This window comes from Bifidobacterium moraviense (assembly GCF_012932365.1).
Taxonomy (GTDB): Bacteria; Actinomycetota; Actinomycetes; order Actinomycetales; family Bifidobacteriaceae; genus Bifidobacterium; species Bifidobacterium moraviense.
In genome coordinates this window covers 1-47,997 of the sequence record NZ_JAAIIH010000017.1, presented here as the reverse complement: position 1 = coordinate 47,997, position 47,997 = coordinate 1, and the positions used below count along the sequence as shown (strand labels likewise).

At 68.5% G+C, this 47,997-nt stretch carries 32 protein-coding genes and 3 pseudogenes; 8 read left to right on the top strand and 27 right to left on the bottom strand.

Going from position 1 to position 47,997, the window contains the following annotated elements:
* Positions 1-733: 733 nt before the first annotated feature.
* The 3 genes and pseudogenes from G1C96_RS10470 to G1C96_RS10395 all read right to left on the bottom strand — a co-directional run.
* Positions 734-1,324 (bottom strand): annotated as a pseudogene (locus G1C96_RS10470) (cell division ATP-binding protein FtsE); the annotation flags it as partial.
* A gap of 132 nt (positions 1,325-1,456) precedes the next feature.
* A complete protein-coding gene (gene prfB, locus G1C96_RS08915) occupies positions 1,457-2,581 on the bottom strand; it encodes a peptide chain release factor 2 (protein ID WP_169276245.1) in 1,125 nt (374 codons plus the stop codon).
* 285 nt (positions 2,582-2,866) lie between these two features.
* A complete protein-coding gene (locus G1C96_RS10395; RefSeq protein ID WP_277347697.1) occupies positions 2,867-3,001 on the bottom strand; it encodes a hypothetical protein in 135 nt (44 codons plus the stop codon).
* A gap of 470 nt (positions 3,002-3,471) precedes the next feature.
* Here G1C96_RS10395 and dapD point away from each other — a divergent pair, with 470 nt between their 5' ends.
* Both dapD and rlmH read left to right on the top strand, forming a co-directional pair.
* Entirely contained in the window at positions 3,472-4,455 is a 984-nt protein-coding gene (gene dapD, locus G1C96_RS08910; protein ID WP_169276244.1) for a 2,3,4,5-tetrahydropyridine-2,6-dicarboxylate N-succinyltransferase, read from the top strand.
* Positions 4,456-4,711: 256 nt separating this feature from the next.
* On the top strand, positions 4,712-5,191 hold the full coding sequence (rlmH, locus tag G1C96_RS08905) for a 23S rRNA (pseudouridine(1915)-N(3))-methyltransferase RlmH (RefSeq protein WP_169276243.1): 480 nt from the start codon (positions 4,712-4,714) through the stop codon (positions 5,189-5,191).
* A gap of 115 nt (positions 5,192-5,306) precedes the next feature.
* Here rlmH and G1C96_RS08900 read toward each other — a convergent pair whose 3' ends face one another.
* The 13 genes and pseudogenes from G1C96_RS08900 to G1C96_RS08835 all read right to left on the bottom strand — a co-directional run bounded on the left by G1C96_RS08900 (position 5,307) and on the right by G1C96_RS08835 (position 26,429).
* The gene (locus G1C96_RS08900) at positions 5,307-6,362 is read right to left on the bottom strand and encodes a hypothetical protein (protein ID WP_169276242.1); all 1,056 of its coding nucleotides are present in this window, start codon (positions 6,360-6,362) and stop codon (positions 5,307-5,309) included.
* A gap of 339 nt (positions 6,363-6,701) precedes the next feature.
* A pseudogene (locus tag G1C96_RS08895) lies at positions 6,702-7,512 on the bottom strand (class C sortase); the annotation flags it as partial.
* Between the two features lie 504 nt (positions 7,513-8,016).
* Positions 8,017-9,672: a SpaH/EbpB family LPXTG-anchored major pilin gene (locus G1C96_RS08890; RefSeq protein ID WP_169276240.1), complete on the bottom strand. Its 1,656-nt coding sequence runs from the start codon at positions 9,670-9,672 to the stop codon at positions 8,017-8,019.
* 182 nt (positions 9,673-9,854) lie between these two features.
* Positions 9,855-14,435, bottom strand: a pseudogene (locus G1C96_RS10495) (cell surface protein); the annotation flags it as partial.
* A 1,292-nt stretch (positions 14,436-15,727) separates the two neighbouring features.
* Positions 15,728-17,956, bottom strand: coding sequence for a hypothetical protein (locus G1C96_RS10490; RefSeq protein ID WP_169276237.1), 2,229 nt, complete (start codon positions 17,954-17,956; stop codon positions 15,728-15,730).
* A 340-nt stretch (positions 17,957-18,296) separates the two neighbouring features.
* Positions 18,297-19,421 (bottom strand): hypothetical protein, encoded by a 1,125-nt coding sequence (locus tag G1C96_RS08870; protein ID WP_169276236.1) that lies wholly within the window; start codon positions 19,419-19,421, stop codon positions 18,297-18,299.
* Positions 19,418-20,140, bottom strand: coding sequence for an ATP-binding cassette domain-containing protein (locus G1C96_RS08865; RefSeq protein WP_169276235.1), 723 nt, complete (start codon positions 20,138-20,140; stop codon positions 19,418-19,420). Before G1C96_RS08865 ends, G1C96_RS08870 begins: the two co-directional genes overlap by 4 nt.
* Complete coding sequence (locus G1C96_RS08860) at positions 20,137-21,186, bottom strand: hypothetical protein (RefSeq protein ID WP_169276234.1); 1,050 nt, start codon at positions 21,184-21,186, stop codon at positions 20,137-20,139. The genes G1C96_RS08865 and G1C96_RS08860 overlap by 4 nt, the downstream gene beginning before the upstream one ends.
* 200 nt (positions 21,187-21,386) lie before the next feature.
* The gene (locus tag G1C96_RS08855) at positions 21,387-22,094 is read right to left on the bottom strand and encodes a hypothetical protein (protein ID WP_169276233.1); all 708 of its coding nucleotides are present in this window, start codon (positions 22,092-22,094) and stop codon (positions 21,387-21,389) included.
* Positions 22,095-22,125: 31 nt separating this feature from the next.
* Complete coding sequence (locus G1C96_RS08850) at positions 22,126-22,863, bottom strand: hypothetical protein (RefSeq protein ID WP_169276232.1); 738 nt, start codon at positions 22,861-22,863, stop codon at positions 22,126-22,128.
* A gap of 160 nt (positions 22,864-23,023) precedes the next feature.
* Positions 23,024-24,316, bottom strand: coding sequence for a citrate synthase (locus G1C96_RS08845; RefSeq protein WP_169276231.1), 1,293 nt, complete (start codon positions 24,314-24,316; stop codon positions 23,024-23,026).
* A gap of 198 nt (positions 24,317-24,514) precedes the next feature.
* Positions 24,515-25,291: a type I methionyl aminopeptidase gene (gene map / locus G1C96_RS08840; protein ID WP_169276230.1), complete on the bottom strand. Its 777-nt coding sequence runs from the start codon at positions 25,289-25,291 to the stop codon at positions 24,515-24,517.
* Between the two features lie 67 nt (positions 25,292-25,358).
* A complete protein-coding gene (locus tag G1C96_RS08835; protein ID WP_169276229.1) occupies positions 25,359-26,429 on the bottom strand; it encodes an HdeD family acid-resistance protein in 1,071 nt (356 codons plus the stop codon).
* A 1,274-nt stretch (positions 26,430-27,703) separates the two neighbouring features.
* On the opposite strand from G1C96_RS08835, the gene G1C96_RS08830 reads away from it, so the two are divergent.
* Positions 27,704-29,779, top strand: coding sequence for a M13 family metallopeptidase (locus G1C96_RS08830; RefSeq protein ID WP_169276228.1), 2,076 nt, complete (start codon positions 27,704-27,706; stop codon positions 29,777-29,779).
* An 89-nt stretch (positions 29,780-29,868) separates the two neighbouring features.
* Here G1C96_RS08830 and G1C96_RS08825 read toward each other — a convergent pair whose 3' ends face one another.
* Together G1C96_RS08825 and G1C96_RS08820 are read right to left on the bottom strand one after the other, a co-directional pair.
* On the bottom strand, positions 29,869-30,489 hold the full coding sequence (locus G1C96_RS08825) for a single-stranded DNA-binding protein (protein ID WP_169276227.1): 621 nt from the start codon (positions 30,487-30,489) through the stop codon (positions 29,869-29,871).
* Positions 30,490-30,934: 445 nt separating this feature from the next.
* Positions 30,935-32,755, bottom strand: coding sequence for a proline--tRNA ligase (locus tag G1C96_RS08820; RefSeq protein WP_169276226.1), 1,821 nt, complete (start codon positions 32,753-32,755; stop codon positions 30,935-30,937).
* Between the two features lie 185 nt (positions 32,756-32,940).
* Here G1C96_RS08820 and G1C96_RS08815 point away from each other — a divergent pair, with 185 nt between their 5' ends.
* Positions 32,941-34,719 (top strand): SCO7613 C-terminal domain-containing membrane protein, encoded by a 1,779-nt coding sequence (locus G1C96_RS08815; RefSeq protein ID WP_169276215.1) that lies wholly within the window; start codon positions 32,941-32,943, stop codon positions 34,717-34,719.
* A gap of 159 nt (positions 34,720-34,878) precedes the next feature.
* Positions 34,879-35,109, top strand: a complete 231-nt coding sequence (locus G1C96_RS08810) for a DUF6199 family natural product biosynthesis protein (RefSeq protein ID WP_205832114.1) — start codon at positions 34,879-34,881, stop codon at positions 35,107-35,109.
* Positions 35,110-35,429: 320 nt separating this feature from the next.
* Here G1C96_RS08810 and G1C96_RS08805 read toward each other — a convergent pair whose 3' ends face one another.
* The 3 genes from G1C96_RS08805 to G1C96_RS08795 are packed head-to-tail and all read right to left on the bottom strand — an operon-like array spanning position 35,430 to position 38,611.
* Positions 35,430-36,839 carry a DEAD/DEAH box helicase gene (locus G1C96_RS08805; protein ID WP_169276225.1) on the bottom strand — a complete coding sequence of 470 codons (1,410 nt, stop codon included), beginning with the start codon at positions 36,837-36,839 and terminating at the stop codon, positions 35,430-35,432.
* A gap of 8 nt (positions 36,840-36,847) precedes the next feature.
* Entirely contained in the window at positions 36,848-37,960 is a 1,113-nt protein-coding gene (locus G1C96_RS08800; RefSeq protein ID WP_169276224.1) for a sensor histidine kinase, read from the bottom strand.
* Between the two features lie 21 nt (positions 37,961-37,981).
* Positions 37,982-38,611 (bottom strand): response regulator transcription factor, encoded by a 630-nt coding sequence (locus G1C96_RS08795; protein WP_169276223.1) that lies wholly within the window; start codon positions 38,609-38,611, stop codon positions 37,982-37,984.
* Between the two features lie 256 nt (positions 38,612-38,867).
* On the opposite strand from G1C96_RS08795, the gene G1C96_RS08790 reads away from it, so the two are divergent.
* A complete protein-coding gene (locus G1C96_RS08790; protein WP_169276222.1) occupies positions 38,868-39,545 on the top strand; it encodes a hypothetical protein in 678 nt (225 codons plus the stop codon).
* Between the two features lie 7 nt (positions 39,546-39,552).
* Positions 39,553-40,077: a hypothetical protein gene (locus tag G1C96_RS08785; protein WP_169276221.1), complete on the top strand. Its 525-nt coding sequence runs from the start codon at positions 39,553-39,555 to the stop codon at positions 40,075-40,077.
* A 144-nt stretch (positions 40,078-40,221) separates the two neighbouring features.
* Here G1C96_RS08785 and orn read toward each other — a convergent pair whose 3' ends face one another.
* The 6 genes from orn to G1C96_RS08755 form a co-directional block, all read right to left on the bottom strand.
* Positions 40,222-40,872, bottom strand: a complete 651-nt coding sequence (gene orn / locus G1C96_RS08780) for an oligoribonuclease (protein WP_169276220.1) — start codon at positions 40,870-40,872, stop codon at positions 40,222-40,224.
* A 112-nt stretch (positions 40,873-40,984) separates the two neighbouring features.
* Positions 40,985-41,707: a DedA family protein gene (locus G1C96_RS08775; RefSeq protein WP_240945187.1), complete on the bottom strand. Its 723-nt coding sequence runs from the start codon at positions 41,705-41,707 to the stop codon at positions 40,985-40,987.
* Positions 41,708-41,754: 47 nt separating this feature from the next.
* On the bottom strand, positions 41,755-42,852 hold the full coding sequence (locus G1C96_RS08770) for a sensor histidine kinase (protein ID WP_169276219.1): 1,098 nt from the start codon (positions 42,850-42,852) through the stop codon (positions 41,755-41,757).
* 22 nt (positions 42,853-42,874) lie between these two features.
* The gene (locus G1C96_RS08765) at positions 42,875-43,654 is read right to left on the bottom strand and encodes a response regulator transcription factor (protein ID WP_205832113.1); all 780 of its coding nucleotides are present in this window, start codon (positions 43,652-43,654) and stop codon (positions 42,875-42,877) included.
* Between the two features lie 27 nt (positions 43,655-43,681).
* Positions 43,682-44,476, bottom strand: a complete 795-nt coding sequence (locus tag G1C96_RS08760; RefSeq protein WP_169276218.1) for an ABC transporter permease — start codon at positions 44,474-44,476, stop codon at positions 43,682-43,684.
* Complete coding sequence (locus G1C96_RS08755; protein ID WP_169276217.1) at positions 44,473-45,390, bottom strand: ABC transporter ATP-binding protein; 918 nt, start codon at positions 45,388-45,390, stop codon at positions 44,473-44,475. The genes G1C96_RS08760 and G1C96_RS08755 overlap by 4 nt, the downstream gene beginning before the upstream one ends.
* Before the next feature lie 567 nt (positions 45,391-45,957).
* Between G1C96_RS08755 and G1C96_RS08750 the strand changes: the two genes are divergently transcribed.
* Entirely contained in the window at positions 45,958-47,739 is a 1,782-nt protein-coding gene (locus G1C96_RS08750; protein WP_169276216.1) for a glycoside hydrolase family 13 protein, read from the top strand.
* The last annotated feature ends 258 nt before the right edge of the window (positions 47,740-47,997 follow it).

The following is a 47,997-nucleotide window of genomic DNA, read 5'->3' as shown; positions in this document are numbered from 1 at the left end:
GCGTGGCGGGGGCCGGCTGCGACGGCCGCTCCGCGGCTGCACGCGGCTCCTCGGCGGGCGCATGGTCATGCGCGGTCTCGCCGTGCGCGGCGTCGGACCGCGCGGCATCGGATGCAGGGGCGGACTTCGGCGACTGCTCCGGAGCCGCGTCCTTCGCGGCGTCGGATTCGGCGGCCGCGCGCCGGGGACGGAACTTCGCGTCGGGATCGGCGTCCTGCGCGTCGGGTCGCGCATCGTTCCTCACGACATCGTTCTTGGCGCCGTCGTTCCTCGCGGCGTCCTGCTTGCGCAGTTCGTCCAGCGGCAGTCCCCTGCCCCACGTCAGCGTCGTCTCCACGCTCTGGAACACCTCGCCGTAGCGCCCGGTGCGCCCGGAGTGCACGGAGTTCGCCAGACGCGCGATGCCGTCGTCGCCGTTCAGCGTGTTGTGCAGCGCCTCGCTCACCTCGCGCAGCCCCTCGGCCGCGGCCTTGTCCACGGCGGACGCGGCGGCGTCGCGGGAGCCCTGCGCGTTCGTGCGCGCGGTCGGATCCGCGTCGTCGCCCTCCGGCAACGAGAGCTCCGCGGCCGGGGTGCCGTCGCCGTTGATCGCCTCGTGCGCGCGACTCGCCACGTCGGCGTCCGGGAAGAACAGCGCGGAATCGTAGGAGCCCTGCTCCTCGTCGCGCATAATGCGCCCGGCCTTGAGCTCCACCACGCGCTTGCGCATGGAGTTGACGATCTCCTCGTTGTGCGTGGCCATGACGATCGTGGTGCCGGTGCGGTTGATCGCGTCGAGCACCTCCATGATGCCCAGCGACGTGGTGGGGTCGAGGTTGCCGGTGGGCTCGTCCGCCAGCAGGATCTGCGGATGGTTCACGTACGCGCGGGCGATGGCCACGCGCTGCTGCTCGCCGCCGGACAGCTCGTGCGGGTAGTTGCTCTCCTTGCCCGTGAGGCCCACGGTCTTGAGCACCTGCGGCACCAGCGAGCGGATGGTGGACCGGCGCGTGCCGATCACCTCCAGCGCGAACGCCACGTTCTGCCACACCGTCTTGTTGGCCAGCAGCTTGTAGTCCTGGAAGATGAAGCCGATCGAACGGCGGTACTGCGGGATCTGGCGCGCGGGCATGCGGCGCAGGTCGCTGCCGGCCACGCGGATCTCGCCCTCCGTGGCCTCCTCCTCGCGCAGCAGCAGGCTCAGCAGCGTCGTCTTGCCGGAGCCGGACGCGCCCACCAGGAACACGAAGTCGCCGCGCTGGATGTCGAGCGAGATGTCGTCCAGCGCGGGACGAGACCCCTTCGGATAGATCTTGCTGACGTGGTCGAGCGTAATCAGTGCCATGTTCCCCTTGCCTTGCCGTTTCCTCGCCGTTGCCGTCCTATGTTCTCCGCGCCGCCCGCGGATCGACGCGCAACCCCGCGGATCGACGCGCGGCCGGGCGCCCGCTGGGAACCCGGCCGTGTCGTCGCCTGCCTACTCCTGCTCGGCGGCCTCGCGGCGCTGCTGATGGCGCCAGCGGATGCCCGCCGTGATGAAGCCCTCGATGTCGCCGTCGAAGACCGCCTGCGTCTGGCTCGTCTCGTAGCCGGTGCGCAGATCCTTGACCATCTGGTACGGATGCAGCACGTAGGAGCGCATCTGGTCGCCCCAGCTGGCCTTGATGTCGCCGGCGAGCTCCTTCTTCTTCTTGGCCTCCTCCTCGTGGCGCAGCACGAGCAGTCGGGACTGCAGCACGGCCATGGCGGCGGCGCGGTTCTGGATCTGCGAGCGCTCGTCCTGCATCGTCACCACAAGGCCCGTGGGAAGGTGGGTGATGCGCACCGCGGAGTACGTGGTGTTCACGCCCTGGCCGCCGGGGCCGGACGAGCAGTAGGTGTCCACGCGGATGTCGGTATCCGGGATGTCGATGTGGTCGGTCGCCTCGACCAGCGGCACCACCTCCACCGCGGCGAAGCTGGTCTGGCGGCGACCCTGATTGTCGAACGGGCTGATGCGCACCAGACGGTGCGTGCCGCCCTCCACGCTCAGACGGCCGTACGCGTACGGCGCGTCCACCTGGAACGTGGCGGACTTGATGCCCGCTTCCTCGGCGTACGACGTATCCAGCACCTTGGCCTTGAAGCCGCTGCGCTCGCAGTAGCGCAGGTACATGCGCAGCAGCATCTGCGCGAAGTCGGCCGCATCCACGCCGCCGGCGCCGGAGCGGATCGTCACCACCGCGGAACGCTCGTCGTACTCGCCGTCGAGCAGCGTCTGGATCTCCATGTCGTCCAGATCCTTCGCGATGGACTCCACCTCGGACTGCGCCTCGGCGAGGGAGTCCGCGTCCTCCTCCTCGCGCGCCAGCTCCACGAGCGTCTCCACGTCGTCGATGCGCTGGCCCATCTCGGTGAGCTTCTTCACCTGCGCCTGCGCGGCGGACAGGCGGCTCGTCACCTTCTGCGCGTTCTCCGGATCGTCCCACAGACCGGGCTCGCTGGCCTGCGCCTCGAGCTCCTTGATCTGTGCCCTGAGACGGTCCACGTCCAGCGCCGTGGCGATGAGATCGTATTTGGATCGGGCGTCGCCGATCGCCTGGGAAAAGTCAAATTCTGCCATCTAGACCACCATACATTTCTACTTGTGCAAACCCTGAATGCGGGTTCGGGTTCGTTCCTGCGGTTCCTCGCGTTTTCCCCGTGCTCCCCGCGCGACCCGCGCCTCCGCGGCGTGCCGTGCGACCGACGTCCGATGCGTCCGGGTGCATCCGGGGCCGTGCGCGGGGCGCGGCAGGCGATGCGCGACGAGCATCCGGTTGCGGCGGGCGCGTCCGGCGCGGTCCGGCGGCATATCCTCCGTGGGCATGCCGGCCGATGGCCGTGCGGGGAGCCGATGCGGACGACGTCAAAGACCCGCGTAGAACACGGCGGGAACGACCAGCGAAACGAGCAGCGCGACGGCCGCGACAAGGCACACCGCACGCACGGCGTTGCGGCGGCGCGCGGTACGCCTCGCCCGTTCCATCTGGTAATCACTCACGATGAGCCATTGTAACGGGCACGGTCGATTTACGCCCCGGGCCGACGCGCGGCGCCCGATGCGGCACGGCATGCGCGGTCGCGGAGCCGGACTGGCCGGGCGTTGCGCGGACCGGGCGTCACGTGGGCCGGGCGTCACGCGGACCGCGCGTCACGTGGGCCGGGCGTCACGCGGACCGCGCGTCACACGAACCAACGTCACCCAAACGTCACACGGACCGCGCGTCACACGGGCCGCACCACTGAAAAACGTTGGAATCAGGCCGATCCTGATGCCCACGGTCCGCGTGACGCACGGTCCGCGTGACGCCCCGCACGGTCCGCGTGACGGCCGAGTACGGTCCACGTGACGGTTCCACGCGGTCCACGTGACGCCCAGCACGGCGATTCTCGGTCATCGGCGGCACGATCGCGTGCCGCGGCCATACACTGGAGCCATCAACCCATATCCGCCGATCAAGGAGCAGGACTATGACGAACGAACGAACGGCGTACGGCTGGGGACTCGCCAGCATCGACGCCGCCGGCAACACCCTCGACGTGTGGTATCCGCAGCTCACGCTGGGCACGGCACCCGCCGAGGCCGACCGCGGCACCCACGGCTTCGGGCCGCTGGAGCACACCGAACCCGACGCGCGCGGCGTGCGCCGCGTGGCCGTGTTCACCGTGAGCCAGCTCGACGAGCCGATCGCCGACGCCGCCGACGCCTACCTGCGCCTGCACCTCATGAGCCAGCGCCTCGCCAAGCCGAACACGCTGAATCTGGAAGGCATCTTCGCCAAGCTCAACAACGTGGTGTGGACCAACTACGGCCCGTTCGCCGTGGAGGACTTCGCGCTGCGCAAGCTCGACGTGCTCAAGGCCGCCGCCGGCTCCCCGCTGCCCACCGCCGACGTCAACGTGCTCTCCGTGGACAAGTTCCCGCGCATGATCGACTACGTGGTCCCCTCCGGCGTGCGCATCGGCGACGCCGACCGCGTGCGCCTGGGCGCCTACCTGTCCGAAGGCACCACCGTGATGCACGCCGGATTCGTCAACTTCAACGCCGGCACGCTCGGCGTCTCCATGGTCGAAGGCCGCGTCTCGCAGGGCGTCGTCGTCGGCAACGGCTCCGACATCGGCGGCGGCGCCTCCATCATGGGCACCCTCTCCGGCGGCGGCAAGCTGCGCAACTCCATCGGCGAACACTCCCTGCTCGGCGCCAACGCCGGCATCGGCATCTCGCTGGGCGACAACTGCGTCGTCGAGGCGGGACTGTACGTCACCGCCGGCACCAAGGTCACCATCTGGGACAAGGCCAAGGCCGCCGCCGGCGAACCGCTCGACGTGGTCAAGGGCGCGGACCTCAGCGGCAAGGACAACATCCTGTTCATCCGCAACTCCGTGAACGGCCGCATCGAGGCGCGGTACCGCAAGACCGGCATTGAGCTCAACGCCAAGTTGCACAAGAACTAGCGTTCTTATGCGGCCGCCAAGGCCGCGAAAGTCGCGCGACAGCGCGACACCTCGGTCGACGTACCTTCGTACGCCTTCCCTCGGTGTGCCTTGAGGACGCACACGCCGACGCACGGTCAGCAAGCTGATTGTTGAATAGTTGAATAACGGAGCGCCTTCTGCGCTGAGCGATCCGTGTCGGTCCGCAATGGGTCGGCACGGATTGTCGTTCTCAGACGGGCATGCGCTCCGGGCGGCTGCGATTACAGTGGAGCGCATGAAGATCACGCTCATCACCGTCGGCAAGGTCAAGGAATCGTACCTGCGCGACGCGATCGCCGAATACTCGAAGCGTCTGGGTCGCTACTGCAGGCTGAACATCGTCGAGGTGCAGGACGAGAAGACGCCGGAACATGCCAGCGAGGGCACGGAACGGCGCATCAAGGAGATCGAGGGCGAGCGCATCGCCAAGCACATCGCGCCGGACGCCACCGTGATCGCCCTCGCCATCGAGGGCAGGCAACTGAGTTCCGAGGAACTGGCGGCGAAAATCGCGGACCTCGGCGTGCGAGGCGTGAGCCACATCCAGTTCGTCATCGGCGGCTCGCTGGGCCTCGACCCGGCGATCCTCAGGCGCGCCGACTTCCTGCTGAGCTTCTCACGCATGACGTTCCCGCACCAACTCATGCGCGTGATCCTGCTGGAGCAGATCTACCGCGCGTACAAGATCAACGCGCACGAGCCGTACCACAAGTAGATCGCGACGCGGGTAGCCCGTCCCACGCCCGGCAAGGCCGAAACCGTTGCAAGATCGGCGATCCCACGAACCTTGCGACGCGGGACGGACGTGGCACGTCGCAGGGGCCGGTGAACTACGCGCGCGGGGCGTCCGCGGTGCGCGACATGTCCGTCGTGCGCGGCATGTCCGTGGCGCGCGGCGCGATGCGGCGTGACGCGGCGCGCAGGACGATGGCGACGGCGGCGAGGACGATCGCGAGCAGGGCGATGCCGGTCACGGCGGCGCCGGTGCTCGCGGTGAACGAGGGGGCGTTCCGCGATCCCGTGGCGCCGGACCCGCCGTTGCCGTCGGCGCCGGGCGTGGTGCCGCCGTCCGTCCCGCAGCCGGTTCCGCAGTCCGCGTCGCCGCCGGCCCCGGGAGTTTCGGGCGTCTCGGGCGTGCCGGGCGTGGGCTGGTCCGGGTTCGGATTGTCGGGGCTCGGGTTGTCCGGGTCAGGCGTGGGGCCGGGATTGTCCGGATCGGGCGGCGTGACGTTGCCGCCGTCGCCGAACTTGGGTTCCGCGGTGACGTGCATCGTGGGCACGCCGTTCACGCTCTCCGGGACGGCGACCAGGAATGGGTCGCACACGTACCGCGCGTTCGCGTCGGCCACGCCGGTGCGCGCCACCAGGTAGAGCCCCGGTTCCAGTCCGGCGAACGTCGCCTGTCCCTGCGCGTCGGTGACGCCGCTCGCCGCGTACAGCCCCTGCCGCGCGGCGAAGGCGTCGAGACGCTTGGCGGCGGCGTTGAGCTCCGACGACGTGAGGCTTCCCCACACGGCGTCGTATGAGGCGAAGGCGTCGAGCGTATGGTATGCGCCGATCGCGCCGGAACCGTCGAGGTCCGCGGCGGCGACGCGCGTCAGCGAGAAGGTGTCGCCCACGAGCGGCGTGCCCGACGACGAGCCGCCGGCGCCGCTCCCCCATCGTGCGCTGACGGTGAGCGTGCCCAGTGCGTCCGCGGCGGAGGCGACGCGTGGTGCGGCCGCGGACAGCGGCGACGGTGCCGTGAGCGGCGCAAGAGCGAATCCGAGCAGCGCGGCGAGTCCCGCGATCAGTCCGACGACGAGCCGCAGGACCGTGCCCGGCGTGTCCGGCGTGCGCGCCGCGTCGCCGCGTCGCGATGCGGATGCGTTATGCGTGTGAGCCATGTCCCGGTCCTTCCTCGTTCCTGTCTGATGCGATGTCCGCATCCGTGTTGTGCGTGCCTGTGCCGTGCGCGTGCGCGCCGTGAGTCGTATTGTGCGCGTTCGCGGCGTGCGCGTCCGTGCGTGCAGCATCGTCGTCCGCGATGTTCTCCATGTCCGCGACGCGCGCAAGATCCGCGGCGATGTCCCTGCGGCCCGTATGGGCTTCTGCGTGCTCGGCATCACTCGCATGATCGTCGCCGCCAGAGCCCGCGCCCGCGCCGATACCGGTTCCGCCTCCGATCAGCTCGGCCACGATCCGCTCCGCCGCCTCCTCGGTGGCCCGTCGCGCGTCGCGTCTGCGCCACACGCGCCAGCCGATCAGCAGCGCGATCAGTCCCGCCGCGGGCAGCACGTACTGCAGCGGGATGTCCACGTGGAACGTGGGCTTCGCGTCCTCGACCTGCTCCGGCGTGTACGGGATGCGGTGCGCGCGCACCAGCAGCCGATGCGTGTTCACCGCGTACGGCGTGCAGGTGATGAGCGTCACCAGATCCTGCTCGGGCTCGATGGCGAGCTCCTGCGTGTCCGTGGGCAGCACGGTGACGATGTTGTCCACCTCGTAGGCGTACGTGTCCCTGAGGATGGTGATGTAGAAGCGGTCGCCGGCCTGCATGAGGTTGAGGTCGGTGAACAGCTTGGCGGTGGGCAGGCCGCGGTGGCCGGACAGGGCCGCGTGCGTGGAGACGCCGCCCACCGGCAGCGACGTGCGTTCCAGGTGCCCGATGCCCACCTGCAGCACCTCCTCCGCGGTGCCATGGTAGATGGGCATGGTCTCCCTGAGACGCGGCACGGTGATGTAGCCCATCATGCCGTCGCCGTTGAGGTTGAGCAGCGCGTTGTACTCCGCGTCCGTGGAGGCGGTGTCCACCGCGCCGGCGAGCGCGTCCGTGGCGCCGGAGTTCGACTGCGCGAGGCGCTCGTTGTAGGCGTGCGCGGCGTCGAGCATCTGCCGGTACTGCTCGTCGGAGAGCGCGTCCACCTTGGCGGCGTATCCGCCGACCACGCGCGACGCGTTCTTCATGACGAGGAAGTTGCTGATCGTCGGGTAGAACAGCACGAGCAGTCCCAGTGCGATGACCAGCAGCGGTGCGATGCCGCGCAGCTTCTTCATGTGATTCGCTTTCCAGTGGGGATGTTCCGAGTGGTGCGGGCTTTTCCGTCATCCTGAGCGAAGGGCGCAGGACGGTTTATTGCGTCATCCTGAGCGAAGGGCCGAGAGCGTTCTCTCCCGTCATCCTGAGCGAAGGGCCGAAGGCCCGCAGTCGAAGGATCCCTGACCACCCCGATGAGACAAGGATCCTTCGACTCCGCCCTACGGGCTCCGCTCAGGATGACCGGGGAAGTCATCAGGCGCAGCACCGACGGATGACCGGGGAAGCCGGCCCTGAGCGGGGACCGCAGGATGACCGGGGAAGCCGGCCCCGCGCGGAGTCCGACGGATAACTCATGCGTCATCCCGAACGGAGAGCCGAGAGCGTCCCTTTTCTGTCATCCTGAGCGAAGGGCCGCAGGCCCGCAGTCGAAGGATCCCTGACCACCCCGATGAGACAAGGATCCTTCGACTCCGCCCTGCGGGCTCCGCTCAGGATGACCGGGGAAGCCGGTCCCCGAACCGTCAGGCGCGACGGGCGTCCTTGCGGTTGGAGCGCACGTACCACACAGCGCCGAGCGCGACGATCGCCACGCCGAACACCGTGAACAGCATGGTGCCCATGCCACCGGTGCCGGGGAGCAGGCCGCCCTTGTTGTTCTCGACGGTGATGACCGGGGTTCCAGTGTTGTTCTCGGACGTGGTGTTGTTCACGGACCAGGACTTCAACGTACCGTCGTCGTTGTACTCGGCGGAGATGATCACGTCGATAGGCTCGGTCAGGATGTTGTACTGTTCGCCGTTGGCACCGGTCGGGGCCTTGGTCTCGACAAGCTTGTAAGTGCCTTCCGCAAGACCCACGAACTTCAAGACGCCATCGTTGGTCTTCACATCAGCATCGTCAGCCACCTGCTCGTTCTCCTTGGCCGGACGGAACGTGTTGTCCGAAACCTTGACCAGCTTGATCTTGTTCGCATCGTCCTTCGTACCGCGGTACAGCGCGAACTGGGCGCCGGACAGCTTGATGGTGTTGTCGGTACCGTCCACCTTGTTGACGTCGAAGTTGAAGTCGTAGGTGTGGGTCTTGTCTTCCTTGGACGTGCCGGTGCCATTGGTGCTCGGATCATTGCTGTACTCCACCTTCGCGCTGTTGGTGCTGCCGGCGACGGTGGCGTTCTCGTTCAGCGTGGCGGAGTATTCGACGGTGATGGTCTCGCCGGCGTTGTCTTTGTAGTTGTCACGGAAGTTCAGCATGGTGATGGTGACGGAGGTCGTGCCGTCACCGTTCTCGACGTACTCGGCCTTGTACTTGTCGGTTTCCACTGGGGTGCCGTTCACCTTGACAGTGGCCGTAAACGTGCCCTTGCCGGCTGTGCTTTCCGTAGTGTTGTTCAGCGTGAGGCCCTCGGACAAGGTATCGAGGAAGTTGAAGGTGTAGCCCTTCGTGTATTCGGTCATGTCCGGGATGGTGGAGGAGAGCTTGAAGTTCACGCTCTCGCCGATCTCGGCGCTGTTGCCCTTGTCGTTGCCGTTGCTGCCCGTGATGGTCTTCTCAACGGTCGGGTAGGTGCTCTTCAGATCCTGTTCCACGGGAGAAGAGGTCACCACCTTGAGGATGGCGTCCGTATGACGGTCAGTACTGGTGGAACCGCCTTCCGGGCTGACCACATAGTAGCCATAGGACAGACCACTAATAGTGGCAGTGTACTTGGCATCCTTACCGGTACCGATCTTCGTGGCTTTCTCACTGGTCTTGCCCGTGATGCTGTGTGTCGTATCCTTCGCCCAGGCAGAAGCCTTGGAAGCGAAGTCCAGCAGATCATCGGCCTTGTCCGCGGCAGACAGGCTGATCACGTAGTCGTACGCCTTCTGTCCCACGTTGTCGTTGTCCACACCGGTCAAGCCGGTCAGAGTGGCGGTCTTGAAGAATTCATCCCAAGTATCCACCAGCGTATAACCACCATTGGTGGCGGTACCGGCATCCACAGCATCCTTGTCATAGGAAAACATCAGGTATGCGGTGGCGGTCTTGCCCTCAAATTCGGGGTTGGTACTGTTTACCTTGATCACGCCATCGGTGGGGTTTGCAGCATTGGCGGTGGTGGCGCCGAGGCCGGCGAGGCCGAGCAGCGTCGCCGCGGCGATCACGCCCGCCGCGAGCTTCTTGGTCAGTGCGTTCATCACTGAATCCTTTCTTGTGGTTTTCTCTGTATTCGGTTTGCGATTGGTTGTCTCAGTCGTCGTTCCGCGCGTTCGGGGCGCGGGTGGGTTCGCGCGCCCCGCGGGGCAGTCGGCGCCAGCGACGGTCGTGGTCGGGGACGCACGGGCCTTCTCGGCGGCGCGGACCGTGAAGGTCGTGGCGTTCAGCCGCGCACATGGCGTCCCCTCCTTGCTCCCGCGGCGGCGAGGTCGCGTCGGACGCACCATGCGGCGCCGAGCATGAGGATCGTCAGGCCGCATGCCAGGAACCACGCGGTGCCCATGCCGCCGGTGTCCGGCAGCGGCACGATGAGCGTGTTCGTCACCGTGGCCACATACTCCTTGTTGTCCTGCCCGGTCTGCTCGTCCTTGGCGCCGTAGACGACGGACACCGTGTATCCGGCCTCGCCGGGGGTCTTGCGCGTCGCGTTGTCGCCGGTGCCGTAGACCAGCGCGGTTTCGACCACGCTGTACGTGTAGTAGTGCAGCGTGCCGTCGTCGTCCCTGAACGCGACGGGCAGCCCGGTGAGCTTGGTGCGCCACGTGTCGCTCCACAGCGATCCGTCGGCCTTGCCCATGGTCACGGTCATCGGGTTGTCCCGCGGCTGCTCCTTGCATGCCGCGGCGTAGCAGAGGATCGTCGGCGTGACCGTCTCGCCCGCCGCATTGGTGTACGTGGCGGTGACGGTCAGTTCGATGGAATCCGGGCGCGCGTCGGCGCGACCGCCGTCGTTCCACACCTTCTGCAGCGTGAGGTCCACGGTCTGGCAGCCGTCCTCGCCGCACGGGTCCTGGCCGTCGTCCGGCTCGGGCGTCAGTCCCCCGTTGTTCTCCGTGACGGCCCGGTCGAGCATGAGCACGGCCTTGGCCTCGGAGACGTAGACGCCGAGGGGCTTCGACGAATCGCCTGTCGCAATGGCCGCATCCTTGATGCCCACCCAAGTGGTGCGGGCGTCGCCGGCCGCGTTGCTGGCGGCCGTGTCGGCGTCGTAGGCGTTGACGACCTCGAAGTACTTCACGTCCCAACGGTCGAATGTGGTCGCGCCGTCGTCGATCTTGTCCGAGATCTTCGTCACGGCGCCGTTCACGTCGACGCTTGCTTCGCCGGCTGCCGCGTCGGCCGTGCGGTACACGCGATACGTGTTGTACCGGCCGTCGTCGTCCGGTCCCACGATCTTCCTCATGTTGACGAAGTTCCAGTTGGACGAGAGCGTGGTGTTGCCGAACGGGTCGACGCGATTCGCGGTGCCGCGGATCGTGTCGGCGTAGGTCATGTGGTCGTTCTGCAGGACGCCTTCGACGTTGAGTCCGGCGAAGCCGCCCGCGTAGCCGGTCGAGAGATTCTCCACGCCGTCGGACGTCTGCGTGGCGCCGCCGCCGAACACGTCGTAGCCGCCCGTGATTCCGGTGACGGAGGAGTCCACGGCCTTGGTGCGGTTGCCCTTGACGAGCTGCACCTTCAGGTTCTCACGCGTGTTTTCGTCCTGAATGATGCCGTCGTTGTTGCACGGCAGCTTGATGACGGAGTCGCCGATGGTGATGATGGCCACGTCGGTCTGCTGCTGGTTTTCGGTGCTCTTCTTGGAAACGCTTACGCCGATCTTGAATCCGAAGAGGTTCACGTACAGCACGTCGCCCTGGGACAGCACCTTGAGGTTGAAGAGGCTGTCCTTGCCGTTGAGTTGGGGGAACCACTTGCCGAGATCGATGACGTCGATCTGGTTGAGATACAGCATCCTGACCAGCAGGTTGACGATCTGGAGCACCAGGTCGATGAGCCGAGAGCTGGCATCGAGGTCGACGAGGTAGGCATGCGTGGTCTCGCCCACGAAGCCGCCCGCGATCTCCGCGCTGGACACCTTCTTGAGATTCGTCGCCGTCGAGTCGGAGACGCGTGCGAGATCGGCATAGCCGGCGAAACCGCCGGCGACCTCGCGTCCCGTGGCCGAATCGGTGCCCTTGGTGTTGGCGTACTGCTCGTCCGTGTGGGACGTGCCGACGACGAAGCCGTCCGCGATGCCCGTGACCGACGAATGATCGACGTGCGAGCCCCAGATGTCGAGCACTCCGACGGTGGCGCCGAGCAGCTTGGAGACGCTGGCGTTGTCGACGTCCACGGTGCCGGCCTTGCCGAGATGCCCCACGAAGCCGCCCGCGTAGTTCACGCCCTCCACGCTGTTGAGGTTCTTCACGGTGCCGTAGTCCACGGTGCCGTTGATGAGCCCGCCGCCGAAGCCGCCGGCCGCGCCGGTGAAGCGCTTCGAGTCGAGGATGCCCTGCGTGCTGGAGTCGTGCGCCTTGATCTGGATGCCGTCCGCCACGCCGTTCACGTTCGCGTGGTGGATGAACGTGCGGAACGCCTCGAGCGCGCTGACGTTGCCGGCCTTCACCAGTCTGAGCAGCAGGTTGGTGCTCTGGTCGCCCTTGTCGGTGCCGTCGTCGCCGGCCACGGACGCGACGGCGGTGGTGTCCGCCAGACCGACGAAGCCGCCGGCGTACTGGCCGCCCTCCACGCCGCGCAGACCGTCGACCGTGAGCGTATCGGTGCCGTCGTTCTTCTGACCGCCCTTCTCGGTGCCGGCCACCACGGCCTTCATCGATCCGGCGAATCCGCCGGCCGCGCGGGCGTACTTCGTGGCGTCGCCGACCGTGTACGCGCCTTCCACGGTGAAGCCCCACGCCTCGCCGGAGTCGCCGTCCTTCACGGACGCGACCGTGGCGCCGCGCACGGTGGACACCGTGGCCTGCACCACCTGCGCCAGGTCCGCGGGCGTGTTGATGAGCGCGTCAAGCAGCTTTTGCAGGATGCCTTCGGCTTCGGACGCGTTGGTGTTCACGTCGGCTACGCCGGCCGCGGTGACGAGGCCCGCGTAGCCGCCGATCGCGTTCGCGCCCTTGACGCGGCGCAGGTTCGTCGCGTTGGCACCGGAGGCCGTGTACCCCTCATGCGTGGCGCCGATGCTCCAGCGGTCGCCGTTCTGATCGGCGTCGGAGAACGTGGCGTCGCCCCAGATCTGTGCGCCGGACGCGTAGCCCACGTAGCCGCCGGCGAAACCATTGGCGTGCGTCAGATCGGTGCCGGTCGCTTCCACGGTCATGCCGCGGCGGTAGCCGGTCACGGACGAACTCTTGACGACAGGGACGAACACGTTCAGGACGCTGACGAGTTTGCCGAGATTGAGCTTGATGAGCCCCAACACGTCGATGCCGCCGAGCTTCGCAGCGCCGCCGGACTCCATGGCGCCGGCGAAACCGCCCGCCGCGCGCGTGGCGCGGACCGTTCTGGTGTCCTGCGCCTGTCCGTTGGTGACGACGCCGGAGCGCATGAGTCCCACGTAGCCGCCGGCGTTGCCGCCCTCGGACGCGTTGGTGTCCTGCGAGTAGGCGGTGCGCCCGGCCACCACGTTGGTGCCGTAGACGTACTGGTCGATGACCGCGTTGAGTGCGGCCTGATCGCCGATCGTGATCTCTCCGTCGAACACCTTCTTCAGCAGCTCCGCGAACTCGCGCCCGTATGCGCCGTTCACGGCCACGGCCGTGGCCCACGCCTGCCACGTGGCATAGTCGAGGTTGCGCAGCGGTCCGGTGACCTTGGTGTTCTCCTCGGTGGGGTAGCTTACCTGCAGCGCGCCGAGCAGGTTGTCCACGCTGATGAGCCCGTACAGCAGGCCCAGGCCGCCGGTGGACGCGGTGCTTGCGGCCTGCATGAATCCGGTGAAGCCTCCGGCGAACTCGGCGCCGTACACGGATCGGATGCGTGCCGCGTACGCCACGGACTACGGGCCGCTGTAGTGGTTGCTCGCGTCGTTCTCGCTCTTCCACGGCGCGTTGTTGCTGCCCCAGATGTGACCGCCCTGGTTGTGGCCCACGTAGCCGCCGGCCATGCCGCGCATCGCCGTGCCGTCGGACGCCGCCTGCGCGCGCACCGCGGCGCCGCAGGGCACCGCGTCCGTGGACGAGTTGCGGATGGTGGGCACGAAGTCCTGCATGAGCGAGGCGATCGCGCCGTTGGTGGTAAGCAGGCCGTTGAGCAGCGTCTGCACGGTGCCCTGGTCGCCGAGCACGCTGGCCACGTCGCCCGGTTCGATGCCGCCCGCGTAGCCGCCGGCGGTGATCTGGCCGATGATGTACGCGAAGTTGTGCGCGCTGGAGTCCTGGATGTGGCCGCCGGTGATGCGTCCCGCGAATCCGCCCGCGTCGCCGATCGGGTTGGCCGCGCTGCCCGGGGTGGGCGTCGCGTTGCCGAGCGACGTGTTCTCCTCGGCCGTGTCGCTGGCGATGACGGCATATCCCGAGGCGTCGCCGGTCACGTCGGAGTGTTCGATCGTGGAGACCACCACGTTGAGCACGCTGGCGATCTTGGTGAGCTTGATGTCCTTGAGCACCTTGAGGCCGCCGCCCACGGATGCCGCGGAACCGATGTCCATGCGGCCGATGTAGCCGCCGGCGTAGCGCTTCGCCGTCACCGCGTACGTGCTCGTCCCGTCGAAGTAGGACGAGCCGTCCGTGCCTTCGAGGTCGTTCGGCTCCTTGACCGTGGTGTAGCGCAGCTGCGTCACGTCGGAGTCGGAGACCTGCACGCCGGAGCCGTAGCCGATGTAGCCGCCCGCGGAGCCGGACTGCGCGTCGGTGTCGTCGAGGCGTGAGGCCGTCACCTTGAGTCCCGGATTGGCGGAGTGCACGCCCGCGCCGGCGATCACCGGCACGTAGGCGCCGGCCACGCTGACCAGGTCGTCCACCTCCAGATCCAGATCGCCCAGTCCGCCGAGGATGCTGATGCCGCCGTCGGAGGCCGCGAGCGCGCCGGATCGCGCACGCCCGGCGAAGCCGCCCGCGTAGGTGCCGACGTCCACGGCGTCGAGGTTGGTCACGGCCCAGCCGGTGCCGCCGAAGGCCGCGGTGTCGTCCACCTTGCCGCTCTGCAGGTCGCCGGCGAAGCCGCCGGCCATGTTGGCGGTCACGCTGCCGCCGTTGACGAAGGCGACGTCCGCATTGGTGTACTTGGGCACCATGTAGCCGATGGCGGTGATGAGCCCCTGCTTGCCGCCGAGGCTGACGATGGCCTGCAGCGCGCCGTCGTCGTCCTTGGGCAGCACGTCGGCGAGGCCGCCGGTCACGGAGACGCCCACGAAGCCGCCCGCGTTGCCGGTCACGCCGTCCGCGGTCACGGACGCGAGGTTGGTCACGTGCGCGTCGGTGGCCTGCGTGCTGTTGGACTGGGCGACGAAGCCGCCGGCCATGTACTGCGTGGATTCGCCTTCGGCGTGCGCGCCGGTGGCGGCGATCTCCATGCCCGTCGCGACGCCGGAGACGGTGGCGCCGTCGATGGCGATCTTGACGCCGGCCGCCATCGAGAGCAGTCCCTCGAGCTTGATGAGGCCGAGGCCGAGCAGGTCCACGCCGCCGGCGCTGAGCAGGTCGCCGGGGCCGGAGACGCCGATGAAGCCGCCGGCGCGGTTGGCCGCGGTCACGGACTTCACGCCGGTCACGGCGACGACCGCGGAATCCGGCACGGCGGCGTCGCCGTAGGCCGTGGTGGTCCTGCCGATGTTGCCGCCCATGGCGAAGCCGATGCCGCTGCCCGCGTAGTCGCCGCCCGCGCTGACGGTGAGACCGTCGTCCGTACCGGAGACGGTGAGCGAGCTGACCTCGAACGGCAGGTATTCGCCGAGGCCGACGGTCTGGTTGACGAGGCCGCCGATGGACGCGGTGCTGAGCTTGCCGGCGATGCCGCCGGCGTACGAGCCGGTGGTGCTGACCGACTGCAGTCCGGTCACGGCGTTCGTGCGTTCGGCGGGCGCGTCGATCTTCGCCTGCTTCCAGAACGAGAGCTCGTTCACGTGCGCGGAATCGGAGGCGGCGATGACGGTGCCGTCGCCGCGGCCGATGAGTCCGCCGGCGTAGTCGTTGCCGGATTCCACGGTGATGGATCCGCTGGTGCGGATGCCGAGCAGCGCCGACTCCTCCACGCCCACGAGCGTGAGCAGGCTCTGCGCGGTGGCCGGATCCTTGGCGAGCAGTTCGCCGAGCAGGTTGTTCACGCCGGTGAGCAGGTCGGCGTTCTTCGAGTCCCCCGCGCCGAGGTCGGACACCCAGCCCACGGCGGCCACGCCGGTGAATCCGCCGGCGAGCGCCTTGGTGCCCTTGTCCCGCTGGCCTTGACGACGATGGTGCCGTCGAGCGTGTCGTTGACGGCGTAGCTGTCGGCCATGGCGCCGGCGAATCCGCCCGCGTAGGTGCCGGCGTCCACGGTCACGTTGGCATGCACCGACGAGCCGACGGCGGTGCTCTGCGGCTGGGAGAGGCGGATGAGGTCGACGCCCACCTCCTGCAGCGCGCCCTTCATCACGTCGTTGCGCATGAGTCCGGCGAAGCCGCCCACGTAGGCGCCGCCGGTCACGGCGTAGGCGTTGTCGCTGGTCACGGAGGAGTCGGTGACGATGGTGCCGATCTGCACGCCGATGAAGCCGCCCGCGTAGTCCTTGTCCGCCGCGCCGATGACGGTGCCGGCTGTGAAGTTCTTGACGGCGCTGCTGCTGATGGTCGGGTTGTGGTAGGCGACGGGGATCAGCGCGTCCGCGTCGATGATGTTGCCGTTGAGCAGCAGCGTGATGAGGTCGCCGAGGCCGAGGCCGGGGATGATGTTGAGGATGTTCGTCAGGAGCTGGACGATGTCGCCGAGGGCGTCCGAGATGAGGTCGTACTGCGTCTCGCCCTGCGCGTAGCCGACGAAGCCGCCGGTCATGCCGGTCACGCTGGACACCGTCACGTTGGTGCTCCGGCATTTGTCGATGGTCACGGAGCCGATGACGCGTCCGGCGAACGAGCCGACGGCCAGCGACGACGGGTCGGCCTTGCGGATGGTCAGCAGGTTCTCCACGAGCCCGTCGAGGTCGATCCTGCCGAACGTCAGGACTTTGAGCAGGCCGCTGACGATGTCGCCCACCACGAGGCCGAGTCCGCCCACCAGGGCGCTGACGAGCGTCTGGTCCACGCGCACCTCGGTGGACTCGTTCGTCACGGACACCACGTCGAGTTCGATGTTGCTCACGTAGGCCGGCGTGACGGCGCCCCGCAGCGGGTCGTTGGCGTCGAGCTTGTTGGACACGGTGCCGAAGAAGCCGATGCCGGTGTATTTGCTCACGTCGAGTTGGCCGGTCTGATGCACCCTCACGTTGGAGACGACCGGGCGCACGGCATCGTCCGCGGTGCTCACGCCGTCCGCGCCGACGCCGTCCCACAGGCTGCCGGCGGTGCCCTGCGCGGCGGAGACGACGCCGAGCATGACGCCGGAGAACATGAGCGGCGTCCATACGGCGCCGGAGGTCGTGCCCGCCGCCGCGTCGGAGGAGACGTCGATGTCGCGGAACACGATGTAGCTCGCGTCGGAGGCGTATTTCTGGCCGGTCTTGGCGGCGTAGGTGGCGTCGTCGACGTTGTGGCGGTTGCCGTCGGCGTCCTTGACGAAGTACTTGGTTCGGGTGGCTCCAATGGTGGTCAGCAGGCCGTCGTGGTCGGGGAATTCCTTGTTGCGCAGCTTGTCGCCTGCCGCGAGGTCGGCGTCGCCGGCGTAGGCCAGCGATTCCGAGCCCTGATCGGTCCATGCGCTGTCCGCGAGACAGCCGAGAACACGCTCGCACTTCTGCTTGATCTGCCAGACCTTGCCGACGACGGTCTTCCCCGTGCCGATGGCCCGGAGCTGCTGCTCGTTGCCGATGAGGATGTACGTGCGGCCGCCGATGGTCCTGGTGGCCTGGCCTTCGAAGTCGCGGCCGCCGAGCGCGGCGGTGACGATGCGCGGGCGGGGCTGTTCAGCGTTCTGCGCGGCGTCGTTCTGCGCGCTGTCGTTCTGCGCGCTGTCGTTCTGCGCGGCGGAATCCGCCGTTGCGCCGTCGTTCTGCGCGGCGTAACGCTGCGTCGCGGAGAGGTCGGCGTCGGCGGAGTCATCGGACGCACCGTCGAACGCGGCGCTCTGCGTGCTCTGCGCATGCTGCGCGCCCAGCGTCTCGGCGGCGGAGACGATGACGTCGTCGGTCGCGTCGGCGGCGGCGGCGGAAGTCGTGGTGCCGGAGGCGGTGACGGTGACGCCGCCGAGGGAGTCGACGTCGTTCTGCGCCCACACTGCGGGCACGGAACCGGTGAACGATACGGCGAGGGCGAGGACGGTCGCGATGATGCGGCGACGCACGGCATGCACGGCGGGCGTCTGCCGCGTGCGATGGCGTGCATGGTTCGAGGGGTCTGCTCCCCGGCGCATGAGGTTCATCGACGTGTTCTCCTCGTCGTCGTTATTCTTCCCAGAGCGAACTTGCTGGAGATTATTACCCCCCCCCGAGACTCCTCGAACCGGTTCGTTATGCGTTCAACATCGCTCAAAATCGATCATCTCACCGCTTAGTCAAACGTTTGCCCTGACCGATGTGGCGACATCCGCCGCCGAATCGTTGATATTGCTGATATTTCAGACGTCGTCCCGAACGCCGGAAATCCGTCTCCCGTCGCGGGCATTCGTTCAAGATGTAAACAATTTCGATCAGCCGCCGCTCGACACGCCGGCGCGCCGAGCCCTTCCTCGACGCTCCCGGAGAGCGTCGGACGCGAAACGATCAGCGCATGCGTACGAGCCTCGGCAGGGCGCGCGGGCTCATCGCGCAGGAGGCGGCGACCACGCCGAGATACGCCCCCGCGAGCCCGGCCGCGACGACGCGCAGCGGCCCGTCGGCGCACAGGGCGAGCGCGTCCGGCACGCTCCGCGCGGCCGGGGCGAGCACCGCCGCCAGCACCCCCAGCACGCCCAGCGCGGCGGGCAGCGACCATCCGAGCGCCACCGCGAGCATCTTCTCCGCCACCTGCGGACGGCTCGCCCCGAACTGCCGCAGCATGGCGAGCTCCACGCGCCGCTGCAGCACCGACCCCGCGCCCGCCATCGCGGCGAGCAGCAGCGCGGGGACCACGGCGAAGCGCGTGATCCGTCCACGGTAGGACGCGGCGTCCGGCGGATTGCCCGGCAGCAGCGGATTGAGCCGGCTCGGCGTGGGCACGGGCGCCCCCAGCCCCGCGATGCCGCCGCCTCCGGACGCGGATTCGGACACCGTGGCGTACAGCGCGTCGCGCACCGCGGAGGTCATGGGCCACGCGCACACCCAGCAGGAGTCGAACATGGCGTCCATCTCGCTGACGGGCACGGACAGGAACACCGCGGTGGCGTACTGGGGCAGACGTCCGTCGCCCGGCCAGTCGAACGTGCCGGTGACCGTGTGCCTCGCGCCGTCCGCGGTGACCAGATCGTCGCCTACGCCTACGCCGAGCTGCTCGCCCACCTTCGCGGCGATCACGAACCCGTCGCGGCCGTCCACGTCCACCACGTCGCGCACGCCGTCGGTCACCTCGTACGCCATGTAGGGCGCGTCCGGCAGGGCGACCGGCGTCACCACGTCGGCGCCGCGCATCGCCACCGCGCCGTCCACGCCGGGGATCGACGTCAGCGCCGCGCAGTCGCGTCCGCGGATGCCGCGCGGCGCGCTGACGGTGAGCACGTCGCCGCCGGACTCGCGGTACGTCCACGCGGTGTCCGCAAGCTGGCGCACGGCGATCGCGTCCGCTCCCCCGCACAGGACGAGTATGGCCGCGAGCACCACCGCCCACAGCGCCGGATTGCCCACGCCGCCCCTGAGGTCGCGCCATGCCTCCACGGCCGGCCAGCGCCAGGACGCGTCCCTGTGCCTGCTCATGATGCCGTCCCCTCCCGTGGCGTCTCGTCCCGTGTCTCATCCTGCGCCTCGGCGAGGTCCACCACGTCGTCGCACGCGTCCCGAAGCTCCAGATCGTGCGTCGCCACCACCACGACGCAGCCGCCGCTGGCGAGGCCGCGGATGTGCGCGATCACCGTGCGCGCGCTGGACCGGTCCAGCGAGGCGGTGGGCTCGTCCACCAGCAGCAGGTCGCAGCGCGTGGCCGCGGCGCGGGCGAGCATGAGCCGCTGCGCCTCGCCGCCGGAGAGCGACCCGTAGTCGTGGTCCTCCACGTCGCTCAACCCGAACGTGCCGAGGATGCGCCGCGCCTCGGCGTCCGCCACCGCACGGGGCACGCCGCGCACCAGCATGGGCAGGGCGACATGGTCGAGCACGCTGCGACGGGCCACGCCGAGCGGCAGCTGCGGCACCCAGTTCATCACGGCGACGCCGCGACGCTCCACCGCGCCCTCGGAGGGAGTGAGCCATCCGGCCAGGATCGCCAGCAGCGTGCTCTTGCCGGAGCCGGACGGGCCGATGAGCGCGTGGATGCGCCCGGCCGTGAGCGTGGCGTCGAGATGTCGGAACAGGAAGTCGCCGGGCACGTAGGCGTGGCCGAGGTCGCGCAGCGTCACGCACGGAGCCGCGGCGGGGCCGACGCCGCCGGCCGCAACGCCGCCCGTATCGCCGCCGGCCGCAGCGCCGCCGGCCGCGCTCATGCGCAGCCTCCCGCGCTCGGGGCGAGCCGCACGCTGCCGGAGGGGATGGACCCGTCCGCGCCCTGGACGTAGGTGCGACCCAGCATCGAGCCGACGATGCTCACCGGCACGGCCGTGTCCGACGCCGTGTCCGCGGGATTCGCGGTGGTGACGATGCACGTCCGCACGCCGCCGTCCATGACGCCGATGGCGGAGGCGGGCACCACGCCCACGGTGACGGGGTCCCTGAGCACCCACTGCACGGAGACCTGACGCACGCCGTTGCTCATGGCGGAGGACGATTCGAAGGCGCGCGTGCGCGAGAACGCGGCGAGGTCGCCCACCGCGCCCTGGTCGGTGATGTCGAGCGTGACGTCGCCGGACTGGATGACGCGCTCCCCCGCCACCGCGCCGGACGGCAGCGACTGCGCCTGCGCGGAGGCGGCCATGGCGGGCAGCTCGGCCACGGGCTGCCCCTGCCCGATGGTCTGCCCCACCGGCGCCGGGCATCCGGACACCATGACGCCGTCCGCCGGCAGCCATGCCATGTCCGTGACGTCGATGGCGGCGGTCGAGTCCGGCAGGGGAACGCCCGCGTCCGCGGACGCCTTGCGGAACGCGGCGAGCGTGGCGGCGGTGACCGTGTCCCCGGAGACGTCGCCCGCGCCGAGCGCGCCCAGCGCCGCGTTGAGCGCCGCGGCGTCGGAACCCTGGTCGCCGGGCCTCAGCGCGCGCCACAGCGGCTCGGCGGTGGCGAGCATGAGCACGCCGCGCCCGTCCACGGCCATGAGCGACTGCCCGGACCTGAGCGTGGCGCCCGGCTTGCAGTTCGACGAGGTGACCATGCCGGAGCGCGGGGAGACGACCGGCGCCATGGCGATCTCCTCCGCATTGATGGTGATGCTGCGCCCGTCGTTCACCTGCTGCGTCTCGATGGCGGCGTAGGCGTGCGGGTCCGCCTCGGCCAGCACCTGCGGCGGGTGCGGCGCCAGCACCACGGCGGTCGCGCCCACGCCCACGAGCAGGCACGTCACGGCCACGAGCGCGGTCATCTGCCTGCCGAGCACGAATCCGCGGCGCCGTGGTCTGGCCGCGGCGGATGCGGCGGATGGGTCTGCTGTCTTCCGAGTCTCGGTTCGTCTGCGTCCGAACATATGATTTCCCCTTCCCGCATCGTTGCGTAGGTTCAAGTCTAGCCGCGGCGAACGTCCCGCGTCCAATGGATCCGCCGCCCGCTCCGCGAATCCGCCCGAACGGACGACGGACCCTACCTGTTCAGCGGCGAGTTCGCGATGTTGTGCAGCGGGTCGGAGCTGCAGGTCTCCCAGATCGGATGCGTGGAACTCGTGGAACGTCTCGGATCGCCGATCAGCGGGTTCTTTCCCGCGGCGAGAACACGACCGTATTCGTCATAGGTCATCGACTTGTCCACGAGGCCATGCTCCTGAAAGCACTGGAACACGTACGGCCGCAGATCGATGTTGTCCGGATTGTACAGCGCCTGATAATAATACATCACCAACAATGCATATCCGGTACTCGTACCACACAGATCCGATATTCTCAATGCTTCCTCGTTCGACTTGTCCCCGATATAGAAAGCCGTCACACCACCATCCTGAGAAAACCAATAGTCAACATTGGGTTTCCACCCATATTGCGCAAAACAGGCGATCTCATTGTTTTCAAGCTCGTTCATTTCTTCGGCGGTTATCGTCCTGTCGGCCAGAACCGCATGCACCACATCAGCATTGTCGTCTCTCATCGCCAATACACCATTGATCTCCTGCATATAGGCATCATTGACGAAGACCGAATCTGTATACTGCGCATAGGTGGTGCGCGTATTGTTCGGCGCCGCACGCGTGACCTCGCCTCCATTGGACGGCGACGCGCTACATCCGGCGCACATCAGCGCCGCGACCAGCGCGGCGATTCCCGGACCCCATCTGCCGATTCCGAAACGCGACATCATCGTCTCCTTTCTTTCGTCTTTCGGATCAAATTCACCTACCCAACGGCGAGTTCGCGATGTTGTGCAGCGGGTCGGAGTCGCACCGCAGCACCTGCGCGTTGATGAGCGGCGTGGTGCTCAGCATGCCCTTGACCAGAGGACCGGAGCGCTGCCCGTTGTACGCGCGCAGATAGTCCTCATACATGAGCAGATCCATGGCGAGCAGGTCGTGCTCCTTGAGGCATTGGTACTGATACGGCTTGATGTCGATGTTGTCGGGATTCGTATAGGCCTGCCAGTAGTACTGAGACACCACCGAATATCCGGAATCGAATTCGCATTCCAGTTCCAGTTGGTTGATGCGCCCCGGATCCCTGAGGAAGTCATGATGCGACAGATCCCAATGATGCATGCCGAAGCCGTACTCGTTGAAGTAGTAGTCGACGTTCGTCTGCAGATCGTACTTGGCGTAACAGGCCACCACGCCGCGTTCCAGCTCGTCCATCTCGTCGGCCGTGATCACGCCGTCCGCGATCACGGCCTCCACGGGTTCACTGCCGCCCCGATAGACGTTGCGCTGCAGAAGATCCTCGATCTGCTGCCGATACGCCGGTATCAGCGTCACCGTATGCTCGTACTGCCCGTACGTGGAGCGCACGCCCTGCATCAGCGCGTCGCTGGGGATGTCCGACGGCGTCGCCGCGCCGTTCGTCGCGCCGCCGCATCCGGCGCACAGCGCCAGCGCGCACAACACCGCCCCCAGCGCCACGCGCCATCGCGCGTACCGCATCCCGCGGCGGACCTTCGCATTCCCCCGACCGTCCATGACCGGCCTTTCGCCTCGACGTTCACCGTGGCTGCGCGGCCGAGGACACGGCACTGACATCCCTTGCGGCCGTACGTCCAGTATACGGCCCTTCCGGGTCCGACGCCCACCGCCCACTCAGCGCCTAGCGCTGGTCGATGGGCACGTAGTCGCGCAGCGTGGCGCCGGTGTAGACCTGGCGCGGACGGCCGATCCTGGTGTTCGGGTCGGCGAGCATCTCGCGGTACTGCGCGATCCATCCGGGGATGCGCCCCAGCGCGAACAGCGTGGTGAACATGGCCGGATCGAAGCCGATGGCGCGGTAGATCAGGCCGGTATAGAAGTCGACGTTCGGATACAGGTTGCGCGAGACGAAGTAGTCGTCGCTCAGGGCGATCGCCTCCAGCTCCTTCGCCACGTCGAACAGCGCGCGCTCGTCGCTCGGCAGCTTGGACGTGTCCTCGCGCTCCATGATCTGGTCCATGTAGTGGCGGGCGATGGCCGCGCGCGGATCGTACGACTTGTACACGCGGTGGCCGAGCCCGGAGATGCGCGTGCCGCTGGCCTTGGCGTCCTCCACGAACTCCTTCACGCTCTTGCCCGAGTCGCGGATCGCCTTGAGCTGGCGCAGCACCGCCTCGTTGGCGCCGCCGTGCAGCGGGCCGGACAACGCGTTGATGCCGGCAGCCACCGCCGAATACAGATTGGCGTGTGCGGAGCCGGCGATGCGCACCACGGACGTGGAGCAGTTCTGCTCGTGGTCGGCATGGATGATGAGCAGGCGGCCGAGCGCGTGCACGTACAGCGGATCGGATTCGAACGGCTCGTACGGCACCGCGAAGCACATCCTGAGGAAGTCGTCCACGTAGCCGCGCGCGTAGTCCGGGTAGAGCATCGGCTCGTCGCGGCGGCGGCGGAAGATGTAGCTCACGATCGTGCGCACCTTCGCCATGATGATGGTGGCCGCCTCGTCCAGCTGGTCCGAGTCCTCGATGTCCGTGGTGTCCGGATAGAACGTGGCCAGCGCGTTCACGGCCGAGGCGAGCACGCTCATCGGGTGCGCGGTGCGCGGGAACGAGCCCATGAACGTGCGGAAGTCCTCGCCCACCATCGTGCGGTGGTTGATGTCCTTGACGAACTGGTCGAATTCGGACTTGGTGGGCAGTTCGCCGTAGCGCAGCAGCCACGCGACCTCAAGGAAGTCGGACTGCTCGCACAGCTGCTCGATCGGGTAGCCGCGGTAGCGCAGGATGGAATGCTGGCCGTCGATGTACGTGATCTTCGACTCGCACTGGGCGGTCGTGAGGAATCCCGGGTCCAGCGTCACCCAGCCGTCGTTGCGCAGTTTGGACACCACGATGCCGTCCGGGCCGGCCGAGGCCTCGACCACCGGCAGCTCGAACTTGCTCGAATCGACGTCCAGCTTTGCAGTGGCCATGCGCGCCCCTTTCGTTGCGAAGTTCTGCCCACCATAGCAACCGCGTGTGTAATCGCCGTGTTTCGTGACTGCAATATGGGCACGGCGACGGCCGCCGCAGCGCGCGGGTATCGCGGCGGGAGCAAATCGGCAAACGAAAGGCCGGGCCCGCACGAAGCGAAGCCCGGCCGCAGCCAGCGAATGCGCGATCGGTCGCGATCAGTCGCGCGTGGTGAGGATCACCGGACCGTTCTCGGTGATGGCGATGGTGTGCTCGGTGTGCGCGCCGCGCGAGCCGTCGGAGGAACGCAGCGTCCAGCCGTCCTTCGGATCCTGGAAGATCTCGTCCGTGGTCTTGAGGAACCATGGCTCGATGGCGATCACCAGACCCGGGCGCAGCTTGTAGCCGTGATGCGCGCGGCCGTCGTTCGGCACATGCGGGTCGCCGTGCATGATGTGGCCCACGCCGTGGCCGCCGAACTCGAGGTTGATCGGGTAGCCGTACTCGCGCGCGATATCGCCCACGGTGCTCGACACGTCGCCCAGACGGTTGCCGGGCTGCGCCACCTCGATGGCGGCGGCGAGCGCCTCCTCGGTGCACTTGATGAGGCGCAGGTCCTCGGGATCCTGATCCTTGCCGACCACGAAGCTGATGGCGGAGTCGCCCACCCAGCCGTCCACGCTGATCGCGAGGTCGAGGGAGACGAGGTCGCCGTCCCTGAGGTTGTAGTCGTAGGGCACGCCGTGCAGCACCGCGTCGTTGACGGACGTGCAGATGTAGTGCGCGAACGGACCGGTGCCGAAGTCGGGCGCGTAGTCCACGTAGCAGGATTCGGCGCCCTTGCGGTCGACGATCCTCTTGTGCACGAATTCGTCGATCTCCAGCAGGTTGGTGCCGACCTTGGTCATCTCGCGCAGTTCGCGCAGGATGTGGCCCACGAAGCGGCCGGCGGGCTTCATTTCCTCGATTTCCTGAGGCGTCTTGAGTTCAATCATGGATGTCTTTCTACCGAAACGACCGGATTGCCTTCACCCTAGCGCGAGCGCCCAACATCGCGGGGCGTCAGCGTCCGCGCCGCACGCGGCCGAACGTGAACGCGCGCACCAGCGCCGTGACGCCCATCACCACGAGGGCGCATCCGGCGAAGACCACCAGGAAGACCGTGGACTCCATCGGCGTCACCAGCACGATGAAGCCGGCCACGATGGACACCAGGCCGTACGCCACCGCCCAGCCGGACGAGGGCACGCGCCACGACTCCATGAGGCCCATGAAGCCCTCCATGATCCAGCCGATGCCCACCATGCAGGTGGTGAGCACGAGCAGCGCGGATGCGGACATAGCGGTGTTCTTGAGCACCACGATGCCGCCCACGGTCAGCAGCACGCCCACGAGCACGTCCAGCACGCGCCAGCCGGACGGCAGCCCCTGCGCCGCCACCGCGGTGACCGCGCGCACGATGCCGGAGACGAGGAAGTAGATGCCCAACGCCACCGTGACCACCGTGAGCGTGGGGCCGGGCCACACCAGCAGCGCGATGCCGATGACCAGCGCCGTGACGCCCACCACCGCATAGATGCCGCGGATCCAGTTCTTGGCGCGCTGAGGCAGCATGGTCTCGATGAGCTTGAACGGGTCGAATCCGGCGCGGGCGAAGTCCGAGGCCCAGTCGGAGGGGTTCTGCGGGTTCTGGGGGTTCTGCTGGTTGGGCTGGTTGGGCTGCTGACCGGGCTGGCCGTACTGGTACTGGCCGTACTGGGGCTGCTGCGGGCCGTAGCCGTACTGCGGACCGTAGCCGTACTGCTGGTTCGGCGCGTAGGCGTAGGGCTGGCCGTACTGCGGGGGCTGCTGGCCCTGCGGCTGTCCCTGCGGCGGCTGGTTGACGTAGTTGGCGCCGTAGCCGTTGGGGTTCTCCGCGTACTGCGGCCGCCGGTTCGGATCGGAGTCGGCGGAGGGCGTGCCGTGCGCCTCGCCGGCGCCGTTCGACGGGTTCGTACCGCTCGCGGCGTTCCGGACGCCGAATCCGTCCGTTCCGTTGTTCGCCCCGCCGTTGTTGTTACTGTTCGTCCCGTCGTTGTTCGGGAAGCCATCGTTCGAGAAGCCATCGTTCGAGAAGCCATTGGGATCGCTCATGATCGTTCCTTTCCTGTCCCGTCCGTCCGCGGTCCGATGCGACGCATCGCGTGGCGCCGGATCGCACGTCGGATCGCGGACGATGCCCGCCTCCTTGTCGCCGCGATCCGTCGCGACGCGGCTCGGAAGCGGCTCGGAAGCGGTTCGTCCGTCGTTCTGCTTCCGCACGCTATGGACGCCGCATGAACGTTCCCTGAAAGTCCGAACATCGCACAACACATTGTCCGAATAAGAGTTTCCAGCCTTCGCGCAACACCTGCCGCCGCAGTACGCCGAGCCGTGCCACAACACCGACCGCCTACACATCACACGGCACGGCCACATCGTCACACGGAGCGCACCCTGCGTCACACGGAGCGGACGCTCCCGGTGACGCACCGCGTCAAAACGCCGGAACGAAGACGTTTCCAGCCGCTGCGTCACACGGCGCGGACGCTCCACGTGACGGACAAGGCGCGCCCACGTGACGCGAGCGGCGCTCCACGTGACGCCGAGCCGTGCCACGACACCGACCGCCTACACATCACACGAAGCGCCCACCCCGTCACGCGGAGCGCACCCTGCGTCACGCGGAGCGGCCACTGCGTCACACGGCGCGGACGCTCCCGGTGACGGCAGTGCTCAAAACGGCGCCATTGCAACGATTCTGCAAGGTCCGTCACAGGGAGCGGGCGCTCCGCGTGACGGGGAAGGCGCTCCGCGTGACGGGGAAGGCGCTCCGCGTGACGATGTGACACATTGAGGTGACACAAGCCACGGTGCCAAAGGGAACGTGAACTGCATCTGGACGATGATGGACGGACAACTACGGACGGACGGCAACAAGCCAAGCAGCAGACGGCAAGCAGACAACGGCAGCCACGCAACAGACGATGAGGACAGCAACAGCCAGACAACAACGGTCGCGCAGCAGCACCCGAGGCAACACCACACGAGATGATGGCAGCCGGACAACGTTGAACCGACCGCTGCCGGACAGCAACAGCCAACAACAGCCAGACAGCAGCACCCGAGACAACACCACACGAGATGACGGCAACCGGACAACGTTGAACCGACCGCTGCCGGACAGCAACAGCCCAACAACAGCCGCGCCCAAGACAACGCCACACGCGACGACGGCAACCAGGCAACGACATTGAGACAACGACAGCCGAACGGCAGCACCGCGGCAACGCCAACCACAGGACGGCCGAGCTCACGCGCGGCGGGCGCACTTCCGACTTCACGCGCGGCGTACTCCCGTGTCGCCGAACGCCGTTAGGCTGGGCCGCATGAACACTGCTTTGCGCTCCGGTCTCGACCCGGATTCCTTCTCCTCCGTCACCAAGCCCACCGACGACCTGTTCCGCTACGTGAACGGCCCGTGGATCGACACGTACCGCCTGCCGGACGACCGCTCGCGCTTCGGCTCGTTCGACAAGCTCGCCGAGGACGCCGAGAATCAGGTGCGCGACATCCTCGAATCCGACGACTGCCCCGCCGCCAAGTCGCAGGCGCTGTACCGCAGCTTCCTGGACACCGACGCCATCGAGGCCGCCGGGCTCGACCCGATCCGCGCCGATCTGGCCGCCATCGACGCGGTCGGCAGCAAGGCCGAGCTCACGCGCACGCTCGGCGCGCTCAACCCCGAAGGCGGCCCGGACCTGATCGGCATCGCCGTCTACCCCAACCCGGGCGACCCGGACCGCAACGTCGCGCACATCGGCCAGAGCGGTCTGGCACTGCCCGACGAGGCCTACTACCGCGATGACCGCTATGCGCCGGTGCGCGAACAGTACACGGCCATGGTGGCGCGTCTGCTCACGCTCGCCGGATACGCTGCCAACGATGAGGACGCGGCCGCGCAGGCCAGCCGGTTCCTCGCCGTGGAAACCGCCATCGCCAAGCACCACTGGGACAACGTTGCTACGCGCGATGAGGACAAGACCTACAATCCCACCGACTTCGACGATCTGGCCGCCGCGCTCGCCCACTTCGACATCCGCTCCTGGGCCGAAGCCTGGCAGTCCGCGTACGATGCGCTGCCCGCAGCCGCCCACCAGCAGGTGGACATGCTCGGCGTGCTCAAGCACACCATCGTGCACGAGCCGAGCTTCCTGACCGGCGTGGACGCCTACTGGGATGCCGCCGAACTGGACGATCTCAAGCTGTGGGCGCGCGTGCACACGCTCATCGGCTGGGCCGGCTACCTGAGCCACGACTTCGAGCAGGCGCGCTTCGACTTCTACGGCAAGGTGCTTTCCGGCACCACGAAGATGCGCGACCGCTGGAAGCGCGCGGTGTCGCTCGTCAACGGCGTGTGCGGCGAGGACGTGGGCCGCGAGTACGTGCGCCTGCACTTCCCCGAGTCCAGCAAGGAGCGCATGGAGGAGCTCGTGGCCAACCTCATCAAGGCGTACCACGTCTCGATCGAGCATTCCGACTGGCTGGGCGAGGCGACGCGCGCCAAGGCGCTGGAGAAGCTCGCCAAGTTCTCGCCGAAGATCGGCTACACCAGCCACTGGCGCGACTATTCGGCGCTGGAAGTGCATGCCGATGCCGGACTGGCGGCGAACATGCGCGCCGCCAACGCCTACGAATCCGCCTACCAGCTCGCCAAGTGCGGCCAGCCGGTCGACAAGGACGAGTGGCTCATGAACCCGCAGACGGTGAACGCCTACTACGAGCCGACGATGAACGTGATCGTGTTCCCCGCCGCCATTCTGCAGCCGCCGTTCTTCGATCCGAACGCCGAGGATGCAGCCAACTACGGCGGCATCGGCGCGGTGATCGGCCACGAGATCGGTCACGGCTTCGACGATCAGGGCTCGAAGTACGACGGCGACGGCCGTCTCAACGACTGGTGGACCGCCGACGACCGCCGTCACTTCGAAGAGCGCACGCATGCGCTGATCGAGCAGTACAACGCCTTCGTGCCCGCGCAGCTCGCCGCCAAGTACGCGGACGATCCCAGCAAAGCGCCGCATGTGAACGGCGCGCTGACCATCGGCGAGAACATCGGCGACCTGGGCGGCGTGAACATCGCGCTCAAGGCGTACGCGTTCGCGCTCGACCCGTCCAGCGCCGAGGACGGCAGCCCCGAGGCCATCCGCGCCGCGCTGGCCAAGGCGCCCGAGATGGACGGATTCACCGGCCTGCAGCGCTTCTTCCTGAGCTACGCCTCGATCTGGCGCACCAAGAACCGCGACGAGCTGGCCGAGCAGTACCTGCAGATCGACCCGCACTCCCCCGCAGAATGCCGCACGAACGGCATCGCGCGCAACGTGGACCTGTTCGCCGAGGCGTTCGGCGTGAAGCCCGGCGACGGCATGTGGCTCGATCCGGAGGACCGCGTGCGCATCTGGTAGCGTGCGGCGGGTCCCGCGGTCTCAGGGGACCACGTCACCGACGGACGGGCGGCGCGGCACCGAGGAGGTGCGGCGCCGCCCGTCCGCGTTCAGTACGCATCGTGTCCCTCCGGCGCCGGAACGGCTGCCGCGGCCGCAACCGCCGCGGCAGCCGAGGGATCCGCGATCTGCTGCGACGCCGCCGACTGCGGCTGCGACGGCCCGGCCTGCTGCATCATGTTCTGCGGCTGTCCGGCGAACTGGTTCTGCTGCGGCGCGTGCGGGTCGTTCGCCGCGAACGGCATCGGACCGGGCGCCGCGCCCGCCGTTCCCGCCACGCCCGCCACGGGATCGCCGTCCCGGCGCGTGGGCGTCTTGGTGAATCTGGTCCACCCGGTGTTCAGATCGTGCCCGATGTTCGTGGCGGTGATCACCATCGAGCTCTGCATCGTGCCGTCCTTGCCGTTCCACTGCTCGGTGCCGATCTGCCCGGTCACGATCACCGGATCGCCCTTGTGCAGCGACGCCAGCACGTTCGCGGCCAGCGCGCGGAACGCCTTGATGCGCAGCCACGTGGTGGGCATGTCCACCCACTGCCCGGTCTGCTGATTCCTGAACCCCGGCGTGGTGGCCATCGTGAAGACGCTCACCGGGGTGCTCGACTGCCCTATGCGTATCGGGTCGCTGCCCAAGTAGCCGTTGACGGTGACGATGCCCTGCTGCGCTGCCATGTTCGTTCCTTTCCGAAGACGTGATGTGGCCCGCATCGGGGCGCCGCGCCTCTGCAGGGACCCGGCCGGAGAGATGGAGGATGGTCGTGCGGTGTTCCGGCCGCGTCGTCCGGCGAAGCGCTCCGATGCGGTGATTCCACTGTGCCGCATCGGCGACCGCTCCCCCAAGGCGCACGGAACATGTGGTCGAATGTGCCCCGCGGAGCCCCGTTTCGCGCGTGTCGCGCGGGCCCTTCGTGGATAACTCCGTGGATGGAACGCCACGCGCCCTCCCGTCTCCGTGCCCGCACGCCCTCTGCACGTTCCCCGCCCCGCCCACGAACGACGATGGGCTCCCCTCCATGGCGGAAGGGAGCCCATCGGCACGATGATCGCGATATGCGATATGCGATATGCGCGATATGCGACGTGCGACGCGATCTCAGCGGATCAGCGCATCAGCGCATCACTTGCCCAGCAGCTCGGCGAGACGCTCGTCCAGCACCGAGGCGGCCTGGTCGGCGGGCACGGCCACCTTGTCGGAACCGTCGCGGTAGCGGATCTCGATCGTGCCGTTGTTCACGGTGTCGCGGCCGGCCACGGCGATCAGCGGCACGCCGATCAGCTCGGCGTCCTTGAACTTCACGCCCGGGGAGACCTTCGGACGGTCGTCGTAGATCACCTCGATGCCGCGCTCCTCCAGCTCGGAGACGAGCTTCTCGGCGGCGTCGAACGCGGCCTGGTCCTTGCCGGTGGCCACCACGTGCACCTGCGCGGGAGCGACGACCGCAGGCCATGCGAGGCCGGCGTCGTCATGATGCGTCTCGGCCACGCAGGCGAGCACGCGGGAGACGCCGATGCCGTAGCAGCCCATCCACACCGGCACGGTCTTGCCGTTCTGGTCGAGCACCTTGAGGTCCAGCGCCTTGGAGTACTTGAGGCCCAGCTGGAACACCTGGCCGATCTCCACGCCGCGCTCGAAGCTCAGCGGACCGGAGCCGTCCGGGCTCATGTCGCCGTGGCGCACCTCCACGGCCTCCACGGTGCCGTCGGCCTGGAAGTCGCGGCCGTAGACCAGATCGTAGTAGTCCACCTCGTGCTCGTCGGCGCCGGTGAACCACGCGGAACCCTTGACCACGTGCGCGTCCACGAGGTAGCGCACGGGCTCCTTCACGCCGGCGGCCTTGGCCTGCGGGCCGAGCGCCATCGGGCCGATGTAGCCGGGCACCAGCTCCGGATGGGCCTTGAGGTCCTCCTCGGTGGCCTCCTCCAGCTCGGCGGGGGCGAACTGCGCCTCGAGACGCTTCATGTCCACGGTGCGGTCGCCGGGCACGCCCACGACGATGATCTCGCGCCACGGCTCGTCGTGGTCCGCGTCCTCGGGGTGCTTGACGGCGATGACGACGTTCTTGAGGATGTCCGACGCCTCCCACGAGCGGCCGTCCGCGCGCGGATGGTCGGCGTTGGCGCGCTCGATCATCTTGTCGATGGTCTTCGCGTCCGGCGTGGCCTCCTTGTGCGCGGCCGGGGTGGCGGAGCAGTCGATCTCCGGCAGCTCGGGCGTGTGCAGCGCCTCGACGTTCCAGGCCTTGCCGGACGGGGCGAGCGCGAACGTGTCCTCGCCGATCGGCATGGGGGCGAGGAACTCCTCGGACGCCGAGCCGCCCATCGGGCCGGACATGGCGAACACGGGCACGTACTTGAGGCCGATGCGCTGGAACACGCGCTCGTAGGCGCCGCGCTCGTCGTAGTACGCCTTGCGCATGCCCTCCTCGTCCACGTTGAACGAGTAGGCGTCCTTCATCACGAACTCGCGGCCGCGGATCAGGCCCGCGCGCGGACGGAACTCGTCGCGGTACTTGGTCTGGATCTGGTAGAGCACCACCGGCAGGTCCTTGTACGACGAGTACATGTCCTTGACCAGCAGCGTGAACATCTCCTCATGCGTGGGCGCGAGCAGGTAGTCGGCCTGATGGCGGTCCTTGAGACGGAAGATGTTGTCGCCGTACTCCTCCCAGCGGTGGGTGGCCTCGTACGGCTCGCGCGGCAGCAGGGCCGGGAAGTGCACCTCCTGGGCGCCGATGCCGGCCATCTCCTCGCGGATGATCTCCTCGATCTTGTTGAGCACCCTCAGACCCAGCGGCAGCCAGGTCCAGATGCCGGGAGCGGCCTTGCGGATGTAGCCGGCGCGCTGCAGCAGCTTCGCCGAATCGACGTCGGCGTCTGCGGGGTCCTCGCGCAGGGTGCGCAGGAACATGGTGGACATACGTAGTGCTTTGGAACTCATGGGTTCCAAAGTATTCGCGTTCGGGGACATTCCGGGGCCTCCGGACGACCGGGATCACCGGTGGTTCGCACGGGGCACGGGGACGCGGAGGAAGGCATGGCACGGCGCAGCCATGGCGCGGCGCGGCCCGGCATGACACAATGGGAACAGGATGGAGCGAACAGAGAAGGACAGCGAGGTTCGCCATGACACAGCCGACGTCATCCACATCACCGCAGCAGCCGCAACGATCCAGCCAGCCGTCGCAGTACGCGCAGCAGCAGTACGCGCAGCAACCGCAGTACGTGCGGCAATCATGGCAGCCCGAAACCGCGGGGAATCCCGAACCGCAGCCGCCGCAGGCATCACGGGCGTCCCAGGCATCACGGACGCCGCAGACATCGCAGCCGCCGTTCCGACCGCAGCGTCCGTACGTACAGCAGCCGCAGTCGCCGACGCGTTCCCAAGTCTCCGGAACGCCCCGCACGGCGGCGCCCGGCTCACCCGAACCGCTTTCCTCCCCTTCCGCCCCGCCCGTCCGCCGGTCGTCCGACACGCAGGCGCTGCTGCTCATCCTCGGCGTGGGGCTGGTGATCGCCGGCGTCTTCACGTTCGCCACGAACGTGTACTCCACGCTGGGCGATGACGCGCGCGCGGCCTGCATCGGCGCGCTCGGGGTCGCGGGACTCGTGGTCTCGCGGCTCGTCGCGTCCCGGCTGCGCATCACCGCGGAGGGCATCGCGTGGGCCGGGCTCGTGGCGCTGGGCATCGACGCGCGCCTCTGCGGCCTGCTCGAAGAGCCGTTCTACTCCGGCATGCAGTATCCGGTCACCGGAGCCGTGCTGCTGGGCGCGTCGCTGCTCGGTCTCGCCCTGGGCGCGTTCCGCGTCGGCGCGGCGCCAGCCCATCCGTTGCGCGCGTACGGCCTGTTCGCCGCCTTCGTGGCGCCGTGGGGTCTGGCGATGACGCTCGATCTGCCGTTCCTGACGCGCTTGCAGGGCACGCTGCTCGCAGGCGCATGCCTGACCGTGCTCGCCGCCGCGGCCGCGCTGGCGCCGTCGCGGCGACGCCCGGCCGCCGCGGAGCGCATCATCCTGCTCTGCGGCACGATGCTGCTGCTCGTGGCGTTGGCGCTCGGCGCATTCGACTCCCCGCTGCAGGGCATGGCGTACGCCTCGATGGGCGTCTACGTGATGATGATGGCGCTCACGGCGGCCGTGTGGGTGGCGGGCGCCCGCGTTCCGAAGGCGGCGGCACCTGCCGCACAGACGGTTCCCGCAGCACCTGCCGCACAGGCAGTCCCCGCAGCACAGGCCATCCCCGCCCCGCAGGCCACCGGTCCCGCGCCGGGCACATCCTTCGCGCCCACGCCGTCCGAGACCGCCACGTCCCTGCCGCCCGCCGGCATCGCAAACGCCCCGAACGCCGCGAACACCGCGAACGCAGCCGGCTACGGCGCGATCCGCTGGATCGTCGGCGCCGCCACCGGCGTCACCGCGCTCGTGATGGTCGCGCTCACCGGTCACGGCTTCACCGAGCCCGTGCCCGCGGATCTCATCACCGCCCCGTTCGCGCTCATGGCGCTGGCGGTGGGCGTGCAGCGCATGCACGTCGATCCCGCGCTGCGCAGCTGGACGGCGCTGTGGCCGGCCATGACGTTCCTGTTCGTCCCCACGCTGCTCATGACGTGGGGCGAAGGCGCATCCGCCACGTCCCCGCGGTCGCTGGCGCTGTTCGTCGCGGCGCTGATCGCGCTGCTGGCCGGTGCGGTCCTGGGGTGGAAGGCCCCGCTGGAGGCGGGTGCCGCAGTCCTCGTGGCCCACACGATCCGGCTGCTGTGGCCGTGGATCACGGAGGTCTCGCGCGACTACTGGTGGGTGTGGCTGCTCGCGGCCGGCGTCGTGCTCATCGCGGCGGCCGCGCGCTACGAGGCGAGTCTCAACTCGATGCGCCGCATCGGGCGTCGGCTCTCGCGGCTGCGCTAGCCCGGCATCGTCCCGTCCGCCGCGGCGGGCTGTCCCACCCGCACGCCACCCGCACGCCGTACACCGTGCAATGCGCATCGTGCGCCGCACAACACACACCACGCACCACGCAACGCGCGTATCCTAGACATATGGGCCCCTCTAGGGAAAGGATCAACGATGATCACCAACCACTGGCAGTGGCTGCTCATCGCCCTGCTGTTCGTAGGCGCGGGCGCGCTGGCCACGTTCAAGACCGAACTGCTGTGGAAGATCGACACGTTCCTGACGGTCAAGGGCGGCGAGCCCTCGGACTTCTACCTCGCCATGGCGCGCGTGACCGGCGTGCTGATGATGGTCGGCGGCGTGATCGCGTTCGTGGTGGGGCTGGCGGACCTGTTCGGCACCTGATGACGGGCACTCAGAAGAAGGGTCCCGACTTCTGAGTGTCCGCTCCGGGAAGAACGGCCTGCCGGACGACTGCCGCGCGTCGGCAAACCGCGTCATTCCGCCATTGTTGTGCCGCGGGAATGCGGCGAAAGGACGGCTGTACTCGGACGGGACACTCAGAAGTCAGGACCCTTCTTCTGCGTGTCTCGCTCGCCCTTCGCCGGATATCAAGAACAGGCAGTATTCCCGCATTCACTATCCACAGTTGAGCGGTAGCATACCGTCAGGCGCGCCGGCGTCCGCCCGTCCGCGGCTCCCGCACACCAAAAGCCGTCAAAGGATCAGAACAGCAGATCCTGCGCGAACTCGTCCCCCTCGTCCGAGGTGTCGGCGTGCGCGATGAATGCCTCGGCGCCCTCGGCGGCAAGACGGTCGGCCGCGGCCCGCGAACCGGCGCGCAGATCGGCGTCGAGCATCACCGCATCCGGCGAGACGAGGAACATCCGCTCGTTCACGCCCGCAAGGTACAGCCCCTCCAGCGCCTCCACGCGCGAGAGCGCCACGTAGCCCATGCCGGGCGCGAACGTGCGCCTGAGGTCCATGACGGCGCGGTCGAGCGTCATGCCCTGCGATTTGTGGATGGTGATGGCCCACGCGCATCTCAAGGGCACCTGGTTGACGGACGCGAGCACGGTCTCGCCGTCGGTGAGCTCCCACGAGGCCGGCCGCATGGTGACGATGTGCCCGTTCTCGAACTCCACGATGGGCCAGCCGCCCTTGGCTTCCGGCGCGAAGCCGCGCACGGTGCCGATGGACCCGTTGACGTACTGGTGGTCCTGATCGTTGCGCAGCGCCATCACGGCCGCGCCCTCCTTGAGCGTCAGCGTCTCCGGGGCGAGCATGTTCCTCTTCAGCCGCGCCACCAGATTGGCGGGACCGGCGGATTCGGCGTGGAACGCATGTTCGTCCGCCTCGATCTGCGCGAGCCGCAGGTCGTTCAGCGCATCGGCCTGACGGTTCACGGGGAACAGGTTCACGGCGGCCTGCCCGGGTTCGGGGATCGCGCCGAGGCGCGTGACGAGCGTGTCGCGGTCGGCCTGCGTGACCGCGCCGTCGCGGATGTCGGTGAGCACGCCGAGCAGACGCCCGTCGTCCTGACGGTGCTGTTCGGTGAGGTAGCAGGTGACGGGCTTCAGCGCGTCCCACGCGAACGACTCGGTGACGAAGCCCTCGGGGTTGCGCCCGGCGCGCGCGTAGCGTTCGCGCGAGGCGACGAACTCGGGGCTGGGCGCGAGCACGTCGCGGTTGCGTCCGGACACGGAGACCGGCGGCAGCTGGAAGAAGTCGCCGGAGACCACCACCTGCAGGCCGCCGAACGGGCGCGGATCGCGGCGGATCGCGCGGCACACCTCGTCCACCATGTCGAACAGCCACGCGTGCATCATGGAGACCTCGTCGATCACCAGCACGTCCGTGGCTTCGATCTTGCGGCGCCGGCGCGTGCGGATGGTCCTGAGCAGGTTCGCCGTGAGCGCCGTGGCGACGCCCACGCCGCTCCACGAGTGGATGGTCTGCCCGTCGATGTGCGTGGACGCGATGCCGGTGGACGCGGTGACGGCCACGCTCGCGCCCCGCTTGCGCGCCGCGGCGATGAACCGGTTGAGCACGTACGTCTTACCCGCGCCGGGCGCGCCCGTGAGGAACACGCTGGCGCCGGCGTCGAGGATGGCGAGGGCTTCGGACTGCTGCATGCGGCCGATTATACGCAGCGGCCGTGCGGGGACCTGCGACGATCCGGGGGCGCGCCCAGCGGGATGCGCGCCCGCAGGTGCCATCGCTCCGCCGTCCGATCGACGTCCAGCGAACCGCCGAGATGGGAGCAGACGTCCCGGTAATGGGACAGGCCGGTGCGCTTGCCCGTGCTCTTGCCGCCGTGGTCGTCATCATGCCGTGCGCCCGCCTCGTCGTACGCCCGGTCATCGTCCCCGGCCGTTCCCGGTGCCGTAGGCGCCTGCGGAACGCGCGGCACATCGCTCAGTTCGATGATCATGGCGTCGGCGCTCCGGGCGATGGAACAGTAGTAGCCATGCTTCGGATCGGCATGTCTGGCGACGTTGCCGAACAGTTCGACGAGCAGCGCATACGCCGTGGCGCGGACCCGCCGCGGGACCTGGTCCATGCAATGCTCCGGGAACAGGACGACGCCTTGGAACCCCAGGGAGGACAACAGCCGTTGCTTCTCGGCGACCATGTCGCGCAGCTGCCGTTCCGTGACCATTCGCCATCCCCATGCAGCCGATGACGGCAAGGCATCCCCCGCCGCTTCGTCGTTCTCCTCGTCGAGGCGCCGCATGATCTGCCGTACCGTTCCCAGAGCCTCGTCCAGAACGCGGCGGCTCTCGTCGATCTCTCCGCAGTCGAGCAGCATCATCGCGCAGGACAGGGCGTTGCATACCTGATCATGGAGCTGGACGACGGCGGACCGCCTCACGGCGCGCTCGCACAGCGCACGCCGCAGCACCGCGTTGCCGACCATCGTCCGGCACAGCGCGCCCGCCAGCCACGCGAGGCCGTACGCCGCGATCACGGGACCGAACGACGGCAGCATGCGGAGGGACAATCCGTCGCCGTACAACGCGATCGTCAGGCAGTGGGCGGCGACCGCCACCGCAGCGGCCATCAGCGATTCCACCATGGAACTCATCGCCATGACGACCAGCATCAGCATGGACAGCAGCTGCAGGCCATATGGCGTGGAAGGGGCGATCACCGTCACGCACGCGTCGGCCATGACCACGCTCCAGCCGACGACCGAAACCGCCAGTCTGACGCCCGGCGACGCCATCGCCCTACGCGGATGAATCCCGTTCATGGCCCCGTCCTCGTTCCCGTCTCATATCAGATGATCGCGCAGGCAGATGCGCACGGCCTCCACGCGCGTGTGAACGCCCAGCTTGGCCATAACGTGATGCGCGTGCACCAGCACGGTGGAGGGAGCGATGTGATGCTGCCGCGCCATCTCTCGCGTGGAGAAGCCCCGATGGTACCCGCGCATCACCGCCAGCTCCATGGACGACAGCGCCACCGGCGGCGTCGCACCGTCGTCGGCGGAGACGAGCCCATGGGATTCGGTGGCGGTGCTGCAGGGCGGCATCGCATCGCCCCGCGCGACCGCGCGCATCACGCGCAGCAGCTCCTCGATCGACCCGTCCTTGGAGACTATGGCCTGCGCCCCGCTGCGGACCGCGCGATCGACGAACGGCCCCACCTCATATGCCGTGATGCAGACCACGCCGATGGTGCCGCTGCGCCGACGGATCTCGCGGCAGACGTCAAGGCCGCTGACGCCCTCCAGCATGATGTCGACCAGCACCACGTCGGGCTGCGCGTCGTCGCGCCGGAAACAGCACCGCAATCCTTCGACAGCAGTGGCCGCGACCCACACCACGTGGATGTCGTCGCTTCGCCCCAGCATGTGCCGCAGCACCGAAGCGGTCATCCGGTCGTTCTCGATGATTCCCACGCGCATCCTCATCCCCCGCTTCGGCAATGGTCCCGCGTCGGCCATGACGGAAGACCTTTCGTCCAGCATACCGTGCGAGGCGATGGGCGCAGAAGGGGCATACACGGATCATGTATGGCGGTTGAGGAAGCCGGCGGATGGCCCTTACCATCGCAGCAAGGGCCAACGCAGCGCGGCATGTCCGAACCAGCACGACCGACCCAGCCAGCACGACAGACCAGCCAGCACGACCGACCGTCCCGGAGGGAGAACCGACATGCGCCCATCCGCCGCCACCGTCAGAAAAGCCGTCATCGCGACGTTCATCCTGCTGTCCGCGTTCGGCGCCGACATGGCGCTCGCGGTCGGGAGAGGCGTCTCCGTCCTCGCACGGCGCAGCGCCTCCGTCACGGAGGACGGCCTGACCGTATCCAAGGCGACCAGTCTGCTGTATTCGACCATCACGGTGGAGGACGGGAGCACGAACTCGCTGCGGGACGTCTCGTACCTGTTCGAGCCGCGCACCGACGAGGACGATGCGGTCGCCATGTTCCGCACCGCTCTGGGCAGCGCCGAGCAGCTTGCACGGAAGAACGTAGCCGACTACCCGTATTACGACCGCTACTATCCGAATTCCCACGAGGAGGCGCGCATCATCGTCGCCGACTGCACGCGCGCCACGTCCGAGACTCCGGCGTATGCCTACGGGTTCCTCAACGAGGCGTCCGTGGACGCGGAGGGCTTCATCGGCGGCGGATCCAACGGCGAAACCCGATGGTCCTTCGGCGCGGACCTGCGATCCGCCACGATCGAGATGCCACGGGACGGCGCGACGTATCAGGACGACTACCATCGCCTGTTCGACGCGTACCACGACTTTCTGCTGCGCACCTACGCCCAGTCGCGCAACGACGCCCAGTGGAACAACATCGGGCGGCCTCGGCCCGCCCCGTGACGGCGGCGTGGCGGTGCAGCGGCTCGACGGTGCGGCGATCGGCGAACGGGCAGGCCGATCCTCTCGTCACGATGTGCATGAGGGCACGAGCCGGCACGAAACCTTCAGCTACCATGAGTACATGGGCAAGCGTCACCGTTGGATTCTGCTGTGCACGGTCGTGCTCGCGATCGGCATCGTCGCGGCGACCGACAATCCGATCCGTCGCGCGTTCACGTATCCCATGGACCGCCGGGCGACGGTGACCGTGCTGATCCGGGACCGATCGGGGCAGCCGCTGAGCGGATGCACGGCCGCCATCCTGCAGGAGCACGCGCAGGGCGTCGCCACGGCCGCGTATTCCGGCGAGGACGGGAAGGTGACGCAGTCGGCATTGCTGGGCAGCGCCGAACTGGAGGTGCTGTGCAGCCCGTCCATGGGCAATGCCGCGGATGAGGCGCGGGAGCGGCGGGACGTTGACGTCACGTCAAGCGAGCAGACCATCATCGTGCAGATGCCGACCACGATCACGCGAGCGGCGGGAGCACAGTAGCGGGCGTGAAGACGGCGGCATCCGCGATGATCCATGACGATCACAGTGACACCGCATGCCACCGAGGAGCGACGAACGGCGGCCGTGCAGGGGAACCATCCTCCGCACGGCCGCCGTCGATCGTCGTATGATCCGCGAACCCGCTCAGCGGTTGAGCAGGCTGGTCTTCTCGATGTCCGCGGCGATGGCCTTGGCCGCAGCGGCGTCCGGGCCGGGCTCGGCCGCCATGAACGCGGCGCGGTAGTAGCGCAGCTCGTCGAGCGACTCGATGATATCCGCGAGGGCGCGGTGGCCGCCGTGCTTGGCCGGACGGTTTTCGTACACGGCCGGGTACCAGCGGCGGGCCAGCTCCTTGAACGTGCTCACGTCCACGCTGCGGTAGTGCAGGTTGGCCATGAGGTTCGGCATGTAGTGGTCGAGGAACTTCTTGTCGGAGCCGATGGTGTTGCCGGCGAGCAGCGGGCGCACGCCGTCCGGGGTGAAGCGCTTCACGTATTCGGTGACCTTGGCCTCCGCCTCGGCGAGGGACAGGCCGGTCTCCCACTCCCTGATGAGGCCGGAGCGGGTGTGCATGGCGCGCACGAAGTCGTTCATGTGGGCCACGGCCGCGTCGGACGGCTTGATCACGTAGTCGACGCCCTCGTCCAGCACGTTGAGCTCGAAGTCCGTGGGTACCACGGAGACCTCCACGAGCTCGTCGCCACCGAAGATGTCGAGTCCGGTCATCTCGCAGTCGATCCAGATGAGGCGCGAGGACTTCGCGTCGTACGTTTCCGCATCATGGCTGTCCACCATGTCTAGCCGCCTTTCGTTGGGTTCCCCGGCGCCTGCCGGGCGGTTCTCGCTTCCCTGAGCGAACGCTACAGGCTACATCCCGCCACGGACCGCGGATCGTCGGCGGCGAACGTCACGACAGCGACGCGCGGCGGGCGGAGCGCACCTTCGCCACCACGTACCACGCGCACAGCAGCACGATCACGCCGGCCGCCACCAGCTGGAAGCGGTCGAGGAAGCCCAGGATGCCGCACCACTGCGCGCCCAGCAGATAGCCGGCCATCACGAGGATCGTGTTCCACACCGCGGAGCCGAGCGTGGTGAGCAGCGCGAAGCCCACGAGGTTGGTCTTCGCGAGCCCGGCGGGGATGGAGATGAGGCTGCGCACGATGGGGATGACGCGCCCCACGAGCACGGCGAGCGACCCGTAGCGCGCGAACCACGCGTTGGCCTTGTCGATGTCCGAGGCGTCGGTGAGCGGCATCCGGTCGAACAGGCGGCGGATGCGGTCGGCGCCGATCGCGTACGCGACGCCGTACAGCGCGAGCGCGCCGACCACCGAACCGAACGTGGCGCCGACGATCGCCTCCAGCAGCGTCATGTGCCCCTGCGCTGCGGTGAATCCGGCCAGTGGCAGGATCACCTCGCTGGGGATGGGCGGGAACAGGTTCTCCAGGAAGACCGCGATGCCCGTGCCCACGCCGCCCATGACGGACATGACGGAGACGAGCCAGTCGGTGACGGCGCCGATGACGCCGCCGGTGTCGACGGTGCAGGCGGAGACGAGTGCGGCGAGGGAGACGGAGGAGGATGCGGCGAGCGGGGCGGCCGCGGCGACAAGCATTGCGTTCATCATGCCGCCCACGCTACGCACGGCCTCCTTAGCCGACGCTTACGTGACGCTCAGACGCCGCTTATGTTGCCGGCGGCGTCGTCCAGCGGCAGCGTGATGAGCATCGTGGTGCCCTGCGGCGACGAGGACTCCACGTCGATCGTGCCGCCGTACCGGCCCGCCACGTCGCGGGCAAGCGCCAGCCCCAGCCCGTAGCCCTGATGCGCGGTGCCGTCGTCGTCGCGCGCGAACCGGCGGAACAGGCGCTCCGGATCGCCGCCGATGCCAGCGCCGTGGTCGCTCACGCGCAGCGCCGCCTCATTCGCGCCATGCAACAGACGGCCCGGATGCAGATGGCCCAGCCGCACCGTCACGTCCGTGCCCTCGGGCGCGTGCGCCACGGCGTTGTCGAGCACGGCGACGAGGCAGCGCGAGAGCCCCACGAGGTTGCCGCGCACCACGTATTCGTCCGCGGCGCCGTCGATGCGCGGGCGCAGCGTCACGCGGTGCGCGTCCGCCAGCGGGCGCACCGCGGCGAACGACTGCTCCATCACGTCGGCGAGGCGCACCGGTTCGGCGTTCACGGCGCCGCGCGCGGCCGTGAGCAGGTCGGTGATGATGGCGTTCATGCGGTCCACGTCGCCGTGCAGGTCCGCGAGCGCGTCGTCGATGGGCCTGCCCTGCGCGCGGCGGAAGTCGATGAGGTCGAGGCGCGTGGCGATCACGGCGAGCGGGGTCTTCAGCTCGTGGCTCGCGTCGGCCACGAAGTCGCGCTGCAGCTCCAGCGCGCGCTCCAGCGGCGCCACCTCGCGCCGGGAGTAGTACCAGCCGATCACCGCCACCGCGGCCACCACGCAGATGATGGACAGCAGCGTGAAGATGATCGCCTTCTCCAGGTCGATCACGATCATGCCGGCGCCGAACTGCGCGGTGACCGACATGCTGTCCGGGTCGAGGCCGCGTTCGGCGAACTCGTGGCGCGACCCCAGCAGCACGCCGCACGCGAACAGCACGCCGCCCACCATCGTGACCGCGGCCATCGCTACCGTCATGCGCAGGCTGATCGTGCCCGCCACGCCCTGCGCGCGCACGCGCATGCGCCGCTTCGCGCCGCATCCGTCGTGCCCGCCGTCGACTCCGCTCCTGCCGTTGCCTTCGTCCTTGCCCATGCCGGTCTCCCCGTCTCTCCGCTCACTCCTCCGGATGCCCGATGCGGTAGCCGCGCCCGCGCACCGTGTCGACGATGCCGCGCACGGTCTTGGCACGCACGTACGAGACGTACACGTCCACGGTGTTGATGTCGGCGCCGCTGGAGAACACGCCGGCGAGCAGCTCGTCGCGCGTGAACACGTGGTCGGGCGACGCGGCGAGCGTGGCCAGCAGGCGCGACTCGGCGTCGGTGAGGGCCACCGCACGCCCGTCCGGGTCCTCGATCACGCCGGCGGGCGGCTTGAGCAGCCAGTCGCCGATCGCCACGCTGGACGTCTGCGCGTGGAAGCCGCGCAGCAGCGAGCGCAGGCGCGCGGACAGCTCCGCGAAGTGGAACGGCTTGGTCAGGTAGTCGTTCGCACCGCCGTCGAGGCCGGCCACGATGTCGTCCACCTCGCCCAGCGCCGTGAGCACCAGCGCGGGCGTGGTCACGCCGGCGCCGCGCAGCGTGCGGATCAGATCGAGCCCGTCGCCGTCGGGCAGTCGGCGGTCCACGATCATCGCGTCGTGCGGGCCCTCGTGCCACCGCTTCCTCGCGTCGGCCAGGGACGCGGCCCAGTCCACGCGGTAGTCGGCGCCGAGCATCTCGGCGAGCATGGCGCCGAGGTTCGGATCGTCCTCGACGAGCAGCACGCGGGGCAGCAGCAGGCGCGCCGGGTCGACCGCGCCGCCGGTCGGGGCCGCGCCGGTCGATTCCGCGCCGCCGGGCACGCCCGCGCCGCCCACGCCCGCCGGAACGCCGTCGGATCCGCCGTCACGCATACGCATTCCTCCCTCGCGCCCGTCCGCTCACGCCGCCGGCCGGTACTGGTCCAGCTTCGTGAACGACACCTTGTACACCAACGCCATGATGAGCGAATCCGCCATCAGCGTCAACGCGCTGATCACCGCCAGCACCACGAACTGGTACTTCGCGGCCGTGAGCGGGTCCGCGCCGGCGATCACCTGGCCGGCCATCATGCCCGGGATCAGCACGATGCCGCTCGACGCGAGCTGCGCGATCGTGGGGATCATGCCCATCTTCACCGACGCGACGATCGACGGACGCGCCGCCTCGAACGGCGTGGCGCCCAGACTCAGCAGCATCTCGATCTCGTACCGCCGCGACTCCATGTCCGCGAAGAACCGACTCATCGCCACCGCGATCGCGGAGACCACGTTGCCCAGCAGCATGCCGGTCATCGTCACCAGCACCGCCGGCGCATACCACGGGTGCGGACGGATGACGAGCTCGGTCACCACGCTGATCTGCAGGATCACGCTGGCCGTGAGCGTCAGGAACACCTGCGGCATCACGTCGCGCGGGATGTTCGCCGCGCGCGACATGGTGATCTGGATGGCCGCGAGGATCATCACCGCGATCAGCGCGAACGCCAGCCACGGGCTGTTGCGCTCGATGACGAACTTGATGATGTAGCCCATCGCCAGCAGCTGGAGCAGCGAGCGGACCGTGGCCCACAGCATCTGGCGGTGCACGCCGAGGCGCATCGCGTACGATATGCCGGCGGCCACGGCCACCAGCAGCACGGTGACGACGAGGCCCAAGGTGTCGATCGGGTAGGAATTGGCTGTGGCGGCGTTCATCGTGCGGATCCTTCCGTTCCGGGCGGCACGGGCGCTGCGGAAGGCACGGGCGCTGCGGGAGGCACGGGCGCTGCGGAAGGCACGGGCGCTGCGGCACCCGTCTCCTCGGTCAGCGTGCCGCCGGCCAGCCGCAGCGTGCGGTTGGCGCGGCCGTCCGCGCTGCGGTGGCGCACGCGCACGATCGCCATGCCCTTGTGCTCGGCCGCGTAGGCGAGGATCGCGCCGACCTTGTCCGCGTTCTCCTCGTCGAGCCCCGCGTCCACCTCGTCGGCGAGCATCACCTTCGGCGCGGTGAGCAGCGTGCGCAGCAGGCACACGCGCGCCTGCTGCCCCACGGAAAGATCCTGCGGAGGCCGGTCGAGCTCGATGTCCGTGCAGCCGACGACGTCCAGCGTCCGGCGCAGCGTCGCCTCGTCCGGCCGGCGTTCGGCGAGCGACGAACCGTCCGCGGCCTTGCGGTGCACGCGCAGCGTGAACGGCATGAGCACGGCCTCGCGCACCGTGGCGCCCGTCAGCGTGGGCCGCTGCGGCAGGTACGCCACCTGACGCCGCCACAGCTCCGGGCTCATCGCCGTGGACGGCGTGCCCTCGAGCGTCAGTTCCGCCTCGGCGTGCGGGTTGAGCTGGGCGATCGCCGTGAGCAGCGTGCTCTTGCCGGCGCCGGAAGGACCCACGAGGTCCACGATGTCGCCGGCGTCGAGCGAGAACGCCAGATCGGCGAACAGCGTCCTGAGCGTTTCCGCGCCGCCTTCGTCCGACGCGCCCGCGGCAGCCGCTCCGGCACCGCGACGATGCAGGTGACGGAACAGCGTAGGCAGCGTCACCTCGCCGTCCGCGGCCGCCTTGGCCACGGTCCTCGGCACCCGGCATGTCACATGCGCGGCCGAGAGCACCAGTCGTGTATGAGTGTTCATGCGAGCAACCGTATTGTTCCGGTCCCCGCGCGGCAACCGCACGGCGTTCCTAAGCGCACTCTTAGCGGGCAAGGGCCGAATCCGCGGACCGTCCTTCCTTCGGTCGCCGATAGGGGCGGCCGCGGACCGCACCGGGGTCGGGGCGACGCGCGTGCCGGCACGCGACGGCCGGCGCATACGCGCGAATTCGCGCGAATTCGCGCGCGGCCAGAGCGCCGGCAGCCCATTCCCGTAGATGACCGGCCCGCCGCGACCGGTATCTGCATAGTCAGGGGTGGTTTTCGGCTTCCGCGGGCAGATATCTGCCGGCAAACACGAAAAAGTACCCCTCACTATGCAGATATTCCCTCTCGGCATGCCACAACAGTCCGAATGGACGACCCACATCCGGCCACAACCGGCCCGGTCGCCCCGACCGCCCCCGCAGCCAACCCACGACCGGCGCGATGCCCCGGCATGATTTCACGCAACGCGACGAATGATGCTGGATAATCAAGAGGACGGCTCATCCGTGAGGACGGTATACGCGGTATTCGGCAGGAGGGTGCCATGACGGAATCGAAGACGATGGCTCAACAGACGGAGCGGACAGGCCAGGCGGCGAGCGACCCGGCCCTGTGGTGGAAGCAGGCGGTGGTCTATCAGGTCTACCCGCGCAGCTTCAAGGACACGACCGGTTCGGGACTGGGCGACCTCAACGGCGTGACCGAGCAGATCCCCTACCTCAAGCGGCTCGGCGTGGATGCGATCTGGCTGTCGCCCTTCTACCCGAGCGAGCTGGCGGATGGCGGCTACGACGTGGCCGACTACCGCGACGTGGACCCGCGGCTCGGCACGATGGACGACTTCAGCAGGCTCACCGAAACGGCCCACGCGGCCGGCATCAAGGTGGTGGTGGACATCGTGCCCAACCACAGCTCGCACCTGCACCCGTGGTTCCAGGAGGCGCTGGCCGCGGGTCCCGGCTCGACGGCGCGCGCACGCTACATCTTCCGCGACGGCAAGGGTCCCAACGGCGACGAGCCGCCCACCAGATGGGTGAACCACTTCGGCGGTCCCGCGTGGACGCGCGTGCCGGACGGCCAGTGGTACCTGCACATGTTCACCAAGGAGCAGCCGGACTTCAACTGGGACAACCGCGAGGTGCGCGACGACTTCCTCAAGACCCTGCGCTTCTGGTGCGACCACGGCGTGGACGGCTTCCGCATCGACGTGGCGCAGGCCCTCGCCAAGGATCTCGACCGCGACGATCTGGACGACTACGGCGTGATGAGCACCAACGACATGCCGGCGGACGGATCGCACCCGGTGCTCGACCGCAACGAAGTGCACGACATCTACCACGAGTGGCGCCGCGAAGTGTTCAACCGCTACGATCCGCCGCGCTTCGCCGTGGCCGAGGCGTGGGTGCGCCCGGAGCGGCAGTACCTGTATGCGTCGCCGGACGATCTGGGGCAGATCTTCAACTTCGAATTCGCCAAGGCGGACTGGACGTTCGACGCGATGCACGCGGCCATCGCCGAGGGGCTGGCCTGCGCCGAGCGCTCCGGCTCCACATCCACGTGGGTGATGAGCAACCATGACGTGTGCCGCCATGCGAGCCGCTACGCGCTGCCGCAGGTGCCGACCGGCGAATACCATCAGATTCCCGCCGACTGGGCGCTGCGCATGGGCCGCACGTACGTCGAGGACCGGCCGCTCGGCACCAGACGCGCCAAGGCGGCGCTCATGCTGGAGATGGCGCTGCCCGGATCGGCATACGTGTATCAGGGCGAGGAGCTGGGATTGTTCGAAGTGCCGGACATTCCGTGGGACCGGCTGGAGGATCCGTGGCCGCTGAGGAGCGACCGCGAGGAATCCACCAAGGGGCGCGACGGCTGCCGCGTGCCGCTGCCGTGGATCGGGTCGGATGCGCCGACGCTCGACCGTCCCGGCGACCAGTTCGGACGCCACGGCTCGTTCGGCTTCTCCCCTGCCGGAGCCACGGAGGACCCGCATCTGCCGCAGCCCAAGTGGTTCAAGGACTTCGCCGTGGACGTGGAGAGCGCTGACGACGATTCGATGCTGAACTTCTACCGCCGCGTGCTGGCGCTGCGCCACGAGCTGCAGACTCCGGACACGAGCTGCGCGTGGCTGGACGAGGATGCGCCGAGCGGACGGCGCGACGGCGCCGACGGGCAGCCGGGCGGCGTGATCGCCTACCGGAGGGCGAACGGATGGGCGAATCTGACGAACTTCGGCGCCGAGCCGGCCGCGCTGCCGGATGGCGAGGTGCTGCTGTCGTCCGGGCCGCTCACCGACGACGGGCGTCTACCGCAGGACACCTCCGCGTGGCTGCGACTGGCATAGCCGGCACGGGCTACCGTTCTCCCATCATCCCGAGCGAAGACCGCAAGGCCGAAGTCGAAGGATCCCTGACACCGCAGACCAAGGATCCTTCGACTCCGCTACGCTCCGCTCAGGATGACGGGGAAAAAAGCGGCTCTTCGCATTTTGGTGTGTATGGGTGGTGGTTTAGAGGTGGGTCTGGATGGCTTGTCCGAATCCGCCTGTGTGGAGCAGGCTTCTGGTGATGTAGTTGTCGAGATTGCGGAAGCCGAGGGCGAT

Excerpts from the sequence above, each read along its gene's own strand:
- G1C96_RS08760 (WP_169276218.1), bottom strand. The coding sequence starts at position 44,476 with ATGAACGCCGCCACAGCCAATTCCTACCCGATCGACACCTTGGGCCTC.
- G1C96_RS08830 (WP_169276228.1), top strand. The coding sequence starts at position 27,704 with ATGAACACTGCTTTGCGCTCCGGTCTCGACCCGGATTCCTTCTCCTCC.
- G1C96_RS08845 (WP_169276231.1), bottom strand. The coding sequence starts at position 24,316 with ATGGCCACTGCAAAGCTGGACGTCGATTCGAGCAAGTTCGAGCTGCCG.
- G1C96_RS08770 (WP_169276219.1), bottom strand. The coding sequence starts at position 42,852 with ATGGGCAAGGACGAAGGCAACGGCAGGAGCGGAGTCGACGGCGGGCAC.
- G1C96_RS08755 (WP_169276217.1), bottom strand. The coding sequence starts at position 45,390 with ATGAACACTCATACACGACTGGTGCTCTCGGCCGCGCATGTGACATGC.
- G1C96_RS08900 (WP_169276242.1), bottom strand. The coding sequence starts at position 6,362 with ATGGCTCACACGCATAACGCATCCGCATCGCGACGCGGCGACGCGGCG.
- G1C96_RS08750 (WP_169276216.1), top strand. The coding sequence starts at position 45,958 with ATGGCTCAACAGACGGAGCGGACAGGCCAGGCGGCGAGCGACCCGGCC.
- G1C96_RS08775 (WP_240945187.1), bottom strand. The coding sequence starts at position 41,707 with ATGATGAACGCAATGCTTGTCGCCGCGGCCGCCCCGCTCGCCGCATCC.
- G1C96_RS08865 (WP_169276235.1), bottom strand. The coding sequence starts at position 20,140 with ATGAGCGCGGCCGGCGGCGCTGCGGCCGGCGGCGATACGGGCGGCGTT.
- prfB (WP_169276245.1), bottom strand. The coding sequence starts at position 2,581 with ATGGCAGAATTTGACTTTTCCCAGGCGATCGGCGACGCCCGATCCAAA.
- G1C96_RS08790 (WP_169276222.1), top strand. The coding sequence starts at position 38,868 with ATGCGCCCATCCGCCGCCACCGTCAGAAAAGCCGTCATCGCGACGTTC.
- G1C96_RS08805 (WP_169276225.1), bottom strand. The coding sequence starts at position 36,839 with ATGCAGCAGTCCGAAGCCCTCGCCATCCTCGACGCCGGCGCCAGCGTG.
- G1C96_RS08825 (WP_169276227.1), bottom strand. The coding sequence starts at position 30,489 with ATGGCAGCGCAGCAGGGCATCGTCACCGTCAACGGCTACTTGGGCAGC.
- G1C96_RS08835 (WP_169276229.1), bottom strand. The coding sequence starts at position 26,429 with ATGAGCGATCCCAATGGCTTCTCGAACGATGGCTTCTCGAACGATGGC.
- G1C96_RS08855 (WP_169276233.1), bottom strand. The coding sequence starts at position 22,094 with ATGATGTCGCGTTTCGGAATCGGCAGATGGGGTCCGGGAATCGCCGCG.
- G1C96_RS08765 (WP_205832113.1), bottom strand. The coding sequence starts at position 43,654 with ATGCGTGACGGCGGATCCGACGGCGTTCCGGCGGGCGTGGGCGGCGCG.
- G1C96_RS08850 (WP_169276232.1), bottom strand. The coding sequence starts at position 22,863 with ATGCGGTACGCGCGATGGCGCGTGGCGCTGGGGGCGGTGTTGTGCGCG.
- G1C96_RS08815 (WP_169276215.1), top strand. The coding sequence starts at position 32,941 with ATGACACAGCCGACGTCATCCACATCACCGCAGCAGCCGCAACGATCC.
- orn (WP_169276220.1), bottom strand. The coding sequence starts at position 40,872 with ATGGTGGACAGCCATGATGCGGAAACGTACGACGCGAAGTCCTCGCGC.
- rlmH (WP_169276243.1), top strand. The coding sequence starts at position 4,712 with ATGAAGATCACGCTCATCACCGTCGGCAAGGTCAAGGAATCGTACCTG.
- G1C96_RS08870 (WP_169276236.1), bottom strand. The coding sequence starts at position 19,421 with ATGAGCAGGCACAGGGACGCGTCCTGGCGCTGGCCGGCCGTGGAGGCA.
- G1C96_RS08800 (WP_169276224.1), bottom strand. The coding sequence starts at position 37,960 with ATGAACGGGATTCATCCGCGTAGGGCGATGGCGTCGCCGGGCGTCAGA.
- G1C96_RS08820 (WP_169276226.1), bottom strand. The coding sequence starts at position 32,755 with ATGAGTTCCAAAGCACTACGTATGTCCACCATGTTCCTGCGCACCCTG.
- G1C96_RS08890 (WP_169276240.1), bottom strand. The coding sequence starts at position 9,672 with ATGAACGCACTGACCAAGAAGCTCGCGGCGGGCGTGATCGCCGCGGCG.
- dapD (WP_169276244.1), top strand. The coding sequence starts at position 3,472 with ATGACGAACGAACGAACGGCGTACGGCTGGGGACTCGCCAGCATCGAC.
- map (WP_169276230.1), bottom strand. The coding sequence starts at position 25,291 with ATGATTGAACTCAAGACGCCTCAGGAAATCGAGGAAATGAAGCCCGCC.
- G1C96_RS08810 (WP_205832114.1), top strand. The coding sequence starts at position 34,879 with ATGATCACCAACCACTGGCAGTGGCTGCTCATCGCCCTGCTGTTCGTA.
- G1C96_RS10490 (WP_169276237.1), bottom strand. The coding sequence starts at position 17,956 with ATGAACCTCATGCGCCGGGGAGCAGACCCCTCGAACCATGCACGCCAT.